The organism is Flavobacterium proteolyticum (assembly GCF_015223105.1).
Lineage (GTDB): Bacteria > Bacteroidota > Bacteroidia > Flavobacteriales > Flavobacteriaceae > Flavobacterium > Flavobacterium proteolyticum.
Genome location: NZ_JADFTZ010000006.1, coordinates 1 through 57671 on the forward strand (window position 1 = coordinate 1; position 57671 = coordinate 57671).

General features: G+C 32.7%; 53 protein-coding genes, 1 tRNA gene and 1 other RNA gene (1 of these 55 running past the window's edge). 29 read left to right on the forward strand and 26 right to left on the reverse strand.

The features are described 5' to 3' along the window. Positions 1-172 precede the first annotated feature (172 nt). The 3 genes from IM755_RS11070 to IM755_RS11080 all read right to left on the reverse strand — a co-directional run bounded on the left by IM755_RS11070 (position 173) and on the right by IM755_RS11080 (position 3717). Positions 173-1915 carry a tyrosine-type recombinase/integrase gene (locus tag IM755_RS11070; RefSeq protein WP_194096823.1) on the reverse strand — a complete coding sequence of 581 codons (1743 nt, stop codon included), beginning with the start codon at positions 1913-1915 and terminating at the stop codon, positions 173-175. Between the two features lie 431 nt (positions 1916-2346). Further along, positions 2347-2428 (reverse strand) — tRNA-Tyr (locus tag IM755_RS11075). Between the two features lie 164 nt (positions 2429-2592). Beyond that, the gene (locus IM755_RS11080) at positions 2593-3717 is read right to left on the reverse strand and encodes a TlpA disulfide reductase family protein (protein ID WP_194096825.1); all 1125 of its coding nucleotides are present in this window, start codon (positions 3715-3717) and stop codon (positions 2593-2595) included. 245 nt (positions 3718-3962) lie between these two features. Between IM755_RS11080 and rpsA the strand changes: the two genes are divergently transcribed. The 5 genes from rpsA (at position 3963) to arsB (ending at position 8403) form a co-directional block, all read left to right on the forward strand. After that, entirely contained in the window at positions 3963-5726 is a 1764-nt protein-coding gene (gene rpsA, locus IM755_RS11085) for a 30S ribosomal protein S1 (protein ID WP_194096827.1), read from the forward strand. Between the two features lie 105 nt (positions 5727-5831). Beyond that, the gene (locus IM755_RS11090) at positions 5832-6155 is read left to right on the forward strand and encodes an ArsR/SmtB family transcription factor (protein WP_026726706.1); all 324 of its coding nucleotides are present in this window, start codon (positions 5832-5834) and stop codon (positions 6153-6155) included. Positions 6156-6259: 104 nt separating this feature from the next. Continuing rightward, a complete protein-coding gene (locus IM755_RS11095) occupies positions 6260-6736 on the forward strand; it encodes a DUF6428 family protein (protein ID WP_194096829.1) in 477 nt (158 codons plus the stop codon). A 20-nt stretch (positions 6737-6756) separates the two neighbouring features. Next, positions 6757-7365, forward strand: a complete 609-nt coding sequence (locus IM755_RS11100; RefSeq protein WP_194096831.1) for a low molecular weight phosphatase family protein — start codon at positions 6757-6759, stop codon at positions 7363-7365. A 6-nt stretch (positions 7366-7371) separates the two neighbouring features. Further along, positions 7372-8403, forward strand: coding sequence for an ACR3 family arsenite efflux transporter (gene arsB / locus IM755_RS11105; protein ID WP_194096833.1), 1032 nt, complete (start codon positions 7372-7374; stop codon positions 8401-8403). Between the two features lie 32 nt (positions 8404-8435). Here arsB and IM755_RS11110 read toward each other — a convergent pair whose 3' ends face one another. The 8 genes from IM755_RS11110 to IM755_RS11145 all read right to left on the reverse strand — a co-directional run bounded on the left by IM755_RS11110 (position 8436) and on the right by IM755_RS11145 (position 19185). Continuing rightward, complete coding sequence (locus IM755_RS11110; protein WP_194096835.1) at positions 8436-10181, reverse strand: T9SS type A sorting domain-containing protein; 1746 nt, start codon at positions 10179-10181, stop codon at positions 8436-8438. 153 nt (positions 10182-10334) lie between these two features. Further along, positions 10335-10592 (reverse strand): DUF6952 family protein, encoded by a 258-nt coding sequence (locus IM755_RS11115; protein WP_194096837.1) that lies wholly within the window; start codon positions 10590-10592, stop codon positions 10335-10337. 2 nt (positions 10593-10594) lie between these two features. Beyond that, entirely contained in the window at positions 10595-10903 is a 309-nt protein-coding gene (locus IM755_RS11120; protein ID WP_194096839.1) for a thioredoxin family protein, read from the reverse strand. A 74-nt stretch (positions 10904-10977) separates the two neighbouring features. Next, complete coding sequence (locus IM755_RS11125) at positions 10978-11613, reverse strand: peroxiredoxin (protein ID WP_026726698.1); 636 nt, start codon at positions 11611-11613, stop codon at positions 10978-10980. A gap of 196 nt (positions 11614-11809) precedes the next feature. Further along, a complete protein-coding gene (katG, locus tag IM755_RS11130) occupies positions 11810-13990 on the reverse strand; it encodes a catalase/peroxidase HPI (protein WP_194096840.1) in 2181 nt (726 codons plus the stop codon). Between the two features lie 141 nt (positions 13991-14131). Then, the gene (gene nhaC, locus IM755_RS11135; RefSeq protein ID WP_194096843.1) at positions 14132-15598 is read right to left on the reverse strand and encodes a Na+/H+ antiporter NhaC; all 1467 of its coding nucleotides are present in this window, start codon (positions 15596-15598) and stop codon (positions 14132-14134) included. A gap of 109 nt (positions 15599-15707) precedes the next feature. After that, positions 15708-17879 (reverse strand): S9 family peptidase, encoded by a 2172-nt coding sequence (locus tag IM755_RS11140; RefSeq protein WP_194096845.1) that lies wholly within the window; start codon positions 17877-17879, stop codon positions 15708-15710. 103 nt (positions 17880-17982) lie between these two features. Next, positions 17983-19185 carry an aminotransferase class I/II-fold pyridoxal phosphate-dependent enzyme gene (locus IM755_RS11145; RefSeq protein WP_194096847.1) on the reverse strand — a complete coding sequence of 401 codons (1203 nt, stop codon included), beginning with the start codon at positions 19183-19185 and terminating at the stop codon, positions 17983-17985. 186 nt (positions 19186-19371) lie between these two features. On the opposite strand from IM755_RS11145, the gene IM755_RS11150 reads away from it, so the two are divergent. Together IM755_RS11150 and lpdA are read left to right on the forward strand one after the other, a co-directional pair. Then, complete coding sequence (locus IM755_RS11150) at positions 19372-19827, forward strand: Lrp/AsnC family transcriptional regulator (protein ID WP_194096849.1); 456 nt, start codon at positions 19372-19374, stop codon at positions 19825-19827. Between the two features lie 97 nt (positions 19828-19924). Then, a complete protein-coding gene (gene lpdA / locus IM755_RS11155; RefSeq protein WP_194096851.1) occupies positions 19925-21328 on the forward strand; it encodes a dihydrolipoyl dehydrogenase in 1404 nt (467 codons plus the stop codon). 76 nt (positions 21329-21404) lie between these two features. Here lpdA and IM755_RS11160 read toward each other — a convergent pair whose 3' ends face one another. Together IM755_RS11160 and IM755_RS11165 are read right to left on the reverse strand one after the other, a co-directional pair. Further along, a complete protein-coding gene (locus IM755_RS11160) occupies positions 21405-21782 on the reverse strand; it encodes a DoxX family membrane protein (protein WP_194096853.1) in 378 nt (125 codons plus the stop codon). An 84-nt stretch (positions 21783-21866) separates the two neighbouring features. Further along, positions 21867-22760 (reverse strand): DUF4349 domain-containing protein, encoded by an 894-nt coding sequence (locus IM755_RS11165; RefSeq protein ID WP_194096855.1) that lies wholly within the window; start codon positions 22758-22760, stop codon positions 21867-21869. Between the two features lie 185 nt (positions 22761-22945). Between IM755_RS11165 and IM755_RS11170 the strand changes: the two genes are divergently transcribed. The 3 genes from IM755_RS11170 to IM755_RS11180 are packed head-to-tail and all read left to right on the forward strand — an operon-like array spanning position 22946 to position 27568. Next, on the forward strand, positions 22946-24235 hold the full coding sequence (locus IM755_RS11170; RefSeq protein WP_194096857.1) for an anthranilate synthase component I family protein: 1290 nt from the start codon (positions 22946-22948) through the stop codon (positions 24233-24235). A 16-nt stretch (positions 24236-24251) separates the two neighbouring features. Continuing rightward, a complete protein-coding gene (tilS, locus tag IM755_RS11175; protein ID WP_194096865.1) occupies positions 24252-25559 on the forward strand; it encodes a tRNA lysidine(34) synthetase TilS in 1308 nt (435 codons plus the stop codon). Next, complete coding sequence (locus IM755_RS11180) at positions 25556-27568, forward strand: protein-disulfide reductase DsbD family protein (protein WP_194096867.1); 2013 nt, start codon at positions 25556-25558, stop codon at positions 27566-27568. The genes tilS and IM755_RS11180 overlap by 4 nt, the downstream gene beginning before the upstream one ends. An 80-nt stretch (positions 27569-27648) precedes the next feature. On the opposite strand, the gene IM755_RS11185 is transcribed toward IM755_RS11180, so the two are convergent. After that, positions 27649-28083 (reverse strand): GNAT family N-acetyltransferase, encoded by a 435-nt coding sequence (locus IM755_RS11185; RefSeq protein WP_111567055.1) that lies wholly within the window; start codon positions 28081-28083, stop codon positions 27649-27651. Positions 28084-28220: 137 nt separating this feature from the next. Between IM755_RS11185 and IM755_RS11190 the strand changes: the two genes are divergently transcribed. Beyond that, positions 28221-29756, forward strand: a complete 1536-nt coding sequence (locus IM755_RS11190; RefSeq protein ID WP_194096869.1) for a YifB family Mg chelatase-like AAA ATPase — start codon at positions 28221-28223, stop codon at positions 29754-29756. 54 nt (positions 29757-29810) lie between these two features. Here IM755_RS11190 and IM755_RS11195 read toward each other — a convergent pair whose 3' ends face one another. The 7 genes from IM755_RS11195 to panB all read right to left on the reverse strand — a co-directional run bounded on the left by IM755_RS11195 (position 29811) and on the right by panB (position 34761). Beyond that, the gene (locus tag IM755_RS11195; RefSeq protein ID WP_194096871.1) at positions 29811-30227 is read right to left on the reverse strand and encodes a DUF2452 domain-containing protein; all 417 of its coding nucleotides are present in this window, start codon (positions 30225-30227) and stop codon (positions 29811-29813) included. Position 30228: 1 nt separating this feature from the next. Then, the gene (locus IM755_RS11200) at positions 30229-30519 is read right to left on the reverse strand and encodes a TIGR03643 family protein (RefSeq protein WP_194096873.1); all 291 of its coding nucleotides are present in this window, start codon (positions 30517-30519) and stop codon (positions 30229-30231) included. 72 nt (positions 30520-30591) lie between these two features. After that, complete coding sequence (locus IM755_RS11205; protein WP_317172454.1) at positions 30592-31002, reverse strand: SET domain-containing protein-lysine N-methyltransferase; 411 nt, start codon at positions 31000-31002, stop codon at positions 30592-30594. A gap of 2 nt (positions 31003-31004) precedes the next feature. Beyond that, complete coding sequence (gene ypfJ / locus IM755_RS11210) at positions 31005-31859, reverse strand: KPN_02809 family neutral zinc metallopeptidase (RefSeq protein ID WP_194096875.1); 855 nt, start codon at positions 31857-31859, stop codon at positions 31005-31007. Between the two features lie 20 nt (positions 31860-31879). Then, the gene (locus IM755_RS11215; protein WP_194096876.1) at positions 31880-33232 is read right to left on the reverse strand and encodes a hypothetical protein; all 1353 of its coding nucleotides are present in this window, start codon (positions 33230-33232) and stop codon (positions 31880-31882) included. Positions 33233-33244: 12 nt separating this feature from the next. Further along, positions 33245-33940 (reverse strand): RluA family pseudouridine synthase, encoded by a 696-nt coding sequence (locus tag IM755_RS11220; RefSeq protein ID WP_194096878.1) that lies wholly within the window; start codon positions 33938-33940, stop codon positions 33245-33247. Between the two features lie 2 nt (positions 33941-33942). Further along, positions 33943-34761, reverse strand: a complete 819-nt coding sequence (panB, locus tag IM755_RS11225; RefSeq protein ID WP_026726677.1) for a 3-methyl-2-oxobutanoate hydroxymethyltransferase — start codon at positions 34759-34761, stop codon at positions 33943-33945. 131 nt (positions 34762-34892) lie between these two features. Between panB and nhaD the strand changes: the two genes are divergently transcribed. The 7 genes from nhaD to IM755_RS11260 all read left to right on the forward strand — a co-directional run bounded on the left by nhaD (position 34893) and on the right by IM755_RS11260 (position 41724). Beyond that, a complete protein-coding gene (nhaD, locus tag IM755_RS11230) occupies positions 34893-36179 on the forward strand; it encodes a sodium:proton antiporter NhaD (protein WP_194096880.1) in 1287 nt (428 codons plus the stop codon). 16 nt (positions 36180-36195) lie between these two features. Next, positions 36196-36636: a Cif family virulence factor gene (locus IM755_RS11235; RefSeq protein WP_194096882.1), complete on the forward strand. Its 441-nt coding sequence runs from the start codon at positions 36196-36198 to the stop codon at positions 36634-36636. Positions 36637-36726: 90 nt separating this feature from the next. Beyond that, a complete protein-coding gene (locus IM755_RS12860; RefSeq protein WP_317172456.1) occupies positions 36727-37797 on the forward strand; it encodes a sensor histidine kinase in 1071 nt (356 codons plus the stop codon). Continuing rightward, entirely contained in the window at positions 37790-38473 is a 684-nt protein-coding gene (locus tag IM755_RS11245) for a response regulator (RefSeq protein WP_194096884.1), read from the forward strand. The genes IM755_RS12860 and IM755_RS11245 overlap by 8 nt, the downstream gene beginning before the upstream one ends. A 12-nt stretch (positions 38474-38485) precedes the next feature. Further along, positions 38486-38740, forward strand: coding sequence for a hypothetical protein (locus tag IM755_RS11250; protein WP_194096886.1), 255 nt, complete (start codon positions 38486-38488; stop codon positions 38738-38740). Then, positions 38737-40674, forward strand: coding sequence for a KUP/HAK/KT family potassium transporter (locus IM755_RS11255; protein WP_194096888.1), 1938 nt, complete (start codon positions 38737-38739; stop codon positions 40672-40674). The genes IM755_RS11250 and IM755_RS11255 overlap by 4 nt, the downstream gene beginning before the upstream one ends. After that, positions 40675-41724 (forward strand): porin, encoded by a 1050-nt coding sequence (locus IM755_RS11260; protein WP_194096890.1) that lies wholly within the window; start codon positions 40675-40677, stop codon positions 41722-41724. On the opposite strand, the gene IM755_RS11265 is transcribed toward IM755_RS11260, so the two are convergent. The 3 genes from IM755_RS11265 to IM755_RS11275 are packed head-to-tail and all read right to left on the reverse strand — an operon-like array spanning position 41696 to position 44709. Beyond that, positions 41696-42079 (reverse strand): ribosomal maturation YjgA family protein, encoded by a 384-nt coding sequence (locus IM755_RS11265; protein ID WP_194096892.1) that lies wholly within the window; start codon positions 42077-42079, stop codon positions 41696-41698. The two genes, IM755_RS11260 and IM755_RS11265, sit on opposite strands and share 29 nt — an antisense overlap. Positions 42080-42084: 5 nt before the next feature. Next, positions 42085-43290: an SH3 domain-containing protein gene (locus IM755_RS11270; RefSeq protein ID WP_194096894.1), complete on the reverse strand. Its 1206-nt coding sequence runs from the start codon at positions 43288-43290 to the stop codon at positions 42085-42087. A gap of 3 nt (positions 43291-43293) precedes the next feature. Next, positions 43294-44709 (reverse strand): L-serine ammonia-lyase, encoded by a 1416-nt coding sequence (locus IM755_RS11275; RefSeq protein ID WP_194096897.1) that lies wholly within the window; start codon positions 44707-44709, stop codon positions 43294-43296. 148 nt (positions 44710-44857) lie between these two features. Between IM755_RS11275 and IM755_RS11280 the strand changes: the two genes are divergently transcribed. The 6 genes from IM755_RS11280 to IM755_RS11305 all read left to right on the forward strand — a co-directional run bounded on the left by IM755_RS11280 (position 44858) and on the right by IM755_RS11305 (position 50514). Beyond that, the gene (locus IM755_RS11280; RefSeq protein ID WP_194096899.1) at positions 44858-45766 is read left to right on the forward strand and encodes an EamA family transporter; all 909 of its coding nucleotides are present in this window, start codon (positions 44858-44860) and stop codon (positions 45764-45766) included. A gap of 135 nt (positions 45767-45901) precedes the next feature. Next, positions 45902-47788 (forward strand): molecular chaperone DnaK, encoded by a 1887-nt coding sequence (gene dnaK / locus IM755_RS11285; protein ID WP_194096905.1) that lies wholly within the window; start codon positions 45902-45904, stop codon positions 47786-47788. A 119-nt stretch (positions 47789-47907) separates the two neighbouring features. Then, positions 47908-48528: a hypothetical protein gene (locus IM755_RS11290; protein WP_194096907.1), complete on the forward strand. Its 621-nt coding sequence runs from the start codon at positions 47908-47910 to the stop codon at positions 48526-48528. 55 nt (positions 48529-48583) lie between these two features. Further along, a complete protein-coding gene (locus tag IM755_RS11295; RefSeq protein ID WP_194096910.1) occupies positions 48584-49534 on the forward strand; it encodes an NAD(P)H-dependent flavin oxidoreductase in 951 nt (316 codons plus the stop codon). A gap of 34 nt (positions 49535-49568) precedes the next feature. Next, positions 49569-49958, forward strand: a complete 390-nt coding sequence (locus tag IM755_RS11300; protein WP_194096912.1) for a hypothetical protein — start codon at positions 49569-49571, stop codon at positions 49956-49958. A gap of 85 nt (positions 49959-50043) precedes the next feature. After that, positions 50044-50514, forward strand: a complete 471-nt coding sequence (locus IM755_RS11305; RefSeq protein ID WP_194096914.1) for a hypothetical protein — start codon at positions 50044-50046, stop codon at positions 50512-50514. A gap of 50 nt (positions 50515-50564) precedes the next feature. Here the strand turns inward: IM755_RS11305 and IM755_RS11310 are convergent, their stop codons facing one another. After that, positions 50565-51608 carry a glutaminyl-peptide cyclotransferase gene (locus tag IM755_RS11310; RefSeq protein ID WP_194096916.1) on the reverse strand — a complete coding sequence of 348 codons (1044 nt, stop codon included), beginning with the start codon at positions 51606-51608 and terminating at the stop codon, positions 50565-50567. Positions 51609-51696: 88 nt separating this feature from the next. On the opposite strand from IM755_RS11310, the gene ffs reads away from it, so the two are divergent. From ffs to fsa, 4 genes are all read left to right on the forward strand, one after another. Continuing rightward, an RNA gene (ffs, locus tag IM755_RS11315) (signal recognition particle sRNA small type) lies at positions 51697-51794 on the forward strand. 68 nt (positions 51795-51862) lie between these two features. Continuing rightward, positions 51863-52861, forward strand: a complete 999-nt coding sequence (locus tag IM755_RS11320; RefSeq protein ID WP_194096918.1) for an enolase C-terminal domain-like protein — start codon at positions 51863-51865, stop codon at positions 52859-52861. Between the two features lie 37 nt (positions 52862-52898). Next, entirely contained in the window at positions 52899-53702 is an 804-nt protein-coding gene (locus IM755_RS11325; RefSeq protein WP_194096920.1) for an SDR family oxidoreductase, read from the forward strand. 194 nt (positions 53703-53896) lie between these two features. After that, on the forward strand, positions 53897-54553 hold the full coding sequence (gene fsa, locus IM755_RS11330; protein ID WP_194096922.1) for a fructose-6-phosphate aldolase: 657 nt from the start codon (positions 53897-53899) through the stop codon (positions 54551-54553). A gap of 66 nt (positions 54554-54619) precedes the next feature. On the opposite strand, the gene IM755_RS11335 is transcribed toward fsa, so the two are convergent. Beyond that, positions 54620-56023 (reverse strand): TlpA family protein disulfide reductase, encoded by a 1404-nt coding sequence (locus IM755_RS11335; protein ID WP_194096924.1) that lies wholly within the window; start codon positions 56021-56023, stop codon positions 54620-54622. Positions 56024-56177: 154 nt separating this feature from the next. On the opposite strand from IM755_RS11335, the gene IM755_RS11340 reads away from it, so the two are divergent. Next, a protein-coding gene (locus IM755_RS11340; RefSeq protein WP_194096926.1) for an ABC-F family ATP-binding cassette domain-containing protein crosses the window boundary here: on the forward strand, positions 56178-57671 show its 5' portion. 126 nt of this gene lie beyond the right edge of the window; only the first 1494 of its 1620 coding nucleotides appear in the window; the start codon lies at positions 56178-56180; its stop codon lies off the right edge, out of view.

The following is a 57671-nucleotide window of genomic DNA, read 5'->3' on the forward strand; positions in this document are numbered from 1 at the left end:
GATTCTCAGTTTTCGGTTCTTTTTCTTGAATTACATTTTCAATAATTTCAGATTTTCTAGCATTGCAACTTATTAAAAGTAGTAAGAAAGTTATTTTGAGTAGGTTTTTCATAGTATTACGCACAACTAGTAAATATCATCAAATATATACAACTTTTTTTAACTTTAAAAACTATTCTTCAAGTTTTTTCTTACCTTTTATGTCAACCATGCGATCTAACGGACTCTGTATCCTATCAACAGCAGTTTTCGTTAAATGCGTATAAACAGTAGTCGTTTTTATACTCGAATGCCCTAAAAATTGCTGAATGTAGCGGATATCCGTCCCGTTTTCTAATAAATGTGTCGCAAAACTATGACGCAACGTATGCACCGTAGCCTTCTTCTCTAAACCCGATAACTTTATAGCATTACGCATCACCTGTTGTACACTTCCTGTACTATAAGGCTCGCCCGCAAACTGACCCTCAAAAACATAATGTTTACCCTTATAAAGTTCTCTATAAAGCTGTAAAGAAGTAACAATAGAGTAGGGCAGCATAACCATTCTATCTTTCTTACCCTTAGCATTCTTAACATGAATCTTGTGTTCCTCAAATAAAATATCACTCCATTTCAAACTCACAATCTCACTCACACGCAACCCAGCTCCATAACCTATCAACAACAAAAGCTTGTGTTTCGGATTATCTACAACTTTAAAAATCTGCAAACATTCCTCCATAGTCAATACAACAGGCAACTTTTTCTCCTTCTTTGGTCGTGGAAGCACAAAACTATAATCAACTTTCCCTAAAACTTGCTGATAATAAAATTGAACCCCATTCACCATACTATGTCCACTCGTAGCAGACAAACCACGCTCCATCAAAGAGCCTAAAAAACGAATAATTTCCTCCTTAGTAACTTCCTCAGGATTTCGAAACTCAAAAAAGCGTAAAAATTGAATAAAAGCACCACAATACGTTCGCAAGGTTGAACTACTATAATTCAAAGCCAATAAAGTGTCAATCATCTTACTTAAATAACTTTGAGCTTGCTCTGGAACCAAATCCAGTAAGCTTTTCTTCGTTTTAGATAAGTCCAATTGTTTTTTATTAGGCAAATTTCGTTTATCCAAATAATTCTTCGGAAGCAAAGAGGTAATACTAATGCTAGAAGATTCAAACTGTAAATGCAAAGAATCCATCACTACAGGTGCCGCCGGAAGCAAATAACACCCCTTAATCTTACTGTAGCGAGCCATCGAAAAACGTTTTAATTTCTCATGAACCGCAACCATTTTAGGAACATGAACTTCCATCCAAGCTGCATCTTCTAAATGAGGTAAAATCCTAATTTCTCCCTTACCAACAAACGAATCTTTAACAAAATAGTCCGTACCAAAAAACTCAGAAACGCCTAAAACCTTTTCCACTTCATGCTTCACAACTTCATTTCTAAAAACCATATAGCTTTTATAATTTCCGTTCCAATAAACACCCTTAGTTTTCAAAAGTTGTTTACTAATTTCATGATGAAAATGCATCTTAAAAACCCAATATTTACCAATACTTGGCAACAATTGTAACTTCAATTTATCCAAAGATATCACAGTTGGTTTATGTTCAGGATTACTCAAAGAAGAGTCTAACTGAAGAGCGCTTGAAGAAGCTATGGGTGAAAGGTCACGGTTATCAACACCGGTCACCATATTAGGGATAGAAGATTCAGTAACCACCACTAAATCTGGAAAATGAGAACGTAATAAATGATAAGAAGCCTTAGAATAATCCAAATACCAACACCTACGAGAACCACTATAAGTAGCACCTAAACGTTTTAAAACAGCAATAATTTCAAAATTCTTATCAAAAAACACCCCAATGCGATAAGCACCATGGTGAAAAATTTTCTCAATACGTACACTCTTCATGGCAAATACAAAATTTAAATGGCTTATAATGATGCAAATATACAAAAAAATATATTTCCAAAACCAAAATAACACTTCCGTCACTTCGAAATAACACCACCGTCACTTCGAGTGTTTTTAAATTGTAAAGCCTAAGATTTACAACTTAAAAATGTATCGAGAACTCTAAAAACAATACAACATTATATTTTGTCAAGTCGAGCCAAGTCGAAACTACACAGATACTAGGAAGATACTAGGAAGATAATAGGAAGATAATAGGAAGATACTTAGTACATAAAGCGTAGATATAGCACTGATATGGCATAGATAAAGTATAGATAGTGTATAGATAAAGTATAGATAGTGTATGGATACAATATGCTAGAAGTATATTTTTATCACATGAAGCCAAAAGAAATAAAAAAAGCACCTCATTAGAGGTGCTTTTGTGGGGAGAGCAGGATTCGAACCTGCGAAGATGTAATCAGCGGATTTACAGTCCGCCCTCGTTGGCCGCTTGAGTATCTCCCCAAGCCATCTTGCTTATTTGACTAAGCGGTTGCAAATATAGAATTGTTTTTTATTCCTACAAAGGATTTTGTTACTATTTTACCGACTATTTTATAACATTCTGTAAATGAAAAACATAAAAAAATCTCCCTAAGGAGATTTTTTAAATTTATATCGAGCAAGATTTATTTTACTCCTAAAAGTTCTTTTACTTTAGCGCGCAATTCATCACCTCTAAGATCTTTTGCTACAATATTTCCTTTAGCATCCAAGATAAAAGTAGCTGGAATAGATTCAACATTGTACATTTTAGCAATTGGTTCGTTCCAATATTTCAAATTAGAAATTTGTGGCCAAGTTAAACCGTCTTTTGCGATAGCTTCTTTCCATTTAGCAGCATCTTTATCTAAAGACACGCCAATGATGTTTAATCCTTGTGCGTGAAATTCGTTGTATAAAGCCACTACATTAGGGTTTTCACCTCTACACGGTCCGCACCATGAAGCCCAAAAATCAATAATTGTCACTTTTCCTAATGTTTCTTTTAAAGAAATTCTTTTTCCTTCTGGAGAGTTTGCTGAAAAATTAGGTGCTTTTTCTCCTATCTTAACTACATTCTTTTTAAAAATAACAGCGCTAATTCTTTTTCCGCTATTAGTTTGTTGCATCGTTTTATCTAACTTATTGTAAATTTTGGTTACTTCTTCTTTAGAAAGATAGTTTCTCATCAAGAAATTTTCTAATAACAAGACAGAAATATAGGTGTCAGGATTATCATTAATAAATTTCTTAGAATACACATTCATTTCATCCTGAAATTTTTGATATTCACTCATTAATCTCTTAATAGTAACAGTATCTTTTTTTACCTGAGCATTTTGCATTATCTCACCATTATCTCTTTCATATTTTGCTACCTTTTCAGAAATGGCTCTAGATTCATTGTTGAATTTTTGAAACATATCGTTATTAGGCGTACCACCAAGTGAAGATTTATGCAATGAATCTTTAACAATTTTAATATCAATTTTACCTTCCTCAATAATTATTGGAAGATTAATAGGAGAGTTTTCAATTCTTACAAAACCCAAATCGATGTTTTTTGCAATTCCTCTTAGCTCAAATTTTCCGTCGGTAACCACAGCGGTATCCATTATTATTGTCCCTAGTTCAGATTGCATTTCTACAAATGCTTTTTTTCCGTTTTCAATCCCTTTAGCTTCTCCGCTAATAAGAAATTCATTATCTTTTAAGTTGTTACACGAGATAATTGATAATGTAAGTAAAGCTAATAATGTTATTTTTTTCATCGTTTTAAATTAATTTTCGCAAATGTATTCAAAATAACTCACTTACAAAACATAAAAAAATGTTAGAATGACTATAAAAAACTAGTGTTCAAAGTTTTGTAAATCAAAAATATAGTTGTAATTTTGCGCACCTTTTGGCGAAAAAGCGTTTCCATTAGGTATCAATTATTTATGTAAAACACTGTTGATGTTTTCTATTCGCATAAAGAAACGCAAGAAACCCAACATACAAATTTTTAATCAGCATGTCTGAAATTAACAAAACACAAGAAGAGTTTTTAGCGAATTTTAACTGGCACAACTATGCAGAAGGTATTGATGCAGTTGACGAGAAAAACTTACAAGAATTTGAAGATCTAGTAACTAAAACTTTCATTTCTACAGGAGATGAGGAAGTAGTAGAAGGAGTTGTTGTAAGAATTACTGATAGAGATGCTATCGTTGATATCAACGCTAAATCTGAAGGTGTTATCTCTTTAAACGAATTCCGTTACAATCCTAACTTAAAAGTTGGTGATAAAGTAGAAGTATTAATCGACGTTCGTGAAGACAAAACAGGTCAGTTAGTATTATCTCACAGAAAAGCTAGAACTATCAAAGCTTGGGACAGAGTTATCGCTGCTAACGAAACAGGAGAAATAGTTAATGGTTTCGTAAAATGTAGAACTAAAGGTGGTATGATCGTTGACGTATTCGGAATCGAAGCATTCTTACCAGGTTCTCAAATTGATGTAAAACCAATCCGTGATTACGATCAATATGTGAATAAAACTATGGAATTCAAAGTAGTTAAAATTAACCACGAATTCAAAAACGTAGTAGTATCTCACAAAGCACTTATCGAAGCTGATATCGAAGTTCAGAAAAAAGAAATTATCGGTCAGTTAGAAAAAGGTCAAGTATTAGAAGGTGTTGTTAAAAACATTACTTCTTACGGGGTATTCATCGACTTAGGAGGTGTAGACGGATTAATCCACATCACTGACTTATCTTGGTCAAGAATCAACCACCCATCTGAAGTATTAGAATTAGACCAAAAATTAAACGTTGTAATCCTTGATTTCGATGATGAGAAAACAAGAATTCAATTAGGTTTAAAACAATTACACGCTCATCCATGGGATGCTTTAGGAGCTGAATTAAAAGTAGGTGATAAAGTTAAAGGTAAAGTAGTTGTTTTAGCTGATTACGGTGCTTTCATCGAAGTTGCTGAAGGTGTTGAAGGTTTAATCCACGTTTCTGAAATGTCTTGGTCTACTCACTTAAGATCAGCTCAAGATTTCATGAAAATTGGTGATGAAGTAGAGGCGGTTATCTTAACTCTTGATAGAGATGAAAGAAAAATGTCTTTAGGTATCAAACAAATGACGCAAGATCCATGGACAGATATCACGGCTAAATACCCAGTAGGTTCTAAACACACTGGAATCGTTAGAAACTTTACTAACTTCGGAATTTTCGTAGAGTTAGAAGAAGGTATCGACGGTTTAGTATATATCTCTGATTTATCTTGGACTAAGAAAATCAAACACCCATCTGAATTTGTAAACGTAGGTGATAAATTAGACGTTGTTGTTTTAGAATTAGACGTTGAAGGTCGTAAATTATCTTTAGGTCACAAACAAACAACTCCAAATCCTTGGGATAAGTATGAAGATGCTTTCGCTGTTGGAACTATCCACAACGGAACAATTTCAGAAATCGTTGACAAGGGAGCTACTGTAGAATTTGGTGACGATATCGTTGCTTTCATTCCTACACGTCACTTAGAAAAAGAAGACGGTAAAAAATTGAAAAAAGGAGATACTGCTGACTTCAAAGTTATTGAGTTCAACAAAGAATTCAAAAGAGTAGTAGCATCTCATACAGCTATCTTCAGAGAAGAAGAAGAGAAAATCGCTAAAACTGTAACTGAAAACACTTCAGCTCCAGCACAAACATCTACTTTAGGTGATAACAACGATATTCTTGCTGAATTAAAAGCTAAAATGGAAAAAGGAGGTAAATAATCTCTAATTTTCTAAATATTTTAAATCCCGAAAGAAATTTCGGGATTTTTTATTGTGTATTATATTTGTTTATCGTAATATTGCAATATAATAATTTAAAAAATCATGGGAGCTTCAAAATCTGATTCTTTTTCAATAGAGCAAAACGAAATGGCAACTTTGTTCAAAGCCTTGTCGCATCCTGCTCGTATAGCAATTGTAGACTATTTATTAACTGTGGATACTTGTATTTGTGGTGATATTGTAAACGAATTACCATTAGCACAGCCTACGATTTCGCAACACTTGAAAGAATTAAAAAACGCTAACATCATCAAAGGAACTATCGAAGGAACCGCAATTTGCTATTGCATCAATCCAGATACTATTGATAAAATAGAAAACCACTTTGGTATGATTCGTCATAAGTTAAAAAACAAATGTTGCTAAGTGAAGCAACGTCAATTCGAATGATTTTTAAAAGAGAAAATGCTAATTTTTGCTTTTAAAAATTGTATCGAGAACTTTTGAAAATAATTTAAAAAAACACAACTATGAAACTATCCGAAATCAAAACTCAATTAAAAAAGCTATCTACAATAGCGTTTCAATTGCCAAACGGCGATTTGGTGCCAAGTCATTTCCACGTTACTGAAGTGGGAAAAGTAACCAAACATTTCATCGATTGCGGTGGAACTGTTAGAACAGAAGAAGTAGTGAATTTCCAACTTTGGGAAGCCAATGATTACGATCACAGATTGCACCCAGAAAAACTAGTTCACATCATAGAACTTTCAGAAAAAACATTAGGTTTACCTGATTTGGAAATTGAAGTTGAATACCAAATGAAGGAAACCATCGGAAAATTTAGTTTGGAATTTGATGGAACCAACTTTCAGTTACGTTCAAAACTAACCGATTGTTTAGCCAAAGACAATTGCGGAATTCCACCAGAAAAAATGAAAGTCAAAATAGGCGAGTGGAAGCCAAAACAAACTTCTTGTTGTACACCTGATTCAGGTTGTTGCTAATTTTTTAACGTAAAATAATTATGTTAGAGGATTTATCAAAAACCATCGAATCTATTGCGAAAATTACGGTTTCAGAGGAACGTAAAGCAATTTTGCAACCGCTAGTAGATTACATTCAAAATAAAGTCGATTTAAACGAAGAAATTCGATTGAATTTCATTTGTACGCACAATTCAAGAAGAAGTCATTTGTCGCAAATCTGGGCACAAACCATGACATTTCAATTCGGAATCAAGAATGTATTTTGCTATTCTGGCGGAACGGAAGCAACAGCAATGTTCTCAAAAGTTGGCGAAACCTTAGTAAACCAAGGATTTCAAATTCAGAAGTTAAGTCAAGAGCAAAATCCAGTTTACGCAGTTAAATTTGATGATAATCAACATCCCATCATTTGTTTTTCAAAAACTTATTTCGATGATTTTAATCCAAAAACTAACTTCGGAGCCATTATGACCTGCAATAACGCAGACGAAGGTTGTCCAATGGTTTTTGGTGCAGAAGCAAGATTTTCAATCAAATACGACGATCCAAAAGCCTTTGATGGAACTGATGTAATGAACGAAAAATACGCTGAAAGAAGTTTACAAATTGCCAGTGAAATGTATTTTGTATTTTCTCAAATTAAATAGAAATAAATGAAAAAACGATTAGGATTTTTAGACCGCTATTTAACGCTTTGGATTTTCTTAGCGATGTTAATTGGAGTAGGAATAGGATATTTTATTCCCAATTCAGCTGATTTTATAAATTCATTTTCATCAGGAACTACGAATGTTCCGTTGGCAATTGGATTAATTTTGATGATGTATCCACCTTTAACCAAAATTGATTTTTCTAAAGTGCCTCAAATGTTTGAAAAACCAAAGTTATTATCGGCTTCGTTTTTCATTACTTGGATTGTTGGACCTTTTTTAATGTTTTTATTGGCTACATTCTTCTTGAAAGATTATACAGAATACATGACAGGGTTAATTATCATAGGAATTGCGCCATGTATTGCTATGGTAATCGTTTGGAATGAACTAGCCGAAGGTAACCGAGAATTAACAGCAGGTTTAATTGGAATTAATAGTTTGTTACAAGTTTTCTTTTTTAGTTTATATGCGTATTTCTATTTGGAAATCATGTTGCCTTTATTCGGAATTAAAGGTTTAGAATTAAATATCACTATTTCAGAGATTGCTCAAACAGTTGGAATTTATTTAGGAATTCCGTTTGCATTGGCTGTTATAAGTCGTTTTGCTATTAAAAAGTTTATTGGAGATAAGTGGTTCAATCAAAAATTCATTCCTTTTGTATCACCAATTACTTTGATTGCCTTGCTTTTTACTATTGTAGTAATGTTCAGTTTAAAAGGTGAAATGATTGTTGATTTACCAATGGATGTTGTTCGTATTGCCATTCCATTAGTAATTTTCTTCGCTATTATGTTTTTCTTGATGTTCTTTGTAGCTAAGAAAATCGGTGCAGATTATAGAGATACTGTTGCTTTATCGTTTACCGCTTCAGGAAACAATTTTGAATTAGCAATAGCAGTATCTATCGGCGTATTTGGAATCAATAGCGGACAAGCCTTTGCTGGTGTTATAGGACCTTTAGTGGAAGTTCCCGCTTTGATAACTTTGGTGAATGTAGCTTTCTGGTTGAGAAAGAAATATTTTAAATAAAAAAACGCTCTTAAATAGAGCGTTTTTTCGTTTTATTCTTTAACTACTTTTATTGTTTTTTGTTGGGAATCGTTTTCTAATACAATTAAGTAGATTCCACTTTCTAAATTAGTTAAATCTAAAGTATTAGAAGTTGCATTTTCAAATGATTTAGTGTCGATTAATTGACCTAAAACACTATAAATACTCGCTTTAGTTAATAAAATATTATCTAAATGTAAAATATCTCTAACTGGATTTGGATAAAAAACAAATGACTCAAAACTAGTATCATCAACACTTAAAGTAGTGGTGATATTAAATTGATAAGGTGTTGTATAATTGGTATTAGTTGGGCTAGTGCTTGTAAGTTTTAAATAGTAATCTCCAGGCGCTAGCGTTCTTGTAAAACTAATTGTAGCACCACTATTATTTTGTGATGCTCCTACAGCAGTTCCTGCCGAATTTAAAATGGTACCGTTCATAGCTGAAGTTACAATACTGCTTACATTTACTATCGCATTTACATTATCCGTTACTGTAAATTTAAAATAATCATTGTCTGCACCTGTTGGATTTTGAACCGTTGTGTAGCCTATATAGTTTTTATTTGTTTGAATTCCATAAGCTAATTCTTTGAAATTTGGTTCATCTAAACCTTGCATCATTTGGTATGGATAGCCTGGTAATTCTGTATGATTTTCAATTAAGTCATATCCAGAATTAAAATAGAATAATTTGGCAGGATAGGTTAATCCGGTTAGATAAGTATTCATATTCGAAGATGGTTCAGGAACAACTCCGTCTGTGGTAACATTACTTCCGAAAGCATTGGTAATTCTTCCAATAACACATGAAAAATCAATTAAATTATCTATTGATTTTTGATTTAATCCTTGAATATTTTCACCCACAATACCATTACAATTAATATCGGAATTGTAAAAATCTGGAGAGTACGAGTTGTCATTCATGCTAGTACTATTCTGAACTTCTAAACCTCCAAATAAAAAGTGACCACCTTCACCACTGTAGTAATAAGTAGTTTTTAAATCCCTAATAGCTTCCGAACTTACATCGGTTCCTGTCATAAATGCTAAGAAATTATCACTTGCATTACTTCCTCCATGAGGAGTTCCAAGAGTTAATAGTTTGGCAACATGATGTTTGTTATCCGATTGCCAATTGTAGGAGTTTTGAATGTACTCTCTAGAAGCTAAACCTCCCATACTGTGGCCTACTAAAATTACTTTATCTTTACCTGTTACTTCCATAACGCGTTGAACAGCAACTCTTACTGCTGCTCCTTGTTTAGCAATAGCTGATTGGTTACTTAAAACAGTTGTTCCGACAGCGCCATTTGGGTTTACATTGAAATTTACATAAAAATAATCACCGTTTTGTACTAAAGATTCAAATGCGGCAATATCTGCACCAGCTGTTGGGTAGAAATTTTTATTTGTTGTTGTATTGTTATTGTCAGCATTCAAACAAAAATCAAAACGACCACCAAAAGTAAAGCCATATTGAGTATCGTAATAATCAGTAGATGTATTCCAAGTTTCTGAACTTGAATTTAATCCGTGAATAAAAATAATGGGATAGGGAAGTTTGCTTTCAAAAACTCGATTTGTTGTATTTTGAACCGGAGTTTTTAGTGGAAATATACTATCGTTGCGATATTCGTATAGCTCAAATTCAGCTGGTCTTGGTTTAAATTCAATTCTCTCGTTTTGAGAAAATCCTATTGATGATATAAATAATAAGGCAAATGATGCAATCAAAGTAATTTTAGCCATACACATTATTTTTAATTTAATAATGTGCAATATATAAATAAATTGTTAAATTACTATGAATGCATATAATTTTTGTGTGATTTGAATATTAAAATGAAAAAAGCTCTATGTTTATCACATAAAGCTTAATAAATTCATTCTTTTGAAATGGTATTATTTGTCTATCGAACCTAAAACACGCTTCATAAAATCGTTTAAAGCTGTTTTTTTATCAGCTCCATCTTTTATGGCTTGATTTACTTCTAAAGCACCGTACATATTAGAAATTAATTCTGCAATTACATCTAATTCTTCATCTTTTAAAGAGGAAACTTCGCAAAGATTTTCTAATACTTCAATAGTTTCCACAATATAATCCTGATCGTTATCTTCAATAAATTGAGTTAACTGTTTTATAATGGGTAATTTCATAATTAAACTACTTCATTTACTAATTCGGCTAAAACTTCAGCTTTATTAGTTTGTGTTTGATTTACTAAAACACCATTTTTGAAAGTAGCAAACGTAGGTAAATTATCCACTTTTGCTAATTTTCTTGATTCTGGAAATTTTTCTGCATCTACCATTACAAAAGGAACTGCTTCGTTTTGAGAAGCCATCATTTTGAATTTTGGTTTCATAATACGGCAATTTCCACACCATGAAGCTGAATATTGTACTATAACCGTTTCGTTTGAAGCAACAATTTCCGCTAAATTATCTTGTTCAATTTCTGTAAACATTTTTTTTAGTTTAAAGTTTAAAGTTTCAAGTTCCAAGTTGAATAACCTGAAACCTGAAACTTGAAACAAAATTATTAATGAGAAGCTAAATAAGCAGCTGTAGATTTTCTATCAGCGTTCATTGCTTCTTTTCCTTCTTCCCAGTTAGCTGGACAAACCTCACCTTTAGTTTGAACGTGAGTGTAAGCATCGATTAATCTTAAGTACTCGTTTACGTTTCTTCCTAATGGCATATCGTTAACGCTTTCGTGGAATACTTTTCCTTCTTCGTCAATTAAATAAGTAGCTCTGAAAGTAACGTTTGAACCTTCTAAGATTTCATCATTTAAATCTTCGTTGTAAACCCATTCTGCATCTAAAATATCTAAAGCAGCAGCTAAGTTTCTAGTTGTATCAGCTAAAAGTGGATAAGTTACACCTTCGATTCCACCGTTATCTTTTGCTGTATTTAACCAAGCAAAGTGTACTTCGTTTGTATCACAAGAAGCACCAATAACCATTGTATTTCTATTTTCAAATTCTTGTAAAGCAGCTTGAAAAGCATGTAATTCTGTTGGGCATACGAAAGTAAAATCTTTTGGATACCAAAATAAAACTACTTTTTTCTTGTTGTTTACCGCTTCTTCTAAAACGTTGATTCTTAAATTATCTCCCATGAAAGAGATTGCGTCTACTGTAATGTTTGGGAATTTTTTTCCAACTAATGCCATGATTTTTTATTTAAAATTATTGTTATTTTTCTGAGTGCGAAATTACAAATAGAAACAACAAAAAAACATGATATTTATTATATTTTTAGATATTATGATAGATAAAAATTATGGAAGATTTTTCCATCAAAATTTAAAGTAATAAAATAAAAAAACCACCTGAAATTAGGTGGTTTTAGTGAGTTCTACATTGAAATTATTTCAAGTCAAATCGGTCAGCGTTCATTACTTTTGTCCAAACATTGATAAAATCTTTTACGAATTTCTCTTTATTGTCGTCTTGTGCATACACTTCTGCATAAGCACGAAGAATTGAATTTGAACCAAAGATTAAATCTACACGAGTTGCTGTCCATTTAGTAGCACCTGTTTTTCTGTTTACGATGTTGTAAAGATTATCTCCAACAGGTTTCCAAGAATAGTTCATATCGGTTAAGTTCACGAAGAAATCATTCGTAAGAACACCTTCTTTATCAGTGAATACTCCATGTTTGGTTCCTCCAAAATTAGTTCCTAAAACACGCATTCCTCCAATTAAAACCGTCATTTCTGTAGCGGTTAAACCTAAAAGTTGCGCTTTGTCCAACATTAATTCTTCTGGTTCCACAACATATTTCGCTTTCATGAAGTTTCTGAAAGCATCGTTTGTTGGTTCTAATACTTCGAATGATTCTGCATCTGTCATTTCTGGAGAAGCATCGCCTCTTCCTGCGTGGAATGGAACTTTAACGTTAAATCCACCTTCTTTTGCAGCTTGTTCGATTGCAGCACTTCCTCCTAATACGATTAAATCTGCTAAGCTTACTTTTTTCGATAAACCAGCTTGGATTTCAACTAATTTATTCAAGACTTTTTGTAATCTTTCTGGTTCGTTGGCTACCCAATTTCTTTGTGGTTCTAATCGGATTCTGGCTCCATTAGCACCGCCTCTAAAATCAGAACCTCTGAAAGTTCTTGCGCTATCCCAAGCGGTATTGATTAATTCGGTTCTAGTTAATCCAGAATTTAATAATTTCACTTTTAAGTCTTCAATTTCTGAATCTGATAACTTGTAATCTGCTGTTGGAATCGGATCTTGCCAAATTAATTCTTCTTTTGGAGCATCAGCACCTAAATAACGAGAACTTGGACCTAAATCTCGGTGTGTTAATTTGAACCAAGCTCTTGCGAAAACATCTGAAAAATATGCTGGATCTTTGTAAAAACGCTCTGAAATTTCGCGATAAGCTGGATCCATTTTCATCGCCATATCGGCATCCGTCATAATCGGATTTCTTTTTACTGATGGATTGTAAGCGTCAGTCGGCATGTCTTCTTCTTTGATGTTGATCGGTTCCCATTGATTAGCACCAGCGGGACTTTTCTTTAATTCCCAATCGTAGTTTAATAATAAGTGGAAATATTCGTTGTCCCAACGTGTTGGATGAGTTGTCCAAGAACCTTCTAAACCACTAGTAACAGCATTTGCACCGCCACCTTTTGGGTTTAACCAACCAAAACCTTGATTTTCAATAGCACCTGCTTCTGGCTCTGGACCTAAAGTAGAAGCATCTCCATTTCCATGAGCTTTTCCAACAGTGTGGCCTCCAGCGGTTAAAGCTACAGTTTCTTCATCGTTCATCGCCATTCTTTGGAAAGTAACACGAACGTCATAAGCGGTTTTTAGTGGGTCAGGTTGTCCGTCAACGCCTTCTGGGTTTACGTAAATTAATCCCATCATTACAGCTGCTAATGGATTTTCTAAATCTCGTTCTCCAGAATATCTTGTTCCTTTACTACCTGATTTAGCTAACCATTCTCTCTCAGCTCCCCAATAAATGTCTTTTTCAGGGTGCCAAATATCTTCACGACCACCAGCGAATCCGAATGTTTTTAATCCCATCGATTCGTAAGCCATATTTCCGGCTAAAATCATTAAGTCAGCCCAAGAAATTTTGTTTCCATATTTCTTTTTGATAGGCCATAATAATCTTCGTGCTTTATCTAAATTTCCATTATCAGGCCAACTGTTTAAAGGAGCAAATCTCAAATTTCCTGTTCCAGAACCACCACGACCATCTGAAATTCTATAAGTTCCAGCAGAATGCCATGCCATACGGATAAATAATCCACCATAATGACCCCAATCGGCTGGCCACCAATCTTGACTTTCAGTCATTAAGTTTTTTAAATCGGATTTTAAGGCTTCTAAATCTAGTTTTTTGAATTCCTCTGCATAATTGAAGTTTTCTCCTAATGGATTGGTTTTGGTGTCATGTTGGTGCAAAATATCTAAATTCAATGATTTTGGCCACCAATCGTGATTTTTAACACCATCACTTAATCCTTTTTGGTTTTGATGAAATGGGCATTTGCTAATGTCGTTTGAGTTTTCCATATTCAATAATTTTAATTTATGATTGTAAGTGTTTGTTTTCTAATTTTTTACACTTGCTAATTTACGAATAAAAAAACCACTACCTTGTTAAAGTAATGGTTAAATTTTATTTAAGTATAAATTAAAATTATAGTAAATATACTATTTAATAGTATTAATCAATTGTCTGATTTTAATATTGAATGCAGCAAAAATTAACGTCATGAATGGACTTAGTATATTGAAGAAAGCATAAGGTAAATAATCAAGAGTTGATACACCAAGAGTTCCCGCTTGATAAGCGCCACAAGTATTCCAAGGGACTAAAACCGAAGTTACCGTTCCAGTATCCTCTAGAGTTCTACTTAAGTTTTCAGGAGCTAAACCTTTATCTTTATAAGCTTTGGCAAACATTTTACCTGGAACTACAATCGCTAAATATTGGTCAGAAGCGGTAATGTTTAACGCTAAACAGCTTCCAACTGTTGAAGCGAATAAACCAAAAGTAGAATGCGCTAATTTTAATAAGGATTCACTAATTCTTGATAAAGCTCCAATGGCATCCATAATTCCTCCGAAAACCATCGCACATAAAATTAACCAAATAGTAGGCAACATTTTAGCCATACCGCCAGATGTAAATAAATCAATTAAAGTTTTATTTTCTGTTGGTACAACTACTTTTGATGTAATAGCTTCCATAACTCCTTTATAAGCAGATTTAAAAGTCATGCTGTTAGCTCCTGTGATTCCGTTCACAACTTCAGGTTGGAAAATAATTGCAAATATTCCTGCTAATAAAGTTCCAACTAATAGTGCAACCAAAGGTTCTGTTTTCTTCACGATTAATCCAATAACAATAACTGGAACTAAAAATAACCAAGGCGTTACATTAAAACTTGCTGTAATTGAATTTAATAAGTCATCTGTATTGGCTTCACCTGTTACATCTACTGAAAGTCCTAAAATTATGAATAACAATAAAGTGATAATGTAAGTAGGAATTGTAGTTAAACTCATGTATTTAATATGCGTAAACAAATCAGTTCCTGCCATAGCAGGGGCAAGGTTGGTAGTGTCTGACATTGGAGATAATTTATCACCAAAATAAGCACCTGAAATTACTGCTCCGGCAACCATTCCTAAATCAAAACCTAAAGCACCTCCAATACCTATCAAGGCAATACCTACAGTAGCAGAAGTGGTCCAAGAACTACCTGTTGCGATTGAAATTACCGAACAAATAATCAAAGTAGCTGGTAAAAATACGGCTGGACTCAAAATTTGTAAACCATAATAAATCATGGAAGGAATGATACCACTTACCATCCAAGTTCCTGCTAAAGCACCTACCATCAATAAAATTAAGATAGCTCCTGCAGTGGATTTTATATTGTTAGCTACTTCATCAAGCATTTTATGAAAAGGAACTTTTGTAAAATATCCCATAATCGCCGCAACAGCACCACCAAGTAAAAGAATAAACTGATTACTTCCACCTAATGCATTATCATCGGGTCCGTTGTAAGCAAAAAGTACATTGTAAGCAAGCATTCCAATTAGAGCAAAAACGGGAATTAAGGCTTCCCAAAGTTTTAACTCTCTGTTTTTTATGATTTTAGTATCCATTTAGTTTTGTTTGAGGTTGCAATATAGAAAAATGCTTTTTATTTTGAAAACTTCTTAAAAAAGAAATCCGCTGATAATTCAACGGATTCGCTTTTTATTTTGTGAAAATTTATTTTTTCAAGTGTAAATCAAAGTAATCTGCAATTTTTGCATACATGTGAATTCGATCTCTTCCACTTACGTTATGTTCGTGATTTGGATATAAGAAATAATCTACTTGTTTTCCTGCTTTAATGCAAGCTTCAATAAAATTCATACTATGTTGTTGCACCACTACAGGGTCTTGCGCCCCGTGAATAATTAACAATTTTCCTTTTAAATCTTTTGCTTTGTTTAACAAAGATGTTTTTTCATAACCTTCTGGATTTTCTTGTGGTGTATCCATATAGCGTTCTCCATACATAATTTCATAGTATTTCCAATCAATAACTGGTCCACCAGCTACACCTACTTTGAATACATCAGAATGATTTGTCATTAACGAAGTGGTCATGAAACCACCGTAACTCCATCCAAAAACACCAATTTTATCAGCATCAACAAATGATTTTGATTTTAAGAATTCAATTCCTTTCATTTGATCTGCCATTTCGTTTACGCCTAAATTTCTATGCGTAACCTCACAGAATTTTTTACCACGAGAATCGCTTCCTCTATTGTCTAACGTAAATACTACGTATCCTTTTTGAGCCATGTAAATATCAAAGAATCCAGCACCACCTAACCAACGATTGTTTACTAATTGCGCGTGAGAACCTCCGTAAACATAAACCATTACTGGATATTTTTTAGTAGCATCAAAGTTTCCAGGATAAATTAATCTTCCGTTTAATGGCGTTTTTCCATCAGGAGAAGTTAAGGTTACGAATTCAATTTTAGGTAAATCAATTTTTCCTGTGAATGGATTTTCGGCTTTTACTAAAGAAGTATTCGCCATTTTATTTTTGATGTTTAAAATCGAAATTTCGTTTGGAGTGGTTAAATTGCTGTATTGGTCTAAAATCATGGTTCCGTCAGAAGAAACAGAAGCGGTGTGCGTTCCAGAAACTGTCGTTAACTGTATAGTTTTTCCTGATTTTAAATCCACTTGAAACAACTGACGATCTAAGCCATTATTGGTTGTTCCGATGTAGTTTATTTTTGTGTTGCTTGCATCAAAACCTAATACGTCTTTTACTACAACATCATTAAAACCTAAGTTTTTCAATAGTTTTCCATCGGTATTGTATAAATACATTTGGTTGAAACCAAAGAAATCGGTTTGGTAAATAAATTGATAAGGGTTATTGGGTACAAAAGTTAATGGATGTTGTGGTTCTACCCAAGTTGTTGTTTTTTCTTCAAATAATGTTTTTACTAAAGCGCCTGTTGCCACATCATATTTATTGAATTTTAAATGATTTTGTTCGCGATTCAAAATGCCAATGAAAATATGTTTTCCAGTTGGTTCCCAAGACACCATGGTTAAATATTGGTCTTTTGGTTCGCCAGTCTGAATTGTTACTTTTTTACCTGAAACTATATCGTAAATTACCAAAGTAACATTCTCACTTGTCATTCCAGCCATTGGATATTTGATGTCTTTGTTGGTTGCTTCTCGTTCATTCCAATTGGTTAAAGGATAATTAGCTACCATAGTTTCATCTTTACGATAATAGGCTAATTGCGTTCCTTCTTCGTTCCACCACATTCCTCTGTCGATACCAAATTCTTGACGGTGTACATAATCAGAACCGTTTACGATTGATTTGTTTTCATCGTTCGTAACTTCAATAACTTGTCCCGATGGAGTTGTAATTCGGATATTGTTTTCTTGTAACCAAGCTACATTGTTGTTAGAAGCGAATTTTGCCTGAGTACCTTCAACCGCATAACTAATCACAGAAGTAATTTGTTTTGAAACAACGTCATACGTTACTTTGTAATTGTTTTTCTTGCCTGCAACTTCCGTTTCAAACGTATTTACAGTTTTCCAATTGATTGAAAATGGAAACGTTCTAATCGTAAATTCATCATTTGAAATTTTCGATTTCAAAGCGGTTTCAAATTCAGCTTTTGAAGCTAAAGTTGAAGCTGTCCAACCGTTTGCAGCGCTTTTTTCAATAAGAGAAGAAAAGTCAGTACTTAAATACGTGATGGATTTGGAATCTTTACGCCATTGTTGGGCAGTTTGTGTTGTTGGGGCATATTTTCTTGGCCCTAAAACGGTTTCTTCAATGGTTAAATTTTGCGCAACAGCAAAGCTTCCAACCAATAGAAAACTTAAAATATATTTTTTCATTACAGGTAAATTAATTGTGTATTAGAGTTCAAAGTTACGTATTTGTTACAAAAAAATCCGATTCATTGCTAAATCGGATTCTATTGAAATTATTTTGCTAGAATTATAAAACTCCTAATTCTACCATACATTGTCTCATCATTTGATACGTTCTTTCAATATCGTTATCTAAACCAATTGAAAAACGAATTAAACCATCGGTTAAGCCCATTTCTGCTTGCTCTTCTAATGGAATTTCTGATGAAGTTGAAGTTCCAGGGGCACTGAATAACGTTTTATAGAATCCTAAACTTACTGCTAAGTAACCTAAGTTTCTTTCTTGCATTAATTCCATTAACGCATTGGCTTTATCTAAACTTCCAACGTCAATCGTCATCATTCCACCGAAACCGTACTCTTGATTAATCATGGTTTTGTAAATTTCATGACTTGGGTGACTTGCTAATCCTGGATAAACCGTTTTGATTCCGTCTGCTTCAAATTTCTTAGCCAAATACATTGCATTGTGGCTGTGTTGTTTCATTCTGATGTGTAACGTTCTTAAGTTTTTCATTACAGAAGCCGAACGCAAACTATCCATTGTTGGACCTAAAAGCATGCTTGCTCCGTCGTTTACATTTTTTAAACTGTTGATGAATTCTTGAGACGCACAAACTACACCACCAACTGTATCGCTACTTCCGTTGATGTATTTTGTTAACGAGTGAATCACGATATCAGCACCTAATTTTGCTGGAGCGACGGATAAAGGTGAAAACGTATTATCCACCACTAATTTGATATTGTGTTTTTTGGCAATTTTAGCTAATGAAGCAATATCAGCTACTTCCAACAAAGGATTACTAACGGTTTCACAATATAAAACTTTTGTATTTGGAGTAATAGCCGCTTCAACTACGTCTAACTTTGTAATATCAACAAATGTAGTTTTGATGCCCATTCTTGGAACAAAATTTTTCAAGAAAGCATACGTTCCACCATAAATAGTTCTACTTGAAACGATATGGTCACCATTTCCGCATAATTGCAAAAGAGTAGGAGTTATGGCACCCATTCCAGAAGCTGCCACGTTAGCCGATTCTGTTCCTTCCATTGCTGCCAATGCTTTGTCTAAATATAAATTACTTGGCGAAGAGTGACGCGAATATAAATAACAACCTTCAGCATTACCTTCAAAGGTGTCAAACATGGTTTTTGCTGAAAGAAAAGTATATGTTGAACTATCTGAAATCGATGGATTTACACCACCAAATTCTCCGAAATATTGTAAATCTTGTATACGATCTGCCGGATTAAATTTTTCCATAATTTTAAAGTTTAGTTGTTTATTTTAAATCAAAAATATAATTTGACAAACTATTATTCAATACTTGAAATTAAAATTAGATTTTTATTCTAAATTTAGTTAAAGTTGTAGTTTTTATTTCTGTTATTTATTCGTTTTAGTTACATTTGCTGACAACTAAAAAACAAACAACAACACAACTAACCAATGGACGCAATCGACAAAAAACTTTTAGGTTTTCTACAAGAAGATACTAAAAGGACAACCAAGGAGCTTTCCCTATTATTAAATCTTTCCGTAACTGCTGTTTACGAACGTATTAAAAAATTAGAGCGTGAAGGAGTTATTACCAAATACGTAGCGCTTTTAGACCGAGTTAAGTTAGACAAATCTTTCGTAGTTTTTTGCCACATCAAGTTAAATCAACACACTAAAGATTTTATTACCACTTTTGAAAACGAAGTAGTGAAATTAACTGAAGTTTCAGAATGCTATCACGTAAGTGGCGATTATGATTATATTTTAAAAGTGAACGTTAAGGATATGGAAGAATATCGTGAGTTCATGGTTACGAAACTTACCGGTTTGCAACATATCGGAAGTACGCACAGTTCATTTATGATTGGGGAAGTAAAATATACAACCGCTTTTACTTTAAACTAAGCTATAATAATTTACCAAAAAAGTAACAAAGAATTAATTCAAAAAGCGTTACTTTTGTATCCGAATTTAAGTCAAACAACAAACTTTATATACAATCATGAGTCAATTTGATGTAACCATTATTGGTTCTGGCCCTGGAGGATATGTTTCAGCTATCCGTTGTGCCCAATTAGGTTTTAAAACAGCTATTATTGAAAAATATTCAACTCTTGGAGGAACTTGTTTAAATGTAGGATGTATTCCATCGAAAGCATTATTAGCATCTTCGCATCATTATGAAGAGTTACAACACTTTGCAGACCACGGAATTGAAGTTTCGGGAGATGTAAAAGTGAATTTAGAGAAAATGATTGCTCGTAAACAAGCAGTTGTAGATCAAACTTCGGGTGGTGTAAAATTCTTAATGGATAAAAACAATATCACTGTTTTCAATGGAGTAGGTTCGTTTGAAAGTGCTACTTCTGTAAAAGTGACTAAAGAAGATGGTTCTTCGGAAATCATCGAATCAAAAAATATTATTATTGCTACAGGTTCTAAACCCTCTAGCTTGCCATTTATCAAATTAGATAAAGAAAGAATCATTACTTCTACTGAAGCTTTGAAACTAAAAGAAGTTCCAAAACATTTAGTAATTATTGGTGGTGGTGTTATCGGAATCGAATTAGGTCAAGTGTATTTACGTTTAGGAGCGCAAGTTTCTGTTGTTGAATTCATGGACAGAATTATTCCAGGAATGGACGCTGCTTTATCAAAAGAGTTGACTAAAGTATTGAAGAAACAAGGCATGAAATTCTATACGTCTCACAAAGTTCAATCAGTAGAAAGAGCTGGAGATGTTGTAACGGTTAAAGCAGAAAATGCTAAAGGAGAAATCATCACGTTAGAAGGGGATTATTCATTAGTTTCTGTAGGTCGTCGTCCTTATACAGATGGATTAAACGCTGAAAAAGCAGGAGTAAAAGTTACCGAAAGAGGTCAAATCGAAGTAAACGATCATTTACAAACTTCGGCTTCTAATATTTATGCAATTGGTGATGTAGTTCGTGGAGCGATGTTAGCACACAAAGCGGAAGAAGAAGGTGTTATGGTTGCTGAAATTTTAGCAGGTCAAAAACCTCATATCGATTACAATTTAATTCCTGGTGTTGTTTACACTTGGCCAGAAGTTGCAGCTGTTGGTAAAACAGAAGAGCAATTAAAAGCAGAAGGTATAGCGTACAAAGCAGGAAGTTTTCCATTCAAAGCATTAGGAAGAGCTAGAGCAGGAGGAGACACTGACGGATTTGTAAAAATCTTAGCTGATGCTAAAACTGATGAAGTTTTAGGAGTTCACATGATTGGTGCAAGATGTGCCGATTTAATCGCAGAAGCTGTAACAGCTATGGAATTCAGAGCAAGTGCAGAAGATATTTCAAGAATGTCTCACGCACACCCAACATTTGCAGAAGCTATCAAAGAAGCAGCATTAGCAGCTACAGATAATAGAGCATTACACGTGTAATTAAGATAAGTTATCATACTAAAAATCCCAAATTTCAAATGAAATTTGGGATTTTTTATTTTAGCTTTATTTCAAATTATGGCTTTACAATTTCTTTAAAACCATCCCAATTAGCGTAAATTAAAAACACATTTGCAAATAAGATGGCTGCTGCCATGGGAATATCTGTTCCACTAACAACCACGTGAATTAGAAAAATATTGATGCTTATCGGTAATAAAATTATGGTTCCCAATCTAACAAATTTGCCACTTACGAGCATTAATCCTGCTATTAATTCAATAGCTTTTGCTACAGGAAAAATGTACTTTGAAGCCATAAATCCAGCCATTAAAGTAGCCAAATCTCCAGTTGGTTCAGGTTGTTCTCCCATAAGGTTGAAAAAATAAGAAATAGAAGCAAAAAGCATCATAGCTCCTAAAAGTACACGAACAATAATAGTTGCAATTTTCATAATTTGAATAGTTTTTTGGTTAGTTATTTCAAAGATAGTAAATTATGTAAACAAAAAACCACCGGTTTCCCGATGGCTTATTTCTTACTTTTTCAAAAACTTCTTATATCCTATGAGTCCTAAAAACCCAATCAAGGCAAATGGCCAAAGCACTACAATAAATGAAACAATGTTTTCCAACATAAACCAACCTGTTTTTATACTGTCCCAAATTTGTAACCCAATATTTGGTCGGTACGCGTTGATGCTTTTTTCATTAGCCACCATTTCTTGTTTGATGCTTTCGTCTTGGTAAATATTTAGCGTTAACGTACTAAAGTTGACTTGGTCTTGAAGTGATAAATTCTGCAATTTTGAAGCATCATTTTGTTCTTTTTTCGAATCTAATGTTTCTTCTGCTTTTACCACTTGATTCAGTTTCTTTCCTTTCAAATCAATTGCATTTTCTAAACGCTTTTCTGAAGAATTACTTCTTTTTTGAGCTAATTCATTGGATAACATTTGCAACGAAACATCATCTGCTTTGATAATGCGATAATCCAAAAAATGAATTTGCTTCGCAATGGTTTTAATCACCGTATCCATTTTCGTATTTGGAACGCGAATGGTAATGTTGTTATCTACTTTATATTTTGTAGTTACTAACGTGCTATCCTGACTCACTTTGGTTCTGTCTTCGCTGTGAATGTTGCTTTGAAGATTGGTATAGGTTACAAATCCACCAAATTTCGTTGTCGCATCTTCAATCGCATAAGTCGATTTAGCGACATTCTTGACTTTAAATTTTACATCGGCTGTTCTAACAAATTTTCGATTGCTGTTTTTGTTTTCAACGGCTGCGGAAGAAGAAACAACACTTGTGCTATCAGTTGCAACATTTTCTGAATAATCAGGTGTTTCTTCAGCTACACTTTCTTTACATGCTACTATTAAACCAAGTGCTAGCAAAGTCAATACGATTTTGGTGTTTTTGTTCATAAAAATTCATTTTTAAAGTTATTGATTAATTGTTTTTAATACGTGTAGTTTTAGAATCAATACAAATGAATTTTTAATTGGGTTAGTTGTTGAGGCAAGAATAAAAACCGTGCCAAATTTTAACATTTGAACCATTTTCCAACAACTATTTTTTTGTTGTACTTTTACGAAGTAAATTTTCCAATTTGAGAACAGTAATTACGAAAGATATTTCCCAGTTTCCCGACTTTAAAAATCAACTTTTGCATTGGGCCAACCAACATAGAGAAGTTGTTTTTTTAGATTCGAATGCCTATAATCAAAAGTATTCGAGTTACGATACGGTTTTGGCGGTAGATGCTTTTACTTCGATTAAAACCGATTACGAAAATGCGTTTCAAGATTTGTATCAGTACCAAAGTCAAACGAAAGATTGGTTGTTTGGTTATTTGTCCTACGATTTAAAAAACGATACCGAAGCTTTACATTCCAACAATTTCGACGGATTAGATTTTCCCGATTTGTTTTTCTTCCAACCCAAAAAGTTATTTTTAATCAAAGAAAATGAACTCGAAATTCAATATTTACGATTATGCGATGACGAAATAGATTCAGATTTCGAAGAAATCCTTTCTATAACAACCAACACCCATCACCCATCATCCATCACTATAAAACAACGCATCTCAAAAGAAAATTACCTTTCCAAAGTTTCCAAAATGCTGGAACACATTCATCGTGGCGACATTTACGAAGCCAATTTCTGCATGGAATTTTATGCCGAAAATGCTCAAATTGAACCTTTGGAAATCTATCAAAAACTGAATGCTATTTCCGAACCACCATTTGCGGTGTATTTCAAGAATAATTTTCAGTATTTACTTTCCGCTTCTCCTGAACGTTATTTGCGAAAAGAAGGAAATAAAGTCATTTCCCAACCCATAAAAGGCACGGCAAGAAGAAGTTTCGATTTAGAACAAGACGAACAATTAAAATCAGATTTAGCTCAAAACGAAAAAGAGCGTTCAGAAAACATCATGATTGTCGATTTAGTTCGCAACGATTTATCGCACACCGCTACAAAAGGAAGCGTTCAAGTGGAAGAATTGTGTCAGATTTATACGTTTAAACAAGTCCACCAAATGATTTCTACGATCGTTTCCGAAGTAGAGAATACGACTTCACCAATTGAAATTCTGAGAACCTCTTTTCCTATGGGAAGTATGACTGGTGCACCAAAGATTTCGGCTATGCAAATCATTGAAGAATTGGAAGAAACAAAGCGCGGATTATACAGTGGAGCAGTAGGTTATTTTACTCCGAATGGCGATTTTGATTTTAATGTGGTGATTCGAAGTATTTTGTATAATTCAAAAAATCAATATTTATCATTTTCTGTTGGAAGTGCTATAACTTCTCAAGCCATTCCTGAAAATGAATACGAAGAATGTCTGTTGAAGGCAAAAGCGATGTTTGAAGTGCTGCAATCCAAATAATTCCTTATTTTTGGTCATGCTTACAAAATTCCAAAATCATATCGAACAAAATTTCCCCCAACTAAAAGACAAGAAATTGCTTTTAGCGGTAAGTGGTGGCATTGATAGTATGGTTTTGTTGGATTTGTTTTATAAGTTGAGGTTTGATATTTGCGTAGCACATTGCAATTTTCAACTGCGTGGAAAAGAGAGTGATGGAGATGAAATGTTGGTTAGGGAAATTTGTCAAGATAGGTATATTCCATATTTTATTGAGACGTTTGATACGCTCGAATTTGCTAATGAGAACAAACTTTCCATCCAATTAGCTGCACGAAAGTTACGTTATGATTGGTTTCAAGAAATTATTTCACTTGGTTTTGATTATGTTTTAACCGCTCATCATTTGGATGACAATGTTGAAACGTTTTTAATCAATTTCACAAGAGGAACTGGTTTAGAAGGGTTGACAGGAATTCCAGCTCAAAATAGAAACATTATTCGTCCATTGTTGACGTTTTCAAGAGAAGAAATTGAAAATTATGCACAAGCAAATCAAGTTCAATGGCGAGAAGATTCGAGTAATGCTTCGGATAAGTATTTTCGTAATAAACTACGTCACGATATTGTTCCCATTTTAAAAGAATTGAATACCGGATTTTTAGATTCGTTTCAAAATACTTTACATCATTTGCAACAAGCGGAAAGTTTGGTTGAGGATGCTTCTAAATTGGTTTATGAGAAAGTTGTTGTAGTAAAAGAAAATCAACTAGAAATTCATTTGAAACCTTTGCTTGAATTCCAAAATTATAAAGCGTATTTGTACCAATGGTTGAAAGAATATAGATTTTCGGCTTGGAATGATATTTATGATTTGGTGGAAGCACAATCAGGAAAAAAAGTATTTTCCGAAACGCATATTTTGTTGAAAGACCGAGAAAAATTAATCCTTTTTGAAAGAAAATCATCAAATAATTCAACATTTTTTATTATCGAATCGTTAGATAGTAAAGTTAATATTCCCTTAAAACTTAGGTTTTATAAAGGAGTTAACATTTTTGAAACACATTCGAATTGTATATTTGTAGATGAAAGTAAACTCAAATTTCCGCTTACTATTAGAAAATGGCAAGAAGGAGATTATTTTTATCCGTCAGGAATGAATGGGAAAAAGAAATTGAGTAAATATTTCAAAGATGAAAAATATTCGCTTTTAGATAAAGAAAATCAGTGGTTATTATGTTCGGAAGACCAAATTGTTTGGGTAATCGGAAAACGAGCAGATAATCGATTTACAAGTAATGAAACAACACAAAACAGTATAAAAATCGTATTAGAAGAATGAGAAAATATTTTGCCTTAATCGCCTTAATTTTTGGATTTTTTGGAAATGCACAAATTATAAATCCGGTACAATGGAAAACAAGAGTCGTTCAAAAATCGGCTACCGAATTTGAATTGGTCATGGATGCTACTATCGAAAACGAGTGGCACATGTATTCGCAATTTACACCAGAAAACGGACCACTTCCAACCGTTTTTGATTATAAAAACGCAAAAGGAAACTTCGATTTAGTTGGGAAGACTAAAGAAAGTCCATATAAAAAAGTATACAACGATATTTTTGAAGTTGACGAATATTACTTTGCAAAAACCGCTCAGTTCAAGCAAATTATAAAAGTTACCAATCCAAAAGTAAAAGAGGTAAAAGTTTATGTCGAATACCAAGTTTGTAAAGAACAATGTATTCAGCAAGATGCTACGTTTACGTTTAAATTGCCTGAAATTAAGGTAGAAGAAGTTGCACCAACAAGTGTAGTTTCAAATGATACAACTTCTGTTAGTACCGATACAACATCGATTACAGCTACAGATTCTGAAAAATCTACAAAAGAAATTGTTCCAACTTCTACTCCAAAAGAAGAGGAGAAAAGTTTGTGGGGAATTTTCATTTTAGCCTTCTTAGGTGGATTTGCTGCTTTACTTACGCCTTGTGTATTCCCAATGATACCAATGACAGTGAGTTTCTTTACCAAGCAAAGTAAAACCAAAGCGGCAGGAATTCGTAATGCTTTTATTTATGGAATTTCTATCATTGTTATTTACGTTGGTTTAGGAATGATAATAACGGCTATTTTTGGAATCGATTCACTAAATGCGTTATCGACTAATGTTTGGTTTAACTTGATATTTTTTGTAATTCTAATCGTTTTTGCAGCTTCATTTTTAGGAGCATTTGAAATCGTTTTACCTAATTCATTTTTAAATAAAATCGACAGACAAGCCGATAGAGGTGGAATCATCGGAATCTTCTTCATGGCGTTAGCCTTAGCTGTTGTATCTTTTTCATGTACTGGACCAATTGTAGGTTCCTTATTAGGAGAATCAGCAAGACAAGGTGGAATAGGACCAATAGTTGGGATGTTAGGATTCTCTTCAGCAATTGCTTTGCCTTTCATGTTGTTTGCTATGTTCCCTGGATGGATGAATTCGTTACCGAAATCGGGTGGATGGTTAAATACAGTTAAAGTTTCATTAGGATTCTTAGAATTGGCTTTTGCCTTCAAGTTTTTATCTAATGCCGATTTAGTTTTACAAACACATTTATTAGAAAGAGAAGTCTTTTTAGCAATTTGGATAGCTGTTTTTGGAGCTTGGGCGTTATATCTTTTCGGAAAATTAATTTTGCCTCACGATAGTCCAATGATTCATATTTCTGTAGGTAGATTATTCATAGCTTTATTTGTTACCACATTCACTATTTACTTAATTCCAGGTTTATGGGGAGCGCCATTAAAAATATTGAGCGGATTTACACCACCTATGACTTACAGTGAAAGTCCGTATGGAGTTGGTTATCAAAATACAGTAAGCTCTGGAGTTTCTTCTGAATCTGCTTTACCAGAAAATGCGCATATTGGACCATTAGGAATAACAGCATTTCATGACTATGAAGAAGGTTTAGCTTATGCAAAAAAAGTAAACAAACCTGTTTTATTAGATTTCACTGGACATGCATGTGCGAATTGTAGAAAAATGGAAGAAAATGTGTGGTCTGATGCTGAAATTTTAAAAATCTTAAAAAATGAGATTGTACTGATTTCGTTATACGGTGATGACCAACGTGAATTACCAAAAGAAGAACAATACGTTTCAAAATCAGGAAGTGAAGTGACTACCATTGGGAAAAAATGGAGAGAATATCAAATTGAACGATATAACATTAATGCCCAACCTTATTATGTTGTTTTAGATGCTGATGGAAAAGATATTTCTAAACCTGTTGGTTACACGCCAGATGTTGAGGAATATAAAACTTGGTTACAGGATGGTGTGACGGCTTTTAAAAAATAATTTTTCAATAAAAAATCCCAATCAAACGATTGGGATTTTTTTATTCATAGTAACTAAAAGATATTTATCAATAATACGAATTATTTTATCAATCGCATTTCTAAATATTTATTCGTAAAACCAAGTTTTTCATATAAAGCTTTTGCAGGATTATTGGGTTCAACGTGAAGTGCAATATTTCCTTCAACAGAAGAAATGGCTTTTTCCATAAGTTTTTTTCCATAGCCTTTTCCTCTTTGTGAATTATTAATGGCAATATAAACCAATATATTTTCAGGAATATAATCTTTCATCCCTGTATTGTTTAGGATAACAATTCCAACAATTTTATCTTCATCAGTACCAATGATAATTTGTCCGCCTTTATTTGGATTTAGAACATAATCTATACATTTTTGAATGTCTTCTTCGGTATCTCCAAACTCTTCAAGATGCGTATGTAAAAAGTGGGTAATTGTTTTGTTAGTAAACTTTTCCGAAGTACCTGTAGTTGCATTGATATATGTGAAATTCATAAATAAAACTTTAATAGTAAATGTAGATCACAAAAGTATAGAATTGGTAACAGATTGTCTAATTCAATAAAAAAGTTATTTTTTTCAATACTTTTTCTATATTTGTATCATTATAAGCCATTTAAAAAGTATAAGCCATGTTAGTAAAAGTATTCGGAAGCGCCGTTTTTGGCGTTGAAGCGACTACCATTACGGTAGAAGTTAACACAGAAAAAGGAATCGGTTATCATTTAGTTGGGCTTCCTGATTCCGCAATAAAAGAAAGCAGTTTTCGAATTGCTGCCGCACTTAAAAACAATTCCTATCAATTTCCTGGTAAAAAAATCATTGTAAATATGGCACCTGCCGATTTACGAAAAGAAGGTTCTGCTTACGATTTAACCATTGCGGTTGGAATTTTAGCGGCTTCTTCCCAAATTACCTCTAAAGAAATCGAAAATTACATCATCATGGGCGAATTATCGCTCGATGGCACTTTACAACCTATAAAAGGAGCATTGTCTATCGCAATTAAAGCGAAGGAAGAAGGTTTTAAAGGGGTTATGATTCCAATTCAAAACGTTAAAGAAGCTGCTATAGTTGAAGATTTGGATGTTTATGGAATTTCAAATGTAACTGAAGTAATCGAATTTTTTGAAGGTAAAGGAAATTTAGAACCCACAAGAATTGACACAACCGAAGAATTTTCAAAAACCTTAAACTTTCCAGAACACGATTTTGCAGACGTTAAAGGACAAGAAGGAATCAAACGTTGTATGGAAATTGCGGCCGCCGGTGGTCATAATATCATTTTGATTGGACCTCCAGGATCAGGGAAAACCATGTTAGCAAAACGATTACCAAGTATTTTGCCACCAATGACAATGCGAGAAGCCTTGGAAACCACCAAAATTCATTCGGTAGCTGGAAAAACTAAAGATGTGGGTTTGATGGCACAACGTCCCTTTAGAAGTCCGCATCATACAGCCTCAAGTGTAAGTTTAGTTGGTGGAGGAAGTTATCCACAACCGGGAGAAATTTCTTTAGCACACAACGGTGTTTTGTTTTTAGACGAATTACCCGAATTTAAGCGAGAAGTGTTAGAAGTTATGCGTCAGCCATTAGAAGATAGAGAAGTAACGATTTCGAGAGCGAAATTTACGATTACGTATCCATCTTCGTTTATGTTAGTGGCGAGTATGAATCCGAGCCCTGGCGGTTATTTTAATGATCCGAATGCGCCTGTGAGTTCAACTCCACAAGAAATGCAACGCTATTTGAGCAAGATTTCGGGACCATTGTTAGATCGAATTGATATTCATATTGAAGTTACACCCGTTCCGTTTGAAAAACTAACCGAAACTCGAAAAGCAGAAAGTAGTGTAGCTATTAGAGAACGCGTTACCAAAGCAAGAGAAATACAATCGCAACGCTTTGAAAAATTTGACCACATTCACTACAATGCGCAAATGAGTAGTAAATTAATTCGTGAATTTTGTGTTTTAGATGAGGTTTCGTTACAATTACTAAAAACAGCTATGGAACGATTAAATTTATCTGCAAGAGCTTATGATAGAATTTTAAAAGTTTCAAGAACGATAGCTGATTTAGAGAATTCTGAGAATATTCAATCGCATCATATTGCAGAAGCTATTCAGTATCGTAGTTTGGATAGAGAAGGGTGGTTGGGCTAGTTTGAGGTTTTAATTATTGAATTCTTCTAGAAGTAATTAGAAGAATTCAATAATTTAAAATATATCGTGTTTGGAATCGATTTTAATCCATTTTTTGTTACTATTGAGTTTAAAAGAACCAATATGTTCTTTATTCCAATGATCAGGATGAATTAATGAAAGAAAATTAGAACCATCTTTAGCTAAATACAAATGATAGATTTCGCCTATTATAGGTTCAAATGAATATTTAGCATTGTATAAAATTTCATTCCATTCGTATTCTTGCATTAACTTTTCATACTCAGCTTTGAGTTCGTTAAACTTGCTTTCAAATTCTTTGTTTACGTTTCTAATACCAATATTTTTCCAATCCACAACGTTATCCAATTTAATTGCTGGCGCGCCAACACTCGTAGGATAAGCCAAAATATTAGCATTATAGCCGTTTTCTTCAGAAAAAACTACATTATCTGGAATTTTGCTTTTCATCTTATCTTTTTGAAATTTTGTTGTTTGTAATGGCTCTTTGAAGTTTGCATTTGAATCTATCAATGCCTTCAACTCGTTTGGCTAAATGTTTTGTCTTGCAATTTTCGACTCTATTTCTCCACAATTTATAACTGCTAAATTTGAGTTCTTTTTTCATTAAAGCCTTAACATCTGCTTCACTCAAACCAAATTGAAATTTTATTGCATCAAAAGGAGTTCTGTCTTCCCAAGCCATTTCTATTATTCTATCAATTTCAATATCAGTGAAGTCTTTTTTAGACGAAATATTCATTTTGTTTAAAAATTAATTAAAAAAGTTAAACAAAATTACAAAAAAAATATTTTAAAAGGGAATAGATTTAAATTATTTATGTTTTTTCCAATATTTTACACCATAGCTACAAAAAATCTCTTGTTGGGATTTGATTTTCTTTGTAGCTACGATGCAAACATTATCTTCATCGTCTAAAGTGATTTTGGAATTGTTTTTGAATGCTGATTTAGAGAAAGCTTCGGCATCATTAGCATATTTAGCAAAGCAATCTACATTCATAGAGTCTAATATAGAACCGTCTAACATGTTAATGAAATAGCGGTCATTTCCTTCGGAAACTCTTTTTTGAGCTTCTTCATCGGTTAAAATTTCTCCTTTAAAAAGTGAGATAATTTCATTTGGATAAATATCAATTGCTGTAAATAAACCTTTTCCAGCATTTGGTATTTGAGAATCTTGAATATATAAATAATCAGATTCGGGTACTTCAATTTTTAACACAATTATAGTTCTTCAGCAAAAGTATCGCCTAATCGAATATCGCCCGATTTAAAACCTTTCATAAACCATTTCATTCGTTGTTCAGATGAACCATGTGTAAAAGAATCAGGCACAACATGTCCTTGCATTTTACTTTGAATGGCATCGTCACCTACAGCATGTGCAGCACTTAACGCTTCTTCAATGTCACCTTCTTCTAAATATTTTTGGTTGTAATGCGCCCATAATCCGCCATAAAAATCGGCTTGTAATTCTAAGCAAACGGATAATTTATTGGCTTCGGCCTCACTTTTTCCTTGTTGTAATTGTCTTACTTTCCCAGAAGTTCCAAGTAGAGTTTGAACATGGTGACCTACTTCATGAGCAATTACATAAGCTATTGCAAAATCACCACCTTTAGCTCCAAAACGAGTTTTTAATTCTTCAAAAAAAGCTAAATCCATATATACTTTATGGTCGCCTGGACAATAAAATGGTCCTGAGGCTGAACTTGCACCACCACAAGCAGTTTCAACTGAACCAGTAAATAAAACCATTTTGGGTTGTTCATATGTGCCTAAATTATTTTCTTCAAATATTTTAGTCCAAATATCTTCTGTGTCAGCAAAAACGGTTGAAACAAATTCGCCCATTTCTTTTTCTTGAGGAGTAAGTTCTCTTTGTTCAACTTGCTCTGTTTGTTGAGCACCTTGACTTTGTTGAATGGTATCAACAAATGGTGCTGCTTCTGGAAAAAACATTTTCACTAGAAAAAAGACAATTGCGATAGCACCACCACCAGCAATTACTTTTCCACCGCCCGACATTCCTCTTCTGTCTTCTACGTTGTCGCTTTGACGTCTACCTCTCCATTGCATAAGAAATATTTTTTAAATTATTAAAATCCGAAACGAACTCCTAAATATAAATCGGCTTGTTTACCGCTATCGGCTAAAGCTGTAAATACACTGTTTGATCCTATGAAGAATCCAGCTAATCTAAATCCGATTCCACTGGTGAAGCCTGAAATTTCATTAGATGCTAATGGAGCATAAGCTTCAAACCATTTTGCTGAAAATCTTGGAATTAAAGTATATGAATTTTGCGTTGTGATAAAATCACTTTTGCTATCATCGCTAACTTTTTGATTGATGCTTCCTGTAACAAACCATTTTTTAGTTAAACGAACATCGGCATAGGCATTAATTACGGTTGGTAATTTCACTGTATAGTCAGCAGTACTTGAAGTCGATTGAAAATAAGCTGCGTTTGCAGGATCATTTAAAATAGCTTCGATTTCAGTTAAACTTTCAACATTTTCAAATTGATTCAAATCTAAACTTTCTAAATTATCAACATTTAAAATATAGTTTTTACTTAAGTTGTTATCCGATTTAAAAGTCATTGAACCAATGTTTTTAATTGAAAGTCCGGTGTTTAATCGGTAACTATTGGCGTCATTTTCGTCCTTCCATCTGTAGTTAAATGCTATGTCAGCAGCAAAACCATTGATTCCTTGAGAGAAAAATTCGTTGTAGTTTCCTTGATCATTATAGTTGTTTGCTAAAACTCCAGCGTAAGAAATATTAATGCTAGCAGAAGCATTTACCAATGAAATATCTCCAAAATTGTTTACGATTGTACCATTTAAGTTTGTTGCAGAAAAGTTAGCGTAAGCTCCAGGAAATAATAAGCGTAAATTTGTTCCAACATTAAGTTTGTGTTTTGGAAGATCAATTAAATTTCTAGCAATTGTTAAATCAATTTCTCCCCAAGTTGTTGCATTTAATCTTTGATTGTCGTTTGATGAAATTACGGTTTGAGAAAAAATATTACTTAACTCTCCATTCTGAATTGCATCTCCTAATTTAGAATCTAAGTTTATAACATTAGCTTTAACATTAGCAACTGAAGTAATTCCAAATCCCCATTTTTGGTATTTAAAAGCAAATGAAGGTCCTAATATTTGAGTATCTAATCTTAAGTTAACAACATCATTTCCTTCAAAAATCTTATTTTCTAAATTATCTCCACTAACTAAATCACTAAAAGTTAATTTATTATTAGCCATTCCAATAGAAAAATTGAATGCATTAACTTCAAATTTAGAATTCATGTTTACTAATTCAGCGGGATTATTTGTCGCATTTAATAAACCTCCTCTTTTTGAAGTTGAGATTCCACTAAAATGTTCTTGAGAATAGGTGTAACAAGTTGTAATTAATGTTAGAGAAAGAATTAATTTTTTCATAAATTAAAATAATTAAATTGTGTTCCAGATATTGTCTTTTGGTGTAATTGCATTAAAAGTAATAATTTCTTTTGAAACAGGATGTGTTAGAATTAATTTTCTAGCATGTAAATGAATACCTCCATCAGGATTACTTCTGTCAAAGCCATATTTTAAATCGCCTTTTATTGGGCAACCAATTGCTTGTAATTGTGCTCTAATTTGATGATGTCTTCCCGTATGTAAATCAATTTCGAGTACAAAATAATTATCTAATTTTTTGATAATTTGATAACTTAAACTTGCCTTTTTGCTATCGGGAACTTCTTTTAAATGTGCTTTTGAAGTATTATTTTTAGTATTTCTTTTTAAGAAATGTACTAATGTGTCTTTTTCTTTTGGAGGACAATTTTTTACCACTGCCCAATAGGTTTTTTGCGTTTCTCTATTTTTAAAAGTTTCGTTCAAACGAGTTAAAGCTTTTGAAGTTTTCGCAAAAACCACAATTCCAGTTGTTGGTCTGTCTAAACGATGCACAACTCCTAAAAAAACATCTCCAGGTTTATTGTATTTTTCTTTGATGTATTCTTTTACTACATCAGAAAGTGGTTTGTCACCTGTTTTATCTCCTTGAACAATATCACCTACACGTTTATTGATGACAATGATATGATTGTCTTCGTGAAGGATTTGTAGGTTGTCTTTTGTAGAAATTTCTTTGTTAGACACAATTAATATTGTTCGTTAGCATTAGGAAAATCTTGCGATTTCACATCGGTTACATATTGACCAATAGCTTGCGTCATTTGTTCGTATAAATTCAAATAACGGCGTAAAAATCTCGGACTGAATTCGTTATTCATTCCTAACATATCGTGAATTACTAAGACTTGACCATCAACACCACCACCAGCGCCAATTCCAATAACTGGAATAGAAATACTTTTAGCCACTTTTTCAGCTAGAGCAGCTGGAATTTTTTCCAATACCAATGAAAAACAACCTAAACGTTCTAACATTTTTGCATCTTCGATTAATTTTTCCGCTTCCGCTTCTTCTTTAGCTCTAACGGTATAAGTTCCGAATTTATAGATAGATTGTGGTGTTAATCCTAAATGTCCCATTACAGGAATTCCAGCATTTAAAATCTTTTTGATTGAATCTTTTATTTCACTTCCGCCTTCTAGTTTTACAGCATGTCCGCCACTTTCTTTCATAATACGAATAGCTGAGCGTAAAGCTTCTTTAGAATCCGATTGATAACTTCCGAAAGGTAAATCAACAACTACTAGAGCTCTTTCGCAAGCTCTAACCACACTTGATGCGTGATAAATCATTTGGTCAAGTGTAATTGGAAGTGTTGTTTCATGTCCCGCCATAACATTACTTGCTGAATCACCCACCAAAATAACATCAACACCTGCAGAATCTACAATTTTTGCCATTGTAAAATCATATGAAGTTAACATGGATATTTTTTCTCCATTTTCTTTCATATCAATCAAAGTTCTTGTTGTAATTCTTTTGTAATCTTTCTTTGCTACTGACATGTTTTTTGGTATTTAAAACACAAAGGTAGTAAATGTTATTTTCTTTTTAGATTTTGAAAAAATATTTCTCAAATATTAAATTTATGTTAAATTAATGTTTTAATTTAGGAGCGATCAAAAACAATGCTAAAATGATATCTATATTACTTGCTGTTGCAATTCTAGGTTACTTATCGGTTATTCTAGAATCTCCCATTCGAATTAACAAAACAATTACTGCTTTACTTACTGGAACCATTTGCTGGGTGGTTATTGCCATATTTAGTCACGATGATCAACATTTAGTTACTGAAAAATTAATGGAATATTTTGGTGAGATTTCGGGCTTACTTATTTTCTTAATGGGAGCAATGACGATTGTTGAATTAATTGATATTCATAAAGGTTTTACTGTAATTACGAGTAGAATTAGAACTACATCAGTATTAAAATTACTTTGGATAGTTGCTTTTATAACTTTTATTCTTTCGGCATTATTAGATAACTTAGCTACAGCAATTATTATGGTAACTTTACTAAGAAAGTTAATGCCAAAAGGTGAAATTAGAATGATCTTAACTGGAATTGTTGTAATTGCAGCAAATGCTGGAGGAGCTTTTAGTCCAATAGGAGATGTTACCACAACTTTGTTATGGATTGGCGGACAAGTTAGTTCTTTTGGAATTGTAAAAGCATTGATTTTACCTTCTATCATGGTTTTACTCGTTCCTGTAATAATTGCGAGTTTTAGAATGCGAGGATTTGCTGTTCTTCGTGCTCAAGTATCCATGGCTCAAGTACGTCAGGAAGAAAAAATGAGAGGAAGTATGAGCGTTTTTATTGCAGGAGTTGTTGGTTTAGTAATGGTTCCAATTATTAAAACATTAACAGGATTACCACCATTTATCGGAGTTTTAATTTCATTATCAATGGTTTCTTTAGTTTCTATAATGTATCATAGAAAAAAAACACAGGAAGAGAAAGATAAGTTTTCAGTCGCATACGCATTAACTAAAGTTGATATTAGTTCAATACTTTATTTTATGGGAATCTTATTAATGGTATTTGCTTTGCAAGAAGTAGGTGTATTGAGAGAGTTGGCTAATATTTTAATTACAAACTTACCAAATACAGATTCTATGATTGTTGCAATTGGGGTTTTATCTTCAATTGTAGATAACGGAAGTTTAGTAGCAGCTACACAAGGAATGTTCTCATTAGCGGATTACCCCATGGATCATTCTTTATGGGAATTCATTGCTCTTTGTGCTGGAACTGGTGGAAGTATGTTAGTAATTGGTTCAGCTGCTGGTATTGCTGTAATGGAGAAAGAAAAAATTACCTTTATGTGGTATTTAAAAAAGATAACACCTTTAGCAGTAGCAGGATACATTGCCGGAATTGTAACATATTTAGTTCAAGTGATACTAATGCATTAATCTAAATAATTTTGCAATGAGAAAACTATTTATTATTACAACTGTTTTAGTATCAAATTTAATTTTTGCTCAAGAAAAAACGCCTAAAGCAATTGTCGAAGATTTTTTTATTGCATTTCATGCTAAAGATACTGTTGCTTTAAAAGAATTATGTCATCCAGAAATTGTATTGCGAACAGTTGCCAATACTAAAGAAGGAAATAAACTGAAAGATGAAAAATTTGATGAATTTTTGAATTCAATAGCTACTATTCCTGCCAATCTTAAAATATTTGAAAAGTTAATTGACTACAAAGTTGAAATTGATGGTAATTTAGCACACGTGTGGACTCCGTATGAATTTTATGTAAATGATAAGCTAAGTCATATTGGTGCTAATGCTTTTACCTTGTATAACGACAATGGGAAATGGCAAATTATCCATTTAATTGATACGAGAAGAAAGAAATCTTTATAAAATCTTTATACTTATTGGTACTTCTTTTATACGCTATTTATAAAACCCAACTTATCTTTGCCAAGTAATTCAATGGTAAAGTTTTAAAGCGTGTTTAGTAGAACATCAAATCTTAATAATCAATATATTTTCAGCATAATATTAGTGGTGCTGGTTTCGCTTGCATGCTTTGCATTTAAAGAGATTATTGGTTATAAGGTTATTGCTTTTATTCTTTTGGTTACCGTTTCGTTTGTAGCCATGTTTTACAGAATTGTTCCCACATTATTAGCTGCTGTTTTGAGTGCTTTAATTTGGAATTTCTTTTTCATCAAACCTTATTATACGTTTCATATCGGAAATACTGAAGACCAATTTATGTTCTTTATGTATTTTGTAATTGCATTAATTAATGCTGTTTTGACGTTCAAAATCAGACAAATTGAACGAATTGCGAATGAAAAAGAGTCAAAATTACAATCCATAAAACTCTATAACACACTTTTAGATAGTTTATCACACGAATTAAAAACACCTATTGCTGCCATTATTGGTTCAACTGATGCGCTTCAAAGCAATGCAATTATGACTGAAAGTCAAAAGGAAAAATTATTGGAAGAAATTTCAATTGCTTCGTTGAGATTGAATAATCAGGTTGAAAATTTATTGAACATGTCGCGATTAGAATCGGGCGTTATAGTTCCAAAAATGGATTGGGTTGATGTAAATGAAATTGTGTACGAGGTAATTAGAGCTTTAAAAATTAAATCGTATTCGCAAAAAATAATAGTTACTGTTCCCCAAAGTTTGCCACTTTTTAAATTGGATTACGGTTTAACAGAGCATGTAATTTATAATTTATTAAACAATGCCATAATTTACACGCCACAAAAAAGCACTATAAATATCGATTTATCATTTACAGAAGATACATTACAAATTATAATTTTAGATGAAGGAAATGGTTTTCCAGAAGATGAAATTGCTCTTGTTTTTGATAAATTTTACCGACTCAAAAATTCGCGACCAGGCGGTTCTGGTTTGGGATTATCAATTGTAAAAGGTTTTGTTGAAGCGCAAAACGGAACTGTATCATTAGAAAATAGAGTAGAAGGTGGGGCCAAATTTGTAGTTAAAATTAAAACCGAAGTTTCAAAATTTAATCCGACAGAAAATGAATAAGTGTCGAATTTTAGTCATAGATGATGAATCGCAAATCAGAAAACTTTTAGAAATCACTTTAAGTACGAATGATTTTGAAGTAAAATTAGCCGAAAATGGTTTAGAAAGGATTCGTTTTGCAGCTACTTATCAACCCGATTTGATTATGCTTGACTTAGGTTTACCCGATGTCGACGGTCAAAAAGTATTGCAACAATTGCGCGAATGGTATTCGAATCCCATCATGATTTTATCGGTTAAAAATGAAGAATCAGAAATTGTAAAAGCGTTAGATAATGGTGCAAATGATTACTTAATTAAGCCTTTTAGAACGCAAGAATTATTAGCAAGAGTGCGTTCACACATGAGAAATCATATCAAAGAAGCTTCAGAACCAATAATTAGTTCATCTAATTTTTCGATTGATTTGATTGCTAGAATTGCAAAAGTGAATAATGAAGAAGTTAAACTTACACAGACAGAATTTAATTTATTAGCCATTTTGGCTAAAAACGAAGGAAAAGTATTAACACATCAATACTTATTAAAGGAAATCTGGGGAAAAAGTTATAGTGACCAAACCCAATATCTACGCGTGTTTGTAGCACAATTAAGAAAAAAAATTGAGAAAGATGCCAATCATCCCGAAATGATTCTCACAGAAAGCGGAATTGGTTATCGATTTATTCTGACATAAAAATCATTACATATGGAAAATTCAGACAGCAACACAGCTAATGTGCCAAGCAACAGCGATAGTTTGTCTTTAAATAATGCGATTCGTCCTCCGTCATCTAATTCGAATTCAGATTATTGGCTTCGAGAATTCATTAAAATTAATCAATGTCCACAACGAGAAGACGCTTTAGAAAACCAACTCAATGATTTGAGTTTAGTAGCTGAAAAATTAGGAATGTATTATGCAGCACACTTTATTAAAAATATAAATACAATAAAAAAATGAGTAATTCAAATTATCAAAAAGTAACAGCAGCAACACTTTTAGTAGCATTAGGAATCATTTATGGAGATATAGGAACGAGTCCACTATATGTAATGAAAGCAATTGTAGGAGATAGAGAAATATCCAAAATGCTTGTATATGGAGGAATTTCTTGTGTTTTTTGGACATTGACATTTCAAACGACTTTTAAATATATTATATTGACATTAAGAGCTGATAATCATGGTGAAGGCGGTGTTTTTTCATTATATGCTTTGATTAAACGTTTTGGGAAAGGAAAATTAGTGATTCCAACTATTTTAGGCGCTACCACACTTTTAGCGGATGGTATTATAACACCACCTATTTCGGTAGCATCTGCTGTAGAAGGTTTGGAAGTTCTTATACCGAGTTTGCCAACAGTTCCCATTGTTATAGCTATTTTATCAGGTTTGTTTTTGTTTCAAAGATTTGGAACTCAAAAAGTAGGTTTCTTTTTTGGCCCAGCCATGGTAGTTTGGTTTTCGATGTTATTAGTTTTGGGAATTTCACAAATTGTTATTCATCCAGAAATTTTAGAAGCTTTAAATCCAATGTATGCTTATCAATTATTAGTTGAATATCCACATGGATTTTGGTTACTTGGAGCCGTATTTCTTTGTACTACAGGAGCAGAAGCATTGTATTCAGATTTAGGGCATTGTGGAAGAGACAATATACGAATTACATGGATTTTTGTAAAAACAGCTTTAGTAGTAAATTATCTTGGTCAAGGCGCATGGTTAATGACACAAGGAAGTCAATTTCTTGAGGGTAGAAATCCGTTTTATTCGATTATGCCTCAATGGTTTTTAATTTTTGGAATTATTATTGCTACAATGGCAGCTATTATTGCGTCTCAAGCTTTGATCAGTGGTTCTTTTACTTTAATTAATGAAGCTATTTCGCTTAATTTTTGGCCAAGAGTTGCTTTGAAAAATCCAACAAATACGAAAGGACAAATCTATATTCCTTCGGTCAATACAATTTTATGGATTGGTTGTGTATTAATGATTTTATACTTTAAAAATTCCGAACACATGGAAGCGGCTTATGGTTTTTCTATAACCGTAGCGATGTTGATGACAACCTTTTTATTGTCGTATTATTTGTTTTACATCAAGAAAATGAAAATCGGTTGGATTGCCTTGATATTATTCATTTTTGCAGTAATCGAACTTTCATTTTTTGCTGCAAATGTGGTGAAAATTAAAGAAAGATGGATGTTTTTATTCTTTGAATTATTCATTTTTATGGTGATGTATGTTTGGTATTACTCAAGAAAAATCAATAATAAATTTTTAAAATTTGAAAACATAAAAGAGCATGCTTTTAAATTAGAAGAATTAAGTAACGATGATACAATTCCAAAATATTCAACACATTTAATTTATCTGTCAAAAGCCGATAAACTTAACCAAATTGAAGAGAAAATCATTAACTCAATTTTTTCGAAAAAGCCAAAAAGAGCTGATGTGTATTGGTTTTTACACATTAACCGCACCGATGAGCCTTTCACATTAGATTATGAAGTTCACGAAATTATTGATGATACAGTAATAAAAATTGTTTTAAATGTTGGATTTAGAATCCAACCGAAGGTTGAATTGTATTTCAAAAAAATTGTTCAAGATTTAGTACAACAAAACGAATTAAATTTACATACTCGACCAGATGGATCAACAAAATACAATACAGAACCTGACTTTAAATTTGTAATTTTGGAAAAATTTTTATCGGTTGAAAATGAATTCTCTGTAAAAGAAGGTTGGTTGATTAATAGTTATTTTATCTTGAAAAGAATGTCTATCTCAGATACAAAAGCGTTTGGTTTAGATAAAAGTGATGTTGTAGTTGAAGAGCTTCCTATGGTATATCAACCCACAACAAATATTTCATTAAATAGAAAGAAATAGATGAAAAATATAATTAAGGTTTTAATGATTGGTTTTTCTGCAATGTCATTTGCTCAAGAAAAAGATTCGTTAAAAATTAAAGTTTCAGGTTTTTTAGAAATGTATTATGCGTACGATTTTAGTAATCCAACAACCGATACTAAACTTCCATTTATGTATAATTATAACCGTCATAACGAGTTTAGTGTAAACAATGGATTAATTCGAGCTCAATTACAATACGGAAATGCTTATGCGTCAATTGCTGTTCATGCAGGAACATATGTTGATGATAATTTCGCTTCGGAAGATATAAAATTATTGAGCGAAGCTTATGTGGGAATGTACTTGAATGACAACAAAAAATCATCAATTGAAGTCGGTATCATGCCAAGCTACATCGGCTTTGAATCGGCAACAACGGCTTCCAACTTGACTTTAACACGTTCTATTTTAGCGGAAAATTCGCCTTACTTCATGACAGGAATTAAGTATAATTACAAACCAAATGACAAATGGAGTTTTTCGGGATTGGTAACTAATGGTTGGCAACGTATTAACAAACCACAAAAAGACGTTGCACCAGCTTTAGGAACTCAGGTTGTATACAAATCTTCAGAAAAAGCGACATTGAATTGGAGTACTTTTATTGGGAAAGAATTTTATGGAACTGAATTAGCCATGCGTTATTTCAATAATTTGTATTGGGATAACAGCTGGAATTCCAAATGGCGCACCATTTTAGGATTTGATTTCGGAATTCAAGATAGTTCCTCTTTAAATGATAAGCATTTGTTTTGGATGAGTCCTGTTTTAATTGCACAATATTCGATAAGTCCAAAATGGCAAACAGCGTTTAGAGTGGAATATTATCAGGATGAAGATAACGTGATTATTGCGACTTCAGATGCTTTTAAAACTTCAGGAGCTTCCATAAACTTTGATTATTTGCCTAATTCAAAAGTAAAATTAAGAACCGAAGCTCGTTATTTCGATTCAAAAGAAGCTATTTTCTTCGATAATAAATCCAATAACTTTTTTGTTACAACGTGTTTAAGTTTTGAGTTTTAATAAGTTTCTTATCTATTTGAAAAGCCATAAAAGTTCCCATTATATAGCAAAGTAAATCCGACCAAAGGAAACCTTCGCCCAAAATGTAATAACCTAAAGTGGTTTTTCTGATAGCTATTAACCAATCGATTTGAACCAATTGTAAGATTTCAATACTAAAACAAAAAAGTAAACTCAGTAGGAGCGAGGTTGATTTTTTTGAATCCATAATCAAAAATCGAAATCCGAAGTAAATCAAAACAGCATACAAAACATCACCAAAAAACAATGGAATGTCATTGATTTTTCGAGACAAAATCCCTAAAATCAATGCTATAGTTAGTGCTGATAAATAATATAATCTATTGTTTTTCAATGTCTTTAACAATAATAATTTATTTCGATTGAATGTAAAACACCTTCTTTAAAATAAATAGAGTAAAAACCTGAATCAAAAGAGATATTATAAAAATGAGGATTCTTAAAGCTATATTCTAAATATTGACCATACTTCAAAATGAAATCTTTTTCAGAAATTTGTTGACTAAATATTGATTTTGAATCAAAATAAAATTTAGTATTGGGTTTAAAAAAGATTTCTACTAATTCTGCTTTATTGGTGTCTTGATCTACACTAATTATAAAATCTGAATAATGATATAAAACATTAGATAAATATACTCCACACTCATCTTCAACATTCTCTATTTTTGATGGATTGCCAAATTTTTTCAGCAAATCTGTAAATGAAATCTCGGTATTGTTAAACTTAAAACCATAGATTTCAAAATAGGATGATTGTATTTTTTCTTGTAGTAGTTTAAAGTTTAAATCTGTATGTAATCCTATATTTTTAGCAATTAAGATATTAAACTCTGTATCCTTAATTAATTTTTCATCATTTAATTGTTTGGCTACTTCTAGGTATCGTTCTAAAGCAGGCAATTCATTAACATCACCGCTGTTCCAAGTTAATTCTACTAAACGTTCTCCAATGGTTTTTCTATTCGCAACATCAGTTTTTGGTAGTTTATCAAATTGTGCCAATAAATCTTCATAAACAGGTCGTTTCCCTAAATATTTTGCCAAAACAAATTTTGCTGCATTTGGTTCAAATCCATATCCAATATTAACCCATTCGTCTTTATTTACAGGAAAATAACTAACTGAAACCGCATCACCGTTAGTCAGAATTTCTTTAACAGAAGACATTTTATCGGGTTTACTTCTAGCTTTTAAACCAGCTACCGTAACAAACAAATGATTGCCGCCATAATAAGCATCACCACCTTTAATTATTGGGTTAGAAGGATCTTCGATAATTTTATCGTTTCCATTCATTGTAGTTCGAACCAACTCTTTTTTTACAAAACCTATAGTAAAATTATCGGATTGTACTTTGAGCCAACCATTTTTCAAATCTTCAATGATTTTTACTTCAGCTCCATATCTAAAATAACCATAAAATTTACTTTCTACAGATGGTTTTTCAAATAATTTGGTATCATTAATAATCCAATATCTGTCTTGAGAAATTGAATAGACACTCGTAAATAGAAATGAATAGATAAAAATTAATTTTTTCATAAATTAACAATCCGCTAATCCAACCGCAACGGCTAAACCACCTTCTGAAGTTTCTTTGTATTTGGTGTTCATATCTTTAGCTGTTTCCCACATCGTGTTAATTACTTTGTCTAAAGGTACTTTTGCATTTAAAGCATCGGTTTCTAAGGCTAATTCGGCTGCATTAATTGCTTTAATTGCACCCATAGTATTTCTTTCAATACACGGAATTTGAACCAAACCACCTATCGGGTCACAAGTTAATCCTAAGTGATGTTCCATCGCAATTTCTGCTGCCATCGTAACTTGTGCTGGAGTTCCGCCCATTAATTCACACAAAGCTGCTGCTGCCATAGCACTAGAAACACCAATTTCCGCCTGACAACCGCCCATAGCTGCTGAAATAGTAGCGCCTTTTTTGAAGATAGAGCCAATTTCACCTGCCACCATTAAAAATTGTTTGATTTCTTTTTCGCCAGCTTCATGGTTTTCGATTACCAAATAATACATTAAAACGGCTGGAATAACGCCCGCACTTCCATTAGTTGGAGCGGTAACCACACGACCTAATGAAGCATTTACTTCATTTACTGCCAACGCAAAACAACTTACCCATTTTAAAATCTGACGGAATTTAACTTCGGTTTGCCTGATGATTTGCAACCATGAATACGGATCTTCATACGGTAAAACTCCAATCAAGTTTTTGTGCATGTCATAAGCTCTTCTTCGAACATTAAGTCCGCCAGGAAGAATTCCTTCTGAATGACAACCAATGTACATGCATTCTAACATCGTATCCCAAATGCGAAGTAATTCGTTGTGAATTTCTTCTTCGCTACGCATGGTTTTCTCGTTTTCGTAAACGATTTCAGAGATTTTCTTGTTTTCTTGAGCACAAAAAGCTAAAAGTTCGTCTGCTTTTTCAACCGGGAATGGGAAAGTATGTAAAATTTCTTCTTTGTCATGATCTTCTTTTTCTTTTACCACAAATCCGCCACCAATAGAATAATAGGTTTCTGAATACGTTTCGGTATCGGTTTTGGCTGTAAAAGTTAATCCGTTGGCATGAAAAGGTAAAAAGTTTCGGTTGAAAACAATATCGGTTTCAAAACAAAACGGAATTAAGATTTCATTTCCTAAGAAAATTTCTTTCTTGTTTTTAATGGCCGAAATAATTACATCAATACTTTCCACGGGGATGTATTCTGGGTCAGCACCACTTAAACCAAGCATTACAGCTAAATCTGTTGCATGCCCTTTTCCTGTTAATGATAAGGAACCATACAAATCTACTTTGACACCAATTATGTTATCAATTAGATTGCGATTGCGCAATTCTTTTAAAAATTGTTCGGCAGCTCGCCATGGCCCAAGAGTGTGTGAACTCGAAGGTCCAACACCAATTTTTAACATATCAAAAACAGAAATACATTCCATAAATAGTTCTTTAGTATAGCAAAGATAGTTTTTAAAATTGAAATTATGCAACACGTAAAACAGTTCAATTGTTGTAAATCTTTTGAATTAATAACATAAAATTGGGATTTGGTTTCCTTCTTTTTTAGTTCTTTTGCAAAAAAAAGTAATGCCAATAAATAAGTATTTTTTAGCTGCTCTTGTTGCCTTTGTTATTTGGGGATTTTTCAGCTTGGCTTTGAAGCCTTTAACGGATTATCCTTCGTTAGATATTTTATTCTTCCGAGTTTTTATTGCTACGGCTTTCTTATTGGGAATTAATTTATTTTTTAGAAAATCAGTTATTATTGAAGCGAAAAATACGTTCAAAGAACTTTCTAAGAAAAAACAAAAATCAGCAGTAATCATGACGGTTATAGGCGGACTTTTGTTAGTATTGAATTGGTTTTTATTCATTTATGCAGTGAATCATGTGAGTTTACAATCAGCTTCGTTTGCTTATATTATTTGTCCAATATTAACCACTGTCTTAGCTTTTATATTATTGAAAGAAAGAATCGATGTTTGGCAATGGATTGCAGTTGGTTTGTGCGTAATTAGTTGTGTGATATTATCTTATGGAAATTTCAAAGATTTGATTTATAGTGTAATCATCGCATTAAGTTTTGGTCTTTATTTAGTTTCCCAAAGAAAAAATAGTGATTTTGATAAATTCTTGATATTGACCATTCAAATGGTGATTTCTTCAGTTATTTTATTACCATTTTATCCGAGTTATGGTGGAGCAGTTCCAACCGAATTTTTGTTTTATTCGTTACTTTTAATCATTGTAATTGTCTTCACGATTATTCCTTTATTCCTGAATTTATATGCTTTAAAAGGATTAAATTCTTCTACTGTTGGGATTTTAATGTACACCAATCCGTTGATTCATTTCTTTTTAGCGATTTTCTATTTTAAAGAATCGGTTTCTGTTGCTCAAATCATTTCTTATTCCTTGATTTTGATTTCAATCTTGGTCTTCAACATGACTAATTTTAGAAATTTAAGTCAGAATAGAATAAAAAAGTCGGCATAAAACGACATTTTGTCAGTTCAAAAAACCTGACAAAAGCTGTTTTCTGTCAATTTTCCTAATTTTTCGTAATGGCACAATCCTTGAATTAAAGTCATCGAGTTTAAAATTGAAATTTAAAATCTAACAAGTATAAAAATGAGCAAAATTATTGGAATCGACTTAGGAACAACCAACTCATGTGTGGCTGTAATGGAAGGTGGAGAACCTGTTGTAATTGCAAACGCAGAGGGAAAAAGAACTACACCATCTGTTATTGCATTTGTAGAAGGTGGAGAAATTAAAGTTGGAGATCCGGCAAAAAGACAAGCAGTAACTAACCCTACAAAAACGATTGCTTCTGTAAAACGTTTCATGGGGAATAAGTATTCTGAAAGTGCAAAAGAAGCTTCAACAGTAGCTTACAAAGTGGTTAAAGGAGACAACGATACACCTCGTGTTGATATCGATGGTCGTTTATACACACCACAAGAATTGTCTGCAATGACACTTCAAAAAATGAAAAAAACAGCTGAAGATTATTTAGGTCATTCAGTTTCTGAAGCAGTTATTACTGTTCCAGCTTACTTTAACGATGCACAACGTCAAGCTACGAAAGAAGCTGGTGAAATTGCTGGTTTAAAAGTAATGCGTATTATCAATGAGCCTACAGCAGCAGCTTTAGCTTATGGATTAGACAAACAAGGAAAAGACCAAAAAATCGCAGTTTACGATTTAGGTGGAGGTACTTTTGATATTTCTATCTTAGAATTAGGAGACGGAGTTTTCGAAGTATTATCTACAAACGGAGATACACACTTAGGTGGAGATGATTTTGACCAAGTAATTATCGATTGGTTAGCTAACGATTTTAATGCTGCTGAAGGTGTTGATTTACGTAAAGATCCAATGGCATTACAACGTTTAAAAGAAGCAGCTGAGAAAGCTAAAATTGAATTATCAGCTTCTGCTCAAACTGAAATCAACTTACCATACGTTACGGCTACGGCTTCTGGACCAAAACACTTAGTTCAAACGTTAACAAGAGCTAAATTCGAACAATTAGCTGAATCTTTAGTAAAACGTTCAATGGAACCAGTTGCTAAAGCGTTAAAAGATGCTGGTTTATCAGTTTCTGATATTGATGAAGTAATTTTAGTAGGAGGTTCAACTCGTATTCCTGTTATCCAAGAACAAGTAGAGAAATTCTTCAACAAAAAACCATCAAAAGGAGTTAATCCTGATGAAGTAGTAGCAATTGGAGCTGCAATTCAAGGTGGAGTTTTAACTGGTGAAGTAAAAGATGTATTGTTATTAGACGTTACACCACTTTCATTAGGTATTGAAACTATGGGAAGTGTTATGACAAAATTAATTGAGTCTAACACAACTATCCCAACAAGAAAATCTCAAGTTTTCTCAACAGCAGCAGATAACCAACCATCGGTAGAAATCCATGTTTTACAAGGAGAAAGACCAATGGCAAATGATAACAAAACAATTGGTCGTTTCCACTTAGATGGTATTCCACCAGCACCAAGAGGAGTTCCTCAAATTGAAGTTACTTTCGATATTGATGCGAATGGTATCATTAAAGTTTCTGCTACTGATAAAGGAACAGGAAAATCACATGATATTCGTATCGAAGCTTCTTCAGGATTAACACCAGAAGAAATCGAGAAAATGAAAAAAGATGCTGAAATGAATGCAGAAGCAGACAAATTAGCTAAAGAAAGAGCAGACAAGTTAAACGAAGCTGATTCTATGATTTTCCAAACAGAAAAACAATTAGGTGAGTTTGGGGATAAATTATCAGAAGCTAATAAAGGAGCAATCGAAAGTGCTTTAAATGAATTAAAAGCAGCTTACGAAACTAAAGATGTAGCAACTATCACTCCAGCTTTAGATAAAATCAATGAAGCATGGAAAAATGCATCAGAAGAAATGTACAAAGCACAAGCTGAAGGTGGCGCTGCACAAGCAGAACCTCAAGCAAATGCTTCAGGAGATCAAACTCAAGATGTAGATTTCGAAGAAGTGAAATAATTTTCAAATCGAAAATAAATTTAAAACCGAATCAGCAATGATTCGGTTTTTTTATTTCATAAAATTCAATCGTATCTATTTTTTTGTATATTAGGAACTTAATTTAACAACCTACTATTATGAAAAAACTATTTTTACTTCTTGTTTTATTAGTATCAACTATTGGTTTTGCTCAAAAAGGCAAAGGAAAATCAGCTACAAAAAATGTAGTTTTAACTACAGTCGATAATATTTCTGCCGAAATTATTTCTGAAAAAACAGGAAAAAGAGTTGTGCTATTTGTTAAAAAAGAAGGAAAAGTAGATACATTAGAAGTTAAAAAATTAGATAAAGTAGATTTTAAACCAACGAGTTTTACGGTAAAAAGTTTTACAACTCAAGGTAAGAAGTTTTATCATGTCAATTGGAAAGAAGAAATTAAAGTTGATACCAAATTAAAAAAAGAAAATGGGTTTGTAGCTGAAGACCAAATTTGGGATACCGAAACTAAAACTTTATTATTAGGAAATGTTCATAAGTCATCACACATTAAAGAAACTATTTTTTTAGATGCTAACAAAACAGCTTCTCATGATGTAGAAAAGAATAGAAGTGAGGGTTTTGAATTTACTCTTAACCCTGATGGTAGCTTTGTTTTAAAAACAAAAACTCAAAATAGTACATATGTTTATAATACAGCTTCTAGTAAATACGAGATGAAAGGTTCTCCTAAATCTACTGGAGCAAAAAAGAAAAAATAATATGCATGCATAGTATTTTATTTTTTCTTATATTTGAAAATAAATTCAAATAAAAATGGAAAAACAATCGTTGACTTCGCTTTTACAAATTACACATCCTGTAATTATGGCTCCTATGTTTTTGGTATCAAATACTAAAATGGTTATTGAAGGAATGAAAAGTGGTGTTGCAGGTTGTATTCCGGCGTTGAATTATAGAACTTTAGAAGAATTAAAATCTGCTATTCACGAATTAAAAGCTGCTAAAGTTCCAGGTGGAAGTTTTGGGTTTAATTTAATTGTTAACAAATCTAACGTAAAATACAAAGAACAGTTACGTATTTTATGTGAAGAAAAAGTTGATTTCATTCTGACTTCATTAGGTTCTCCTGAAGAAACTATAAATGAAGCACATAAAGCAGGAATTAAAGTATTTTGTGATGTTACCGATTTAGCTTTCGCTAAAAAAGTAGAAAGTTTAGGAGCCGATGCTTTAGTCGCAGTAAACAATCAAGCTGGTGGGCATAGAGGAAATATTAGTCCAGAGGAATTAATAAAATCTTTAAACGAAAATACTTCTTTACCTGTAATTTCTGCAGGTGGAGTAGGAAGTAAGGCTGATTTAGATAAAATGCTAAGCTATGGAGCCGTTGGTGTTTCCGTAGGAAGTCCGTTTATTGCTTCCATTGAATCGGGTGTTTCTCAAGAATACAAGCAAGCGTGTGTGGATTATGGTGCGAAAGATATCGTAATGACAGAACGTATTTCTGGAACACCATGTACTGTAATCAATACACCTTATGTTCAAAAAGTAGGCACTAAGCAAACTTGGTTAGAAACTTTATTAAATAAAAATAAAAGCCTAAAAAAATGGGTCAAAATGATTCGTTTTTACATCGGAATGAAAGCCACAGAAAAAGCGGCAACTCAAGTAACTTATAAAACCGTTTGGGTAGCTGGTCCAAGTATTGAAGATACGAAAGCTATTTTGCCTGTATCTGAAATTGTATCTAAATTAGTCAAGTAGTCCATTAATAACTACATTTGTAAAAATAATTCATTTGAAAAGAGTTGCTCATTATATCATCACTACTTTAACCGTTTTTGTATTCGGTTATTTGTTGTTGCATAGTAATGATACTTTGGCTGTTTCTCAACCCTTAAAAAAGGAATTAACAAAAGAAATTTCTTTACATTTTAATCAAGGTAAGATTGATTTTAATCAGGAAGGAATTCAAAAAGAATCCGTTTCATTAAAAACGAATCAAAATTTTTCAGGTTCAAGTGAAATTGTTAGAAAGCAAATTCCTTCATTTTTATTACCAACCTCTCTAGTTCAATTAGAATTATTCAATAAAAATAGTTTTGAAGTCTTATTCGTTAAAAAGAACTTTTTAAATCTGTTTTTAAACACATCTAGAATCATTTTTCCGTTTCATTATTTTTGGTAAAATTTATTTTAAGTTTCGCGTTAATCCCTTGTAAATAGTATACTTGGGAAATTTTATTATACACTTAATTTAAAATAAATTTAAAATGGATATTACCAACACTATTATAGGAATCGTATTTTTTTCATTAATCGTTATTCCAATTTTCATTATAAATAATAATGTTAGAAAAAGAAAAAATCAATTATTAAACACGTTAAACGAATTATCGTCCGACAAAAACACGAAGTTTTCAGATACTGATTTTTGGACAAATAACTCAGGAATTGGAATTAAAGGAGATGAATTGTGTTTCTTTAGAAATGGAGAAGAGCATTCAATGAAAGAAGTTATCAATGTTAAAGAAGTTAAGAAATGTTCACTTTTTCAATTTGATAAACATGGAAATACTCCTAAAAACAACCACGAAATCAATAAATTGGCATTACATTTAACATTAAGTAACCACAAAGAGGTTAATTTGATTTTCTTTCATGCAGATGCGAAAAATTTCATAATCGGAGAAGAATTTAGGATTGCTAAAAAATGGTTAGATATTATTACCAGTAAAATCTAAAAGTAAAAAAGCCTCAGAAATGAGGCTTTTTTTATGAATTTCGAGTAAAATTATTCAGCTGTTATCTCAAAAGTTTTATCCCAATTTTTACCCGTTACAAAATATGTTTTCGTAGCAGGATTGAACGCAATTCCATTAAACGCATCTAATTCTTGGTGTTGTGTTACTTTGCTCCTTAAATCATGACAATTGATTACGTTCTCTACAGCTCCTGTTTTTGGATTAATCACCGCAATAGCATCTTTTTGGTAAATGTTAGCCCATATCTTTCCATTAATCCATTCCATTTCATTAACAGCTTCAATTTTAGCGCCGTTCGTGTAAACATTAATATAATCTTCCACTTTAAAGGTTTCAGGATTCAAAATGTAGATTTTTTCAGAGCCATCACTCATGTATAATTTCTCACCATCATTGGTAATTCCCCAGCCTTCGGTTTCAAATGAAAACGTTTTTTCTAATTTAAACGTTTTTGCATCGTAGATAAAACCCGTTTTTTCCTTCCAAGTTAATTGATAAATTTTGTCTTTTAAAACCGTGATTCCTTCACCAAAATATTTGTCTTCTAACTTAATTTGTTCGGTTACTTTCCCGGTTTTATAATCCGTTTTTCTTAAAGTTGATTCTTTGTATTGTCCCGTTCCTTCTAATAAAACGCCATTATAAAATTCAAAACCTTGCGTATAAGCATTGATGTCATGCGGATAGGTATTAACAATTTTATAATTCAAAATCTTTGGCTCAGTACTTGCGTAAATTGAAAATCCAGAAGTGATATCGATATTTTGTCCTTCAAAATAAACTAATGCTTTAATTGTTTGGTTACCCAATTTCTGATTTTTTAACTCAAAAGGTAATTTCTCATTCCCTTTTACCGAGCCAATTTTAACTTCGTTAATGTAGTAAACAACAGAATCAATGGTTTTGTTTTCTTTGTTTTGAAGAACCAAATCGATGCTTTCTTCTAACTTAAGAATAGGTTTTATCGTAGGATTTTCAATCGAAAATAAATTTTTTAATGCATTTTCATCATCTTTACATGAAGTAGAAATTACACCTAAAACAATGAAAGCGAATAGCTTAACTTTTAACATGGTTGAAATATTTAATAACGTAAATATACAATGATTTTTTATACTCACAATTGCCTTGCAAAAATATAAAAAGGTTGTATATTTGCACCGGCAAGTCCTACACGACCAGCTCCTGCAGACTCCTCCAGGGTGGGAACACAGCAAAGGTATGTGGTTGTAGCGGTGCGATGTAGGTCGCTTGCCATTTTTTATTTCTCTTGAATTGTGGTCCCGATTGTTCGGGATTTTTTATTTTTACACCAATTCTAATTCCTATGCAAATATCTTGGCAAATTGTTCGCTTACAACTAAAAGAAACGTTTTCAATTAGTTATGGAAGTTACTCGTTTAGAGAAGCCTTAATTGTTTCGCTTTCCAATTACGGAAAAATAGGCTTTGGAGAATGCACAGCCATTGATTATTACGGAATTAATTTATCCGATTTCACTAAGAAATTAGCCGAAATTCAATCCCAAATCGAAAAACAATCCATAAAGCATCCTTCTGAATTTTATGCTTTTTTAGAAAGTTTACAACTGCATTCTTTTTTGCGTTCGGCTTTAGATTGCGCGTATTGGGATTTATTCGGGAAATTGGAAAATAAGAGTTTCTTAGCATTTAATTCGATTGAAATAAAACAATTACCCGAATCTTCCATCACCATAAGTGTCGCTCCAATAGAAGAACAATTGCAAAAAATCGCAAAATCGGATTGGAATAAATTCAAAGTAAAATGGAATCATTACGATGAGAAAGCATTGGATTTATTATTGAATTGCCAAAAAGAAATTGCTTTAGATGCTAACGGAAGTTTCTCTATTTCCGAATGTCAACAATTGGAAGAAAATCCATCATCAGCTCAATTTACTTATATTGAACAACCGATGAAAATCGGATTTTCAAATTATTCACATTTGAATGCTTCCAAATTTGCGAATTGGATGGCCGATGAAGATTGCCAAGAGCAAACTAAACTTTCCGATTTAAAAACACATTATAAAACCATCAATATCAAATTAGTCAAAACGGGTGGATTAACTCCAGCTTTAGAACTAATTAAAGAAGCACGAGCAAACGAATTCAAAATCATGATAGGTTGCATGACCGAATCTACCGTAGGAATTTCTGCTGGAGCGTTTTTGGTTCCGTTAGTGGATTATGTAGATTTAGATGGCGCGAATTTAATTGCTAACGACATCGCTTTTGGAAGCGCCATCGAAAAAGGAAAAGTATTACTTTCGGAGAAAGTTGGGTTAGGAATTTCCTTGAAATAATATAAAGCCGTATTTTCGCACTATAATTCACACTAAAATGAGTAAAGTAGTATTAATTACAGGTGGTTCATCAGGAATTGGAAAATCAATTGGTGAGTTTTTGCGCCAGAAAGGTTTTGTGGTATATGGCACAAGCCGAAATCCTGAAAAAATCACGAATTCGATATTTCCATTAGTATCTTTGGATGTTCGTGATAAGCAAAGTATTGTCAATTGTGTTACAGAAGTGATTCAGAAATCAGGACGATTGGATATTGTAATTAATAATGCTGGAGTAGGAATTACAGGTCCAATCGAAGAAATTCCAACAGAAGAAATCCGAAATAATTTTGAGACGAATTTATTTGGCCCAATTGAAGTAATGAAAGCGGTTTTACCTCAAATGCGTGAGCAAAAATCGGGTTTAATCATCAATATTACCTCGATTGCGGGTTATATGGGATTGCCTTATCGCGGAATTTACTCGGCTTCAAAAGGCGCATTAGAATTAATTACCGAAGCGTTGCGAATGGAAGTAAAATCATTTGGAATCCAAATTACAAATGTAGCTCCAGGCGATTTTGCCACCAATATTGCTGCAGGGCGTTATCATGCTCCAGTTATAAAAGGTTCGGCCTACGAAGTTCCTTATGGAAACACCTTAAAAGAGATGGATTCGCACGTTGATAGTGGAAGCAATCCAAACGAAATGGCAGAAGCAATTTTTGCTATCATTCAAACTGATAAACCAAAAGTACATTATAAAGTTGGGGCGTTCATGCAAAAGTTTTCTATTGTTTTAAAACGCATTTTACCTGATACAGTGTATGAAAAAATGTTGATGAATCATTATAAGTTGTAGATTGGTGTTGGGTGAAAGGTGATGGGCGATGGGTGTTGTCAAGCTGGACTTGTTTCAGCTTCTAATTGTTTTTTGAACTTGCCATTGTCCTTGCCCTTGAATTTGGAATTTTTTATTCGTACTTTTGTCAACACAATTAATCCTGAGCTTGTCGAAGGACAAAACAACACACAATACTTTAAAATTTAAAAAAGATGAAATTTTTTATTGACACAGCTAATTTAGAGCAAATTAAAGAAGCACAAGAATTAGGAATTTTAGATGGCGTTACTACAAACCCATCGTTAATGGCTAAAGAAGGCATTACAGGAAAAAACAATATCCTAAAACATTACGTAGACATTTGTAACATTGTTGACGGTGATGTAAGTGCAGAAGTAAATGCAATGGATTTAGAAGGTATGATTAGAGAAGGTGAGGAGTTAGCTGACTTACACGAACAAATCGTTGTAAAATTACCTATGACTAAAGAAGGTGTTAAAGCTTGTAAATATTTCTCTGATAAAGGAATTAAAACAAATGTTACTTTAGTATTCTCAGCTGGTCAAGCTTTATTAGCGGCTAAAGCTGGTGCTACTTATGTTTCTCCTTTCTTAGGAAGATTAGATGATATTTCAACTGACGGATTAAATTTAATTGAAGAAATTAGAGATATCTATGATAACTATGGTTTTGAAACGCAAATTTTAGCAGCTTCAGTGCGTCATACCATGCATGTTGTAAATTGTGCTAAAATTGGTGCAGATGTTATGACAGGACCTTTATCATCAATTACTGGATTATTGAAACATCCATTAACAGATATCGGAATTGCTCAGTTTATTGCAGATTACGAAAAAGGAAATAAATAATTTCTTAAGTATATAAAACAAAAAAAGCGTTCTGATTAGAACGCTTTTTTTATGATATTAATTTTCTTATTTCAAATTCAGTTCAAAATTCACATCAAACAAATTGGCGAATCCGTTTTTAATAGTTCCATCTGCATTTAAGATTATAATTCTGTGAATTTTAGTAATCACCCATTGTTTTCTTGCGGTTTCAAAATCTGAAGCATGTAGTTCTTTGATACCTTCAAAATTATATTTTTTCAATGCATTTTTCCAGTTAGCTACATTGTCATTCACATTAATGGCAATAAATTCGTAATCTGGATATTTTGTTTGTAATTCCATTACTTTTCTATGAGAAGCGGCAAAATGCGATTCAGCATGACTCGTCCAAAAGAATAAAACGGTTGGTTTATTGATAATTGAATTAACATCCAAAGGTTTATAGGAAGTATCAACCAATTCAATTTTAGGTAAACGATTACCTACTTTTAAATTCTGAACGGAATTGTAAATCTCTGTAATTTCTTTTTTATTTTCCTTGTCAGTAGTTAATTGTAAATAACGTTCAATAAATTTTTGATTGTTGTACATGTTTTGGTCTTCTAACAAGTACATCATAGCAACATTATTCAATACCACATTTTTAACTTTCTGATTTTTGATTAAAGTATCAGTGATATTTAATTTTTCGATATTGTTTTCTAACGAATTCTCATTCAAATCTAAGTGATCTTTCTGTAGAGCAACATTGTTTAACATTACGCTTACATATTTAATGAAAGGAGAATAATTGGTTAAAAGGGCATTTTCAAAATCAACTTCTTTTCGGTGTTCGTAGTAGTTTGAAGGTAATTTTGTTCTGATATTCTCACCTGTTCTAAACTGATGTGCGTAAGGATAAATTTCTTTTTTAGTAATGTGATGAAAGTCTAAACAAGCTTTTGCAACTACATCAAAATTTTCATCCCAACCAATTTCTGCTTTGCGTTTTAAATAAAAAGTTTTACGGATAGCGAAACTAGAATCGATATTCTTGATAAAACTTTTTACGTCTTTATCAAAATTGTCATACATTTTATCTTTGTCAGCTTCGTTTTTAAGATACAATTCCATTAAGAAATTGTTCTTTTCATCACCACGACCACAAAAAACAACAGAGTTGTCAAAATCAAATGTATTTACTCGAACCATTAAACTGTCATTCTTATCAAAATACACATATTGATATTCAGGATTATGTTTAAAAGAGTACAAGCCAGGAGCTAACGAATCAAATTTATGCATGAAGCGATTGTTCTTGTCTAGATAAATAGTATCAATTACTTCATCATCTTTTAAAAACAAAACATATTTCTCTTGCGGGTTCAAAACTTCTCCGCCAAAGTAAGCCACAAAATTATCTTCCTTAAAGACTCTTTTACAAGAAGTTAAAGTAGAAAAAAGGACGATAGATAGGGGTAAAAAGTATTTTACGTAATTTTTAATCATTTACTTGATTATTAATCTTGAACAAATGTATCAGATATATTCAAATCTTGTTGTTAAGGTACAGTTAAAATAAACCTATATTAATTCTAAATTAAAGTGTTCAAAAATCTACTAAATTTAGTACTTTTGCAACAATTTTAATAAAAATATCAAAATGTTAACAGTTTCAAACTTATCGGTTCAATTTGGAAAACGAGTTTTATTCGATGAAGTAAATACAACGTTCACACAAGGTAACTGCTACGGAATCATTGGAGCCAATGGTGCTGGAAAATCTACCTTCATGAAAATTATTGCAGGTGAAATGGAACCAACGTCTGGTAGAGTAATTCTTGAGCCAGGAAAACGTATGTCGGTTTTAAACCAAAATCACAACTTATTTGACGAATATACAGTTTTAGAAACTGTTTTGATGGGAAATAAAGTATTACATGCTATAAAAACAGAAATGGATGCTTTGTATGCCGATTATACAGATGAAAACGCCAACAGAATTGGAGAATTGCAATTACAATTTGACGAAATGAACGGTTGGAATGCAGAAAGCGATGCCGCAACTATGTTATCTAACTTAGAAATTGGAGCAGAATATCATTATACTTTAATGGCTGATTTGGATGGAAAACTTAAAGTTCGAGTGTTATTAGCACAAGCATTGTTTGGAAATCCTGATGTACTAATTATGGATGAGCCTACTAACGACTTGGATTTTGAAACAATTGGTTGGTTAGAGAATTTCTTAGCTAATTATGAAAACACAGTTTTAGTGGTTTCGCATGACCGTCACTTTTTAGATGCGGTTTGTACACACGTTTCAGATATTGATTTTGGTAAAATCACACATTATTCTGGAAATTATACGTTTTGGTACGAGTCTTCTCAATTAGCGGCACGTCAGAAAGCACAACAAAATAAGAAAGCAGAAGAGAAAAAAGCAGAGTTAGAAGAATTTATCCGTCGTTTTAGTGCGAATGTTGCGAAATCGAAACAAGCTACTTCTCGTAAAAAAATGATTGAAAAATTAAATTTAGACGAGATTAAGCCTTCAAGTAGAAGATATCCAGCCATCATTTTCGATACAGAAAGAGAAGCCGGTGATCAAATTTTAAATGTACAAAATTTAGCTGCTTCAGTTGATGGAGAAACTTTGTTTAAAAATGTAGATTTAAACATGGCTAAAGGTGATAAAATTGTAGTTTTCTCTAAAGATTCAAGAGCTACAACAGCTTTTTATGAAATTTTAAACAACAAAATGACTCCTGATGCTGGAACTTTTGATTGGGGAATTACTACTACGCAATCCTATTTACCAGTTGATAACCATGAGTTTTTTGATGGAGTAGATTTAAACTTAGTAGATTGGTTACGTCAGTGGGCAAAAACCGAAGAAGAGCGCGATGAAGTTTATGTTCGTGGATTTTTAGGTAAAATGATTTTCTCAGGAGAAGAAGCCTTAAAAAAATGTAACGTTTTATCTGGAGGAGAAAAAGTACGTTGTATGTTGTCGAGAATGATGATGATTAGAGCTAACGTATTAATGTTAGACGAACCAACTAATCACTTGGACTTAGAATCGATTACAGCTTTTAATAATTCATTAAATAATTTCAAAGGTTCTGTATTATTTACGACACATGACCACGAGTTT

Bases quoted from the DNA above. Each gene is read 5' to 3' on its own strand.
- IM755_RS11070 (WP_194096823.1), bottom strand. From the start codon at position 1,915: ATGAAGAGTGTACGTATTGAGAAAATTTTTCACCATGGTGCTTATCGC.
- IM755_RS11080 (WP_194096825.1), bottom strand. From the start codon at position 3,717: ATGAAAAAAATAACATTATTAGCTTTACTTACATTATCAATTATCTCG.
- rpsA (WP_194096827.1), top strand. From the start codon at position 3,963: ATGTCTGAAATTAACAAAACACAAGAAGAGTTTTTAGCGAATTTTAAC.
- IM755_RS11090 (WP_026726706.1), top strand. From the start codon at position 5,832: ATGGGAGCTTCAAAATCTGATTCTTTTTCAATAGAGCAAAACGAAATG.
- IM755_RS11095 (WP_194096829.1), top strand. From the start codon at position 6,260: ATGAAACTATCCGAAATCAAAACTCAATTAAAAAAGCTATCTACAATA.
- IM755_RS11100 (WP_194096831.1), top strand. From the start codon at position 6,757: ATGTTAGAGGATTTATCAAAAACCATCGAATCTATTGCGAAAATTACG.
- arsB (WP_194096833.1), top strand. From the start codon at position 7,372: ATGAAAAAACGATTAGGATTTTTAGACCGCTATTTAACGCTTTGGATT.
- IM755_RS11110 (WP_194096835.1), bottom strand. From the start codon at position 10,181: ATGGCTAAAATTACTTTGATTGCATCATTTGCCTTATTATTTATATCA.
- IM755_RS11115 (WP_194096837.1), bottom strand. From the start codon at position 10,592: ATGAAATTACCCATTATAAAACAGTTAACTCAATTTATTGAAGATAAC.
- IM755_RS11120 (WP_194096839.1), bottom strand. From the start codon at position 10,903: ATGTTTACAGAAATTGAACAAGATAATTTAGCGGAAATTGTTGCTTCA.
- IM755_RS11125 (WP_026726698.1), bottom strand. From the start codon at position 11,613: ATGGCATTAGTTGGAAAAAAATTCCCAAACATTACAGTAGACGCAATC.
- katG (WP_194096840.1), bottom strand. From the start codon at position 13,990: ATGGAAAACTCAAACGACATTAGCAAATGCCCATTTCATCAAAACCAA.
- nhaC (WP_194096843.1), bottom strand. From the start codon at position 15,598: ATGGATACTAAAATCATAAAAAACAGAGAGTTAAAACTTTGGGAAGCC.
- IM755_RS11140 (WP_194096845.1), bottom strand. From the start codon at position 17,879: ATGAAAAAATATATTTTAAGTTTTCTATTGGTTGGAAGCTTTGCTGTT.
- IM755_RS11145 (WP_194096847.1), bottom strand. From the start codon at position 19,185: ATGGAAAAATTTAATCCGGCAGATCGTATACAAGATTTACAATATTTC.
- IM755_RS11150 (WP_194096849.1), top strand. From the start codon at position 19,372: ATGGACGCAATCGACAAAAAACTTTTAGGTTTTCTACAAGAAGATACT.
- lpdA (WP_194096851.1), top strand. From the start codon at position 19,925: ATGAGTCAATTTGATGTAACCATTATTGGTTCTGGCCCTGGAGGATAT.
- IM755_RS11160 (WP_194096853.1), bottom strand. From the start codon at position 21,782: ATGAAAATTGCAACTATTATTGTTCGTGTACTTTTAGGAGCTATGATG.
- IM755_RS11165 (WP_194096855.1), bottom strand. From the start codon at position 22,760: ATGAACAAAAACACCAAAATCGTATTGACTTTGCTAGCACTTGGTTTA.
- tilS (WP_194096865.1), top strand. From the start codon at position 24,252: ATGCTTACAAAATTCCAAAATCATATCGAACAAAATTTCCCCCAACTA.
- IM755_RS11180 (WP_194096867.1), top strand. From the start codon at position 25,556: ATGAGAAAATATTTTGCCTTAATCGCCTTAATTTTTGGATTTTTTGGA.
- IM755_RS11185 (WP_111567055.1), bottom strand. From the start codon at position 28,083: ATGAATTTCACATATATCAATGCAACTACAGGTACTTCGGAAAAGTTT.
- IM755_RS11190 (WP_194096869.1), top strand. From the start codon at position 28,221: ATGTTAGTAAAAGTATTCGGAAGCGCCGTTTTTGGCGTTGAAGCGACT.
- IM755_RS11195 (WP_194096871.1), bottom strand. From the start codon at position 30,227: ATGAAAAGCAAAATTCCAGATAATGTAGTTTTTTCTGAAGAAAACGGC.
- IM755_RS11200 (WP_194096873.1), bottom strand. From the start codon at position 30,519: ATGAATATTTCGTCTAAAAAAGACTTCACTGATATTGAAATTGATAGA.
- ypfJ (WP_194096875.1), bottom strand. From the start codon at position 31,859: ATGCAATGGAGAGGTAGACGTCAAAGCGACAACGTAGAAGACAGAAGA.
- IM755_RS11215 (WP_194096876.1), bottom strand. From the start codon at position 33,232: ATGAAAAAATTAATTCTTTCTCTAACATTAATTACAACTTGTTACACC.
- panB (WP_026726677.1), bottom strand. From the start codon at position 34,761: ATGTCAGTAGCAAAGAAAGATTACAAAAGAATTACAACAAGAACTTTG.
- nhaD (WP_194096880.1), top strand. From the start codon at position 34,893: ATGATATCTATATTACTTGCTGTTGCAATTCTAGGTTACTTATCGGTT.
- IM755_RS11235 (WP_194096882.1), top strand. From the start codon at position 36,196: ATGAGAAAACTATTTATTATTACAACTGTTTTAGTATCAAATTTAATT.
- IM755_RS11245 (WP_194096884.1), top strand. From the start codon at position 37,790: ATGAATAAGTGTCGAATTTTAGTCATAGATGATGAATCGCAAATCAGA.
- IM755_RS11250 (WP_194096886.1), top strand. From the start codon at position 38,486: ATGGAAAATTCAGACAGCAACACAGCTAATGTGCCAAGCAACAGCGAT.
- IM755_RS11255 (WP_194096888.1), top strand. From the start codon at position 38,737: ATGAGTAATTCAAATTATCAAAAAGTAACAGCAGCAACACTTTTAGTA.
- IM755_RS11260 (WP_194096890.1), top strand. From the start codon at position 40,675: ATGAAAAATATAATTAAGGTTTTAATGATTGGTTTTTCTGCAATGTCA.
- IM755_RS11270 (WP_194096894.1), bottom strand. From the start codon at position 43,290: ATGAAAAAATTAATTTTTATCTATTCATTTCTATTTACGAGTGTCTAT.
- IM755_RS11275 (WP_194096897.1), bottom strand. From the start codon at position 44,709: ATGGAATGTATTTCTGTTTTTGATATGTTAAAAATTGGTGTTGGACCT.
- IM755_RS11280 (WP_194096899.1), top strand. From the start codon at position 44,858: ATGCCAATAAATAAGTATTTTTTAGCTGCTCTTGTTGCCTTTGTTATT.
- dnaK (WP_194096905.1), top strand. From the start codon at position 45,902: ATGAGCAAAATTATTGGAATCGACTTAGGAACAACCAACTCATGTGTG.
- IM755_RS11290 (WP_194096907.1), top strand. From the start codon at position 47,908: ATGAAAAAACTATTTTTACTTCTTGTTTTATTAGTATCAACTATTGGT.
- IM755_RS11295 (WP_194096910.1), top strand. From the start codon at position 48,584: ATGGAAAAACAATCGTTGACTTCGCTTTTACAAATTACACATCCTGTA.
- IM755_RS11305 (WP_194096914.1), top strand. From the start codon at position 50,044: ATGGATATTACCAACACTATTATAGGAATCGTATTTTTTTCATTAATC.
- IM755_RS11310 (WP_194096916.1), bottom strand. From the start codon at position 51,608: ATGTTAAAAGTTAAGCTATTCGCTTTCATTGTTTTAGGTGTAATTTCT.
- IM755_RS11320 (WP_194096918.1), top strand. From the start codon at position 51,863: ATGCAAATATCTTGGCAAATTGTTCGCTTACAACTAAAAGAAACGTTT.
- IM755_RS11325 (WP_194096920.1), top strand. From the start codon at position 52,899: ATGAGTAAAGTAGTATTAATTACAGGTGGTTCATCAGGAATTGGAAAA.
- fsa (WP_194096922.1), top strand. From the start codon at position 53,897: ATGAAATTTTTTATTGACACAGCTAATTTAGAGCAAATTAAAGAAGCA.
- IM755_RS11335 (WP_194096924.1), bottom strand. From the start codon at position 56,023: ATGATTAAAAATTACGTAAAATACTTTTTACCCCTATCTATCGTCCTT.